The sequence below is a fragment of the Dactylosporangium sucinum genome (assembly GCF_014647515.1).
GTDB classification, from domain to species: domain Bacteria; phylum Actinomycetota; class Actinomycetes; order Mycobacteriales; family Micromonosporaceae; genus Dactylosporangium; species Dactylosporangium sucinum.
Map to the genome: position 1 here is coordinate 1 of NZ_BMPI01000054.1, position 47,651 is coordinate 47,651.

Consider the following 47,651-nt stretch of genomic DNA (forward strand, 5'->3'; position numbering starts at 1 on the left):
CCTTCGACACTGAGCCGATGGTGACCGGCCCCTCCGCTTCGCTCCGGACCGGTCACGCGCCCTCCGCTTCGCTCCGGACGCGCGCCTTCGACACTGAGCCGATGGTGACCGGCCCCTCCGCTTCGCTCCGGACCGGTCACGCCGCGACCCGGGACAGCGCGCGGTGCAGCAGGCGGGCGTCGCCGAGCATGCTCCGCAGCTTACGCTCCAGCCCGGCGATCGGAATCAGGTTCTGCGGCGCGCGGGGGTCCTTGTAGGCGGTCGACGCGAAGCGGGGGAGCGTCACCGTCGAGAGGTCGGCGAGGGCCACCGCGTCGGCCGGGGCGAGGTCGGCCGAGCACTCGGCGCGGACCAGCCCGGTCCACGGCGAGCCGGCCGGCCCGGGCAGCCGCAGGTACCACGAGAACCGGTGCCAGGACGTGCCCAGCACGAACACCGGCGACCGCTGTCCACCGCGGAGCGCGGTGACGACGGCGGTCAGCTCGCTCTTGAGGTACTCCTTCTGATGCGTCTTGATGTAGCCCAGCGTCCGCGGCAGGTGCGCCCGCTCCTGCAGCGGCCCGTCGACGATCAGCAGGTCGCCGTCGGTGCGCTCCTCGTTCGACACCCCGACCTCGAGCGCCCGCATGTGCCGCTGGACGCCCAGGGCCAGGTCCTTCGGCTCGCCGCGGGCGACCCGGCGGGCCGGGTACCGGATGCTGCCGGCCACGATCGGCGGCAGCGGGTCGAGCGGCGTGAACAGCCCCCGCTCGATCCGCGTGGTGGCCACCTGCGCCGCGCCCCGGTCGAGGTCGCAGCGCACGACGCCGGCCGCGTACGAGGCGGCGACGCCCGGGTGCGTGGTGCCCTCGTCGTCGGTGAGCCAGACGCGCGCGTCGACGCGCTGCACCCCGTCGACGATGAGCACCGTGCCGGGCGGCCGCACGCCGGCCGCGGCGTCGATCGGCCGCCACGCGGCCTCCGGCAGCTCGACGTCGGCCTGGATCTGGGCGCTGCTCTGCGCCTGCGGCCCGCCCGGGCCGTCGGTGGCCTCGAACGCGATGCCGTACGCCGGGTCCCAGGCGTCGACGTGCAGCTTCACAGGCCCACCCGCTCGATGCGCGCGGTCCGGGCGTCGCGCCGGACCTCGAACCGGACCGGGATCCGCTCGGCGAGCGCCCCGACGTGCGTGACGACGCCGACCATCCGGTCGCCGCGGGCGGCCAGGTTCTCCAGCGTCGCCGCCACGGTGTCGAGGGTGGACGAGTCGAGCGTGCCGAAGCCCTCGTCGAGGACGATCGATTCGAGGCTGGCGGCCGCCGTGGACATCCCGGCCAGCTGGTCGGAGAGCGCCAGCGCGAGCGCGAGCGACGCCTGGAACGTCTCGCCGCCGGACAGCGTGCGCACCGCCCGCCGCAGGCCCGCGTCGTGGTGGTCGACGACGAAGAACTCGCCCTTCTCGTGGACCAGGTCGTACTGGCCGTTGGAGAGCTCCCGCAGCGTGCGGGAGGCGCCGTCGACGAGCGTGTCGAGCGCCTCGGCGAGCAGCCACCGCTCGAAGCGGTCGGCCCGCAGGTGCTGGGCGAGCGCCCGGGCGACCTGGCTCTCCTTGGCGACGTCGTCGCGCTGCTCGCGGATGCGCTCGGCGTCCTTGCGCCGCTCCTCGATCCGCCGCCGGCTCGCGTCGGCGCGCTCCAGGGCGACCGCCGCGTCGCGGGCCGGGTCGGCGCCGGGCGCCGGCAGGCCGGCGTCGGTGAACAGGGTGCGTAACTCGTCGCGCACCTCGGTGACCCGCCGCTCGGCGGCGTGCAGCTCGTCGACCGCGGCCTGCCGGCCGGCCCGCCGGCGGCCCGCCTCGCCGGTCGCCCAGGCGGCGAGCGTGCCCCACGCGTCGGCGAGGTCGTCGCGGTTGGCCGGCGGCGGCGCGAACGCGGCGAGCGCGTCGCGGGCGGTGTCGAACGCGCGCCAGGCCGACCGCAGCTTCTCCTCGGCCCGGTCGGCGGTCGTGCCCGCCTTGCGGTGCGCGTCGCGGGCCCGCCGCACGTCGGCACCGGCCTTCTCCAGTCCACTCTGGATGGACGCGATCGCGTCGAGCTCGCGGCGCAACGCGTCGGGCTCCGGCGCGCCGTCGAGTGCCGTGTCCAGGGCCGTCAACCGGGCGTCCACCTGCTCCGCGTGGGCCTTGGCCGCGGCGAGCGCCCGGTCGGCGTCCCGCGCGGCGCGGTCCCGGTCCTCGACCGCCGAGGCGGCCGCGTCGCTGCGCTTCCGGGCGGCGTCCCCGGCGACCCGCAGCGCGGCGACCGCCGAGTCGTGCGGCGCCTCCGGCACCTCGTGGACGGTCTGCGTGCACACCGGGCACGCCTCGCCGGCCGTCAAGAAGGGCCGCAGGGCCATCGCCCGATCGACGGCCATCGCCGCCTGGTAGGCCTCGCGGGCGGCCTCCAGCGCGGCGAGGGCGTCGGCGGCCTGCATCCGCGCTTCCGCCAGAAGCCCCGCCGCGGAGGTGTGTTGCCGGGTGGCCTCGGCAACAGCGGAACGCACCGAAGCCGCCTCGGCCGCCAGCCGCGAACGTTCGGCGTGCGTGTCGAGCAGCCGGCGCAGCGCCGCCGCGTCGCCGGCCGCCTGGAGCTCGCCGCGCAGCTTCTCCTCGGCCTCCTCGGCCGCGCGGGCGGCGTCGAGCGCCCCGGTGACGGCCTCGCGGGCGGTGGCGGCGGCCGCGGCGAGCGTCGCCGCCTCGCCGGGCACCGCGACCCCGGCCAGCCGCTCGATCTGCGCGTCGAGGTCGGCGAGCGCGCCGGCGGCCTGGCCGGCGAGCCGGCCCGCGTCGGCGAGCTGCGGCGCGATGCGGTCGGCCGCGGTGCCGAGGCCGGCGAGCGCCGCGACCCGGGCGACGGCGGCGGCCAGTGCCTCGTCGCCGGTGTCCGAGAGCGCGCTCAGCTGGTCGTCGAGGATCTTCAGCTTGGCTTCGGCAGCGGTACCGAGGGCGGTCGCCCGCTCCCGGATCTGCCCGTACACGTCGAGGCCCAGCAGGTTGACCAGGATCTTCTGCCGCTCGGCCGGCTTGGCGTGCAGGAACGCCGCGAACTCGCCCTGCGGGAGTACGACGCACTTGGTGAACTGCTCGTACGGCAGGCCGACGACGGTCTGGACCGCCTCGTCGACCTCGCTCGCGGTACCGGCGAGGACCGTGCCGATGTCGTCCCCGGTGAGGCCCGTGTCGAACTTGCCCAGGTCGAAGCCGTGGGGGAGGGCCTCAAGCCCGGCGTGCTTCGTGGTGACCGCGCCCTTGGCGTCGCGGCGGACCACGCGGGCCAGCACGTACCGCACCCCGGCCGACTCGAACACCAGCCGCACCCGGGCCTCGGCCGCCGACGGGGCGAGCGCGTTGGCGATGGCCCGCCGGTCGCCCCACCGGGGGACGGTGCCGTAGAGGGCGAAGCAGATTGCATCGAGGACCGTCGACTTCCCGGCGCCGGTCGGGCCGACGAGGGCGAAGAAGTCGGTGTCGGTGAAATCGACGGTCGTCGGCTCCCGGAAGACCGTGAAGCCGTCGAGGTCGAGCCGGATGGGCCTCACTGGGACACCACCTCGTCGTGCAGCCGGTGGAACAGGGCCACGGTCGCGTCGTCGGCGTGCCCGCGCTGGGACAGGTAGTCGGCGAACAGCTCGCCGGCCGAGCGCCCGGCCCGGGCCGGCTCCGAACCGCCGGCGGAGCGCGGGTCCGGCAGCAGCTTGGGGTCGATGCGGACCTCAAGGGCCTTCGGCAACAGCTCCTGCACCTCCTCGCGCAGGCCCGCCCGCGGCTTCTCCTGCACGTACACCCGCAGCCACGCATCCCCGGTGTCCAGTGTGGACAGCTGCTCCAGCGTGCCCCGGACGGTCCGCAGCGGGGTCTTCACCGGCAGGGTGACCTCCCGCGCGTGCGCCGCGGTCGTCGCGGTGACGTCGACGACGACGGCGGTGGAGAGGTTCTCCTCCTCGCCGAAGTCGATCGGGAGCGGGCTGCCGCTGTACCGGATCGGGCAGGGGCCGTTGACGGACTGCGCGCGGTGCAGATGGCCGAGCGCCACGTAGTGGGCCGACGACGGGAACACGCTGGCGGGCACCGCGTAACCCATGATCGTGTGCGCCTCCCGCTCGCCGCCACCCATCGTGGCGCCGATGACGGTCAGGTGCGCGGTGATCAGGTTGACCGTGTCGCCGCCGAAGCCCTTGGTCAGCGCGCTGAGCAGGTCGCCGATGTGCTGGGGATAGGACTGGGCGTTCTCGGCGGCGGAGAGCTCGAACATCTCGGCGGCGCGGACGGCGTACCGCTGCGAGACGAACGGCAGCGCCGCGAGCCGCCACTGCTCGCCGTCCTTTGTCGTGCCGGCCAGCATGAGGTCGTCGGGCTTGCCGATCGCGCCGCGGATGGTGATGCCGGCCGCGTCCGCCCACGGGCGCAGCGCGTCGAGGGCCGCGCCGTTGTCGTGGTTGCCGCCGATGACGACCACCTCGGCGCTCTTTCGCAGCGCCGACAGGCCCCGCGTCACGATTTTCACCGACTCGGCGGTCGGCGTGGCCCCGTCGTACAGGTCGCCGGCGACGATGACCAGGTCGGGCTGCTCGGCCTTGGCGACCTCGACGAGCGCGTTGATCGCCGCGATGTGGTCGGCGGCCCGGGACTGTCCCTTGAGGACCTTGCCGACGTGCCAGTCCGAGGTGTGCAGGATCCGCACCCGGTGTGCCCCTTTCCTTAGAACGGGATGTCGTCGTCGGAGATGCCGCCCGCGCCGACCCGGGCCACTACCGCGAACGGGTCGCCGCCCTGCACGAGCGAGCGCAGCGTCGCGGCCGGGGGCGGCCCCGCCTCGCCGGGCCGGGTGGCCCACGACGGGAACGGGAACTCGATGCACAGCGGCACCGGGATCTCCGGCTGTGAGACGAACATGGTGCCGGGCTTGGCCAGCAGGGCCCGCTGCCGCTGCGCGGGCGGGAGGAAGCCGTACTCCGGGCGCGAGGCCTCGGCCGGGTCGAGCCGCCCGACCACCCGGACCGCCGAGTTGGCCACGATCCGCCGCTCGACCTCGCTGGCGGTCTGCTGCGCGCCGATGAGCACGACGCCGAGGGACCGGCCCCGCTCGGCGATGTCGAGCAGCACCTCCTTGATCGGGCTCGTGCCGTCCCGCGGCGCGTACTTGTTCAGCTCGTCGAGCACCACGAACAGCAGCGGCTTGGCGGTGCCGGCCTTCTCCTTGCGCTCGAACTCGGTGCGCAGGGTGACGCCGACCACGAACCGCTGCGCGCGGTCCGGCAGGTTGTGCAGGTCGACCACGGTCACCTGGGCGCTCTCGGCGGTGTTGATCTGGTGCGGCTTGCGGGTCGCGAGGTCGCCGCGGATCAGCCGGGACAGGTCCTTCTTGCTGCCGATGAGCCGCCGCGCGAACGCGTTGACGGTGCCGAGGCCGATGGAGCTGCCCGCCCACTGGCCGCGGGTCGAGTCGTCGTTGAGCTGCTCGACGACGAAGTCGACCAGGTCCGCGTACGAGTTGATGCGGGTGCCGTCGATCGCGACCCCGCCCTCGGCCGGCTGGGCGATGCGGGCGAGATGCGCGGTGACGGAGTGGACGACCATCGTGTACTGCTGGCGTTCGTCGTCGGCGTCGGCGAACACGTAGGGCAGGAGCCGATCGGCGCAGAACTCCTGGAGCGTCCAGTAGAAGGCGTCCACGCCCGACAGCCGGCTGCTGACGTCGGGGGTACCGCTGGCGTCGCCCGCCCGCGGCGGCGCGTAGACGCGCACGTCGGGGAAGGGGCCGGCGACCAGGCCGAGCCGCGCGTAGGCGTCCTCGGTCGCCCGGTCGAGCCGCGCGTTGGGGTGGTCGAGGAAGAGCAGGTCCTCGCCCTTGACGTTGAAGATGAGCGCCCTGGTGTTGGCGGTCTCCCCGGCGCCGCCGAGGACGCCGGAGCGGAACACGGAGTACAGCAGGAACGTCGCGAAGCTCGTCTTCGTGGCGACGCCGGAGATCCCCGAGATCGACACGTGGGCGCCCCGCGTGCCGTCGAGGAAGTCGGCGTTGAGGAACATCGGCGCGCCGTCGCGGCCGAAGCCCATCGGGATCGTGCGCTCCATGCGGTCGAAGTACAGGGCGCCGGCCCGCGCGTCGCCGCGCGCCCGGTGCACGAGCGCGCCGGGGGTCGGCGGCACGTAGACCTCCGGGTCGACCCGCGTGGTGGTGATCTCGGCCGCCTCCTGGATGGTCGCGGGCAGCGTGCCGTCGGCGACCAGGAAGACGTCGGAGTCGAACACCACGCCCTCGTGCCGGGCGCGCACGGCGGTCACGACGCCGGCGATCGTGACGGGGTCGTGCTCGGGGAGGTCACGCTTGGTGACGACGACGTCGTCGAGTTGCAGGTACGCCCCGTCCTCGACGGCCACCCAGAACGTCAGCGGGGTGGCGTCGGCGGTACCGAGGACGCGCCCGACGATCGGACCGTCACCCTCGGCTGCCGTCTCGTCCTCCATGGTCGACCCCCAGTACATGTGTTCGCCTGTGCATCGTGCCTCAAGACCACCAGCGGGTCGAAGCCACCACGCCATCGGGGTGTGGATTCACGTTCGGAAATACGGGCAAATGCGGATGCAACACGCCCTTGTCCACAGGGATGTGGCGGGTTGTCCACAGGCATGTGGATACCGCTGTGGATGGCGGGCTATCGGCAGTACCGCAGGATCAGCTGGCCCTCGGCAAGCAGGGCGTGACGGAGCGTGAGCTCTTGGGGGGCCGGGATCGGGGGCCCGGCGGTGATCCGGCCGGCGCCCGGACCGGCGAGCAGCGGGGACACGGTGAGGCACAGCTCGTCGACGAGGCCGGCTGCGGTGAGTGACCCGAAGAGGTGGGGGCCGCCCTCGCTGAGGATGCTGCGAAGGCCGCGCTCGCGCAGCTTGCCGACGGCTCCGGGGAGGTCGCCGGCCGGGGTGATGATGTCGGCCACTCCGGTCAGGTGGTCCGCCCGGCTGTCGGTGATCACGATCGGGCGGACCGGGGCGTCGGCGAGCGCCGGGTGGGCCGGGTCGAGGTCGGCGCGGCCGGAGACGACGACGAGCACCGGATACTCCGGCTTGCCGTGCGCCGCGCGCCATGCGCGGCGCTCGTCGTCGAGGCGCAGGGCGCGGTAGCCCTCGTCGCGCAGCGTGCCGGCGCCGACCAGGAGGGCGTCGCACAGCATGCGCAGGATGCCGAAGGCCCGCTTGTCGGCCGGGCCGGAGAGCTTTTCTGATCTGCCCTCGACGGTGCCGGCGCCGTCGAGGCTCGTCACGAAGTTCAGCCGCAGCCACGGGGTGCGCGGCTCGGTGTAGAGGGCGACGAGGTCCGGGTCCGGGTCGTGGGACGGCCAGAGTTGCTGCACCCGCCGACTTTACTCGCCGGGTGGCCCGGTCACCGGCGGTGTCGGCTGGGGCTCGCGGTGCTGGCAGTCGCAGTGGTTGCCGCCCGGGCACTCCTCGTGCCGTTTCTCGCGACACGCTGGGCAGATCACGTGTTCAGGGTGCGCCGCCGGTTCCCGGCGGTCAAGAATGACTGCACCATGGCGCGCTTGATCTACCAACTCCGGATCGTCCTCGACGGCGTCACCCCGCCGGTCTGGCGGCGAGTGCTCGTGCCCGGCGGCTTCACCCTCGACCGGGTCCACCGGGTGGTGCAGTTCGCGATGGGCTGGGGTGACCGGCACCTGCACGTGTTCGACGCGGACGGTGTCCAGTACGGCGTGCCCGACCCCGACGGCCTCCTCGAGGTGCGCGACGAGCTGGACGTGCGCCTGGACGCGGTCGCGCAGCTGGGTTCCCGGCTGCGCTACACGTACGACTTCGGCGACTGGTGGGAGCACGAGATCGTCGTGGAGGACGTGATGCCGGCCGAGCTCGACATCCGCTATCCGATGTGCGTCGGCGGCGAGCGTGCCTGCCCGCCGGACGACGTGGGCGGTCCGGAGGGCTACCGCGACTTCCTCGCGGCGTACGGCGACCCGACGCATCCGGAGCACGTGGCGATGCGCGAGTGGCTGGCGAAGGACTTCGACCCGGTGGCGTTCGACGCCGCCCGCGCGACGGCCCTGCTGCGCCGCATGACCTGACGGGAGCGCCCGACATTCCGGAAATGTCGGTCACGAAACCGGCAGGGGCCAGCGCGGCGCGGAGCCGGCTGGGGAAGGCCGGCGCGGTGCGGAGCCCGCGGGGAAGGTCGGCGCGGTGTCGTGGGCGAGGAGCCCCTCGCCGGCCGGGCGATGACCGCCCCGAGGCGGCCGGCGAGGGCTTCGGCCGGGCTCGCCCATGATCGTGGGAAGGATCTGGCTGTCCCGGCGACCAAATGTTTCCCACGATCATGGGCTGGCCGCGGTCTGCCCCCATGAAACCCGGCCGGGGCGGGACTCCCGCGCGTTTGGGGGCGGCGGGTGGATGGGGGGTCGGGTCGGTGTGGGGCGGTCGTGAATCTTTCACGGGTGAATGGGGTTGGTTGCCTGGTGGCGCCGCGGATTCCGTGGCGTCCGGCCGCGGGCGTGTTTCGGGCCGCCGCGCGGGATTAGCGTGACGCACGCCTCGGGTTCCGAGGTGGTCGAGGTTGCCGGGCGTCCACGCTCAATCCGGTGATGTCGATCGATGCGCCCTGACCCCGGCGCCAGGTGATCCCCGGCCCGTGGGTTGAACGAAACGACGAAGTCGGTCGATGTGCACAGCGGCCGGCGAACAAGACAATTATCGATGCTTCCCGGGCCGATGTAACGAGATTGGTCGATTTTCAGCGACTGGCCAATACCGGAGCGCGGCCGCAGAACCGCCTAGGGGCGTAGGGCCATGCCGCCCGCGGCGACATATCGCGGTAAAGCGGTACAAGCTCGGGCAACGAAATCTCGCGGTAACGAAATGGGAACGCTCCCATTGCCCCATTGACACGTCGGCGTTCGCGCGCCAGTCTCATGGGAGCGCTCCCGCGGCTGTGGCCGGAACCACACCCCGCAGCCGTGGGGGGCATCAATTCGCATGTCCGCCATACCCCGACCGTGCCCGCACCCGGCCCGGTCGCCCAAGCATCACACCCCCACACCCACACCCATCACGACCTGAGAGAGGGGTCAGGATGAGCGTCACCACGCGCCGCATGCGTTCCATCGCCGCGGCCGCGCTCACCGTCGGGCTTGCCCTCGGTGCCGGCGCCTGCAGCGCCAAGGATGATGAGCCCAGTGCGGACAGCACCGGGCCGGTCACCATCTCGCTGTCCTACTTCGGCACGCCGGGCTTCAACCAGGCGGTCAAGGACTTCGAGGCGGCGAACCCGAACATCAAGGTCGACGTGAAGAACGAAGGCCAGACCAAGGACTTCGTGCCGAAGCTGGCCCAGCAGATCTCCGCCGGCAGCGGTGCGAGCGACGTGGTCATGCTCGAAGAGGGCATGCTCCTGCAGTACCTGAAGGACAACAAGGGCTTCGCCAACCTGCTCGACCTGGGCGCCGGCTCGCTCGAGAGCGAGTACCTGTCGTTCAAGTGGAAGAACGCGTTCACCGCTGACGGCAAGAAGCTCGTCGGCCTCGGCACCGACGTCGGCCCGCTGGCCATGTGCTACCGGACCGACCTGTTCGCCAAGGCGAACCTGCCCACCGCCCGCGACGAGGTCAGCAAGCTCTGGCCGACGTGGGAGGACTACATCAAGCAGGGCGAGAAGTTCAAGGCCGCGAACACCGGTGCCGCGTGGATCGACTCCGCGACCAGCATCATGCAGCCGTACATCATGCAGAACAGCGACACCTGGTTCTACGACAAGAGCGACAAGTACATCGGCGACACCAACCCGGCCGTCAAGAAGGCCTACGACCTGGGCATGGACATGGCCGCCAAGGGCCTGACCTCCAAGCTCGCCCGTTGGCAGGCCGACTGGGACGCCGCCTTCAAGAACGCCGCGTTCGCGACCGTGCCGTGCCCGCCGTGGTACACCGGCGTGATCAAGGAGCGCGCCGGCGACGGCGGCAAGAACAAGTGGGACATCGCCACCATCCCCGGCAAGGGCGGTAACTGGGGCGGCTCCTACCTGGCGATCCCCGAGCAGAGCAAGAAGAAGGCTCAGGCGTTCGAGCTCATCAAGTACCTGACCGGCAAGCAGGGCGGCCTGGCCGCGTTCAAGGAGGCCGGCCCGCTGCCGTCCTCGGTGTCGGCCCTCGCCGACCCGTCGCTGACCGGTGCCACGAACGACTACTTCAACAACGCCCCCGTCGGCCAGATCTACGCCGGTGCGGCCAAGGACCTCAAGCCGATCTACCTGGGCCCGAAGCACCAGGCCCTCTGGGAGAACGGTTTCGAGCCGGCCATGCAGGCGGCCGAGCAGGGCAAGTTGAGCGCGCAGGCGGGCTGGGACAAGGCCATCAAGGACAGCAAGGCGCTGGCCGAGGGCTGATCCAGCCGCTTGAAGAGGGGGCGGAGGTGGCGTCCACGCAATCCCGGTGGACGCCACCTCCGCCGCTTGACCGGAGGAAGGACCGATCCCCATGACCACCAACGTCGGCGAGTTCAGCGGGCCTCGCCACGGGCGCGCCTCGCATCAGGCACCCGACAAGCCACCGCAGCGGCGCTCCGTTCGCTTCGGCCGGTTTGACCTCAAGGTTTCGCCGTACCTGTTCGTCGCACCGTTCTTCCTGCTGTTCGCCGTGTTCGGGGCCTACCCGCTGGTCTACACGGCCGTCCTGTCGCTGCGGAAGAACACGCTGACGGGCGGCGACGCCGGCTTCGTCGGCCTCGAGAACTACACCAAGGTCCTCACCGACCAGCACTTCTGGGTCGTGCTGGGCAACACGTTCGGCCTGTTCATCGTCTCCACGGTCCCGCAGCTCATCTTCGCGCTCATGATCGCCAGCTGGCTGAACAAGAAGATGCGGGCCCGCACCGCGATCCGCATGGGCGTGCTGATCCCCAACATCACGTCCGTCGCGGCCGTCGGCATCGTCTTCGGCCTGATCTTCGCCGACCGGTACGGCCTGGCGAACTGGCTCATCCAGAGCGTCGGCTTCGACCCGGTCGAGTGGCGCAACCACCGCTGGTCCTCGTGGACGGCGATCGCGTTCATGGTGGACTGGCGCTGGACCGGTTACAACGCGCTCATCTACCTCGCCGCGATGCAGGCGATCCCGAAGGAGCTCTACGAGTCGGCGTCGCTCGACGGCGCCTCGGCGATCCGCCGCTTCTGGCGGATCACGGTGCCGCTGATCCAGCCGACGATCCTCTTCACCGTGATCATCTCGACCATCGGCGGCATGCAGCTGTTCACGGAGCCGCTGCTGTTCAACTACGGGCGCATCCAGGGCGGCTCGCTCAACGAGTTCCAGACCGTCGCGATGTACATCTACGAGACCACGTTCACGAACAACTTCAACGTGGGCCGTGGCGCCGCGATCTCCTGGCTGCTGTTCCTGATCATCCTGATCTTCGCGCTGGTGAACTTCATGCTGGTGCGCAGGTCCGTGAAGGGGACGACCTCATGAGCACGCTGACCCGAGCCGCCACGCCGAAGCCGGCCCCGGCGGCCCCGAAGAAGACCTCGGGCCGGGTCCGCAGCGCCTCGGCGGCGCTGTGGACGGCCAGCCCGCTCACCTACGTCGCGCTGATCATCACGATCGTGCTGTCGATCTTCCCGATCGTGTGGTCGTTCATCGTGGCGTCCCGCGACAACAGCGCGGTGACGGCCATCCCGCCGCCGCTCACGCCCGGGCCGAACTTCTTCTCCAACGCCCAGCGGGTGCTGGAGAACAGCGACGCCAACTTCATCTACGGCCTGATCAACTCGGCCGTGGTGTCGTCGTCCGTGACGATCTCGGTGGTGTTCTTCTCGACGCTGGCCGGCTTCGCGTTCGCCAAGCTCAAGTTCAAGGGCAAGAACGCGCTGCTGCTGATCATCATCATGACGATGATGATCCCGACGCAGATCAACATCATCCCGCTGTACCTGCTGATGGTGAAGTTCGACTGGACCAACACCCTGCAGGCGGTCATCGTGCCGTTCCTCGTCCAGGGCTTCGGCGTGTTCATGATCCGGCAGTACGCCTCGTCCGCGATCAGCGACGAGCTGATCGAGGCGGCCCGCGTCGACGGCGCGTCCACCTGGCGTACGTACTGGAGCGTCGTGCTCCCGGCGTTGCGCCCGGCGGCGGCCGTGCTCGGCCTGCTCACCTTCATGCAGACGTGGAACGACTTCCTCTGGCCCTACGTTGTGCTCAACGGTGACACCCCGACGGTGCAGGTTTCGCTGAACATTCTGGCCACCGGTTACTACAAGACCGACTACGTGCAAGTCTTTACCGGGACAGCTCTGGCGATCGTGCCGCTGCTCATCGTGTTCATCGTGTTCGGCCGCCAGATCATCGGCGGCATCATGGAAGGTTCGATCAAGGCGTGACCAGCATCGACCCGCTGACGTTCCCACCCGGTTTCCTCTGGGGGGCGGCGACCGCGTCGTACCAGATCGAGGGGGCGGCCACCGAAGACGGCCGCACCCCGTCCATCTGGGACACGTTCAGCCACACTCCCGGCAAGACCCTCGGTGGGGACACCGGCGACGTGGCGTGCGACCACTACCACCGCTACCGCGAGGACGTCGCACTGATGAAGGACCTGGGCGTGGGCGCCTACCGGTTCTCCATCGCGTGGCCCCGCGTGCAGCCGGGCGGCAGCGGGCCGATGAACGCGCAAGGATTGGACTTCTACCGCCGGCTCGTCGACGAGCTGCTGGAGCACGACATCCTCCCGTGGGTCACGCTGTACCACTGGGACCTCCCGCAGGAGCTCGAGGACGCGGGCGGCTGGCCCAACCGCGACACCGCCGCCCGGTTCGCCGAGTACGCCGTGCAGGTGCACGCCGCGCTCGGCGACCGGGTGCGCAACTGGACGACCTTCAACGAGCCATGGTGCTCGGCGTTCCTCGGCTATGCGTCAGGCGTGCACGCGCCCGGCCGCCAGCACGCGCCGGACGGCCTGGCCGCCATGCACCACCTGCTGCTCGGCCACGGCGAGGCGGTCCGGGCGATCCGTGCCGCCGACCCGGAGGCGAAGCTCGGCATCACGCTGAACCTCTACGCGATCTCGCCGGCCGACCCGGCCAGCCCGGGCGACCTCGACGCCGCCCGGCGCATCGACGGCCTGGCCAACCGGATCTTCCTCGACCCGGTGCTGCTCGGGCGGTACCCCGAGGACGTGCGGCAGGACCTGGCGGGCATCAGCGACTTCGGCTTCGTCCGCGACGGCGACCTGGAGACCATCGCGGCGCCGCTCGACCTGCTCGGCATCAACTACTACAGCCGGCACGTCGTCGGCGCGCCCGACCCGGACGTGCCCGCCGAGCCCTACTGGCGGGCCCCGACGTCCTGGCCGGGCAGCGAGGACGTGCGGTTCCTCAAGCGCCCCGGCGTTCCGGTCACCGACATGGACTGGGAGGTCGACGCGCCCGGGCTCACCGAGACCCTCGTGCGCGTCGCCAAGGAGTACCCGCCGGTCCCGCTGTACATCACCGAGAACGGCGCGGCCTACGCCGACACCGTCGAGCCCGACGGCAGCGTCGACGACGCCGACCGGGTCGCCTACTTCGACGCGCACTTCCGTGCCTGCCACGACGCGATCGCCGCCGGCGCACCGCTGCACGGGTACTTCGCCTGGTCCCTGCTCGACAACTTCGAGTGGGCGTGGGGGTACACGAAGCGGTTCGGCATGGTGCGCGTGGACTACGCGACGCAGCAGCGCACGATCAAGGCCAGCGGTCACCGGTACCGCGAGGTCACCAAGCACAACGGCTTGGCCGGGTAACGTTGCGCCGCCCGACACTGGACGAGGTCGCAGCCCTGGCCGGCGTCGGGCGGGGCACCGTGTCGCGGGTCATCAACGGCTCGCCCCAGGTGAGCCCGGAGGCCCGCAAGGCGGTCGAGAAGGCCATCGACGAGCTGGGGTACGTGCCGAACCGGGCCGCCCGCGCGCTGGTGACCCGCCGCACCGACTCGGTGGCGCTCGTCGTCTCCGAGTCGGAGGAGCGGGTCTTCGGCGAGCCGTTCTTCGCCGGCATCATCCGGGGCGTCAGCTCGCACCTCGCCGACACCGAGATGCAGCTGTGGCTGGCGATGGCCCAGTCGAGCGCCGAGCGCTCGCTGGTCGAGCGCCACCTCAGCGACCAGCACGTCGACGGCGTGCTGCTGCTGTCCCTGCACGACGACGACCCGCTGCCGGACCTGCTGGTCCGCCGCGGGCTGCCGACCGTCCTCGGTGGACGGACGGCCCGGATGCTGGAGTCGGGTCCCAGCGGCCACGCGGGCATCTCCTTCGTCGACAACGACAACGAGGGGGGCGCCTGCACGGCCGTCCAGCACCTGCTCGACCTGGGACGCCGCTGCGTCGCGGCGATCGCCGGCCCGCAGGACATGGGGGTGGGCAAGGCCCGCCTCCGTGGCTACCGGGAGGCGCTGCGCCTGGCGTCCCAGCCCTACGACGACCGGCTCGTCGCATATGGCGACTTCAGTGAGGCGAGCGGCGCGAACGCGATGCACCGCCTGCTCCATCTCAACCCGGGTCTCGACGCCGTCTTCGCCGCCTCCGACCTGATGGCCGCCGGCGCCATCCGCGCCCTGCGTGAGCTGGGCAAGCGGGTGCCCGGCGACGTCGCCGTGGTCGGCTTCGAGGACTCCGCCGTGGCCCGGCAGACCCAGCCGCCGCTCACCACCGTGCACCAGTCGGTGGAGGGCATGGGGCGCGAGATGGCGCGGCTTCTGCTGGCCCGCATCGCCGGCGGGCCGGCCCACTCGACTGTGCTCGACACCCACCTGGTGGTGCGCGAGTCAGCCTGACCATCCCCCGCAGGAGGCACCCCGTGCGCTTCGGCCACTTCGACGACGAACGCCGCGAGTACGTGATCGACCGGCCCGACACGCCGCTGCCCTGGATCAACTACCTGGGCACCGAGGCGTACTTCGGGATCATCTCGAACACGGCCGGCGGCTACTCGTTCTACCGCGACGCCCGGCTGCGCCGGCTGACCCGGTACCGGTACAACAACGCGCCGTTCGACCTCGGCGGCCGCTACATCTACCTGCGCACGGGCGACGGCGAGTTCTGGTCGCCGACGTGGCAGCCGACGCAGCGCGAGCTGACCGACTACGAGTGCCGTCATGGACTGTCCTACACGCGCATCTCCTCGCGGTACCACGGGATCAAGGCGGAGACGCTCTACTTCGTCCCGCTGGAGGAGACCCTCGAGGTCTGGCGGCTGACGGTGACCAACGAGCGCGACGAGGCGGTCGAGCTCTCGGCGTTCTCGTCGGTCGAGTTCTGCCTGTGGGACGCGCAGGACGACGCCACCAACTTCCAGCGCAACTTCAGCACCGGTCAGGTGGAGGTCGAGGACGGGGTCATCTACCACAAGACCGAGTACCGCGAGCGCCGCGACCACTTCGCCTACTTCGCCTGCAGCGAGCCGCTCGCCGGCTTCGACACCGCGCGCGAGGCGTTCCTCGGCCCGTACCGCTCGTGGGACCGCCCGGCCGTGGTCGAGCGCGGGGCGTCGACGGACTCGGTCGCGCACGGCTGGCAGCCGCACGGCTCGCACCACGTGAAGCTGACGCTGGCGCCGGGGGAGACCCGCGAGATCGGCTTCGTGCTCGGCTACTGGGAGAACCCGCGCGACGCGAAGTTCGACCCGGCCGGCTCCCAGACGATCAACAAGCGGCTGGTCAAGCCGGTGATCGAGCGCTGGCTGCGGCAGTCGGCGGTCGACGAGGGGCTGGCCGCGCTGCGCGCCCGCTGGGACGAGCTGCTCGGCTCGCTGCAGGTGAGCACGCCCGACGGGGACACCGACCGCATGGTGAACATCTGGAACGCGTACCAGAACATGGTCACCTTCAACATGAGCCGGTCGACCTCGTTGTACGAGTCGGGGATCGGGCGCGGGATGGGCTTCCGCGACTCGAACCAGGACCTGCTCGGCTTCGTCCACATGATCCCGGAGCGGGCGCGGGAGCGGATCCTCGACATCGCCGCCACGCAGCTGCCCACGGGTGGGGCGTACCACCAGTACCAGCCGCTGACCAAGCGCGGGAACAACGACATCGGCTCCGGCTTCAACGACGACCCGCTCTGGCTGATCCTGGGCGTGTCGGCGTACGTCAAGGAGACCGGGGACCTGAGCATCCTCGACGCGGCGGTGCCGTTCGACAACGCGCCCGACAGCGAGCAGCCGCTCTACGAGCACCTGCTGCGCTCGCTGCGGTACACCCTGGATCGCCTCGGCCCCCACGGGCTGCCGCTGATCGGGCGGGCCGACTGGAACGACTGCCTCAACCTCAACTGCTTCTCCGACACACCGGGCGAGGCGTTCCAGACGACCGAGAACCAGAGCGGCGGGGTGGCGGAGTCGGTGTTCATCGCCGGCCAGTTCGTGCTGGCCGCGCGGGAGCTCGGCGACCTGGCGGCCTGCTACGGGCGCCCCGATCAGGAGTTCAGGGACGCCGCCGACAAGATGGCCGGCACCATCGCCGAGCACGGATGGGACGGCGCCTGGTTCCGCCGCGCGTACGACTTCTACGGCAACGTCATCGGCTCGGCGTCCAACGACGAGGGACAGATCTTCATCGAGCCGCAGGGCATGTGCATCATGGGCGGCGTCGGGGTCGAGGACGGGACCGCGGTCACCGCGCTGGCGAGCGTTCGCGAGCGGCTGGCCACCCCGCACGGGATCGTCCTGCAGCAGCCGGCCTACAGCTCATACCGCCTGGAGCTGGGCGAGATCTCCTCGTACCCGCCGGGGTACAAGGAGAACGGCGGGATCTTCTGCCACACCAACCCGTGGCTGATGATCGCCGAGGCGATGGTCGGCAACGGCGACGGCGCGTTCGACTACTACAAGCGGATCAATCCGTCGGCCCGCGAGGAGATCTCGGAGCAGCACCGCTGCGAGCCGTACGTCTACGCGCAGATGATCGCCGGCCGCGACGCGCCGACCCACGGCGAGGCCAAGAACTCGTGGCTGACCGGCACGGCGGCGTGGAACTACGCGGCCGTCACGCAGTGGATCCTCGGCATCCGGCCGGAGCTGACCGGCCTGCGCGTCGACCCGGTGGTGCCGGCGTCGTGGCCCGGCTTCACCGCCGTGCGCCGGTTCCGTGGCGCGACGTACCGAATCTCCGTCACGCGCGGTTCGTCCCGTTCGCTGGTCGTGGACGGTGCCGCGGTGGAGGGCCCGGTCCTCCCGCTCGCTGCTCCGGGCGCCGAGGTCGACGTAGTTCTGACCCTGTAACGGTCGCGTTCTTGCGTTGATCTTGCAGTTGTGGTGCCGGGACACTCCGGGAATGTTCCGGTTTGGGGGGCACCACAACTGCAAGATCGGCGCAGCGTTGGACGCCGCTTCGGGCCGTGTGCGCACAATGAGGCGTGTCCCAGCAACGAACCCCCAACGGCCGGCCGCGCTCCGCCGGTCGCCCCACGCTCGACGAGGTCGCCTTACGGGCCGGCGTCGGGCGTGGCACCGTGTCGCGCGTGGTGAACGGATCGCCGCAGGTGAGCCCCGAGGCTCGCGCCGCGGTCCAGAAGGCGATCGACGAGCTCGGCTACGTCCCGAACCGGGCCGCCCGCGCGCTCGTCACGCAGCGCACCGACTCGGTCGCGCTCGTCGTGTCGGAGTCGGGGGAGCGGGTCTTCGGCGAGCCGTTCTTCGCCGGCGTCGTGCGCGGCATCAGCTCGGCGCTCGCCGAGACCCAGCTGCAGCTGTGGCTCGCGATGGCCCAGTCGCCGGCCGAGCGGCAGCGGGTCGAGCACCACCTCACCAACCAGCACGTCGACGGCGTGATGCTGCTGTCGCTGCACGACGCCGACCCACTGCCGGAGCTGCTGGAGCGGCGCGGGCTGCCGGTCGTGCTCGGCGGCCGGCCGGCCCAGATGCTCGCCGACGACGAGCAGCTGAACTTCACCGCCCAGTTGTCGCAGCTGTCGTACGTCGACGCCGACAACGAGGGCGGCGCGCGGATCGCGGTCGGGCACCTGCTCGACCGGCAGCGCCGCCGGATCGCGGCCATCGCCGGGCCGCAGGACATGGCCGTGGGCGTCTCCCGGCTCACCGGCTACCGCGAGGCGATCGAGCGCGCGGGGCTCCCGGTCGACGAGCGGCTCATCGCGTACGGCGACTTCTCCGAGGTCAGCGGGGAGCTCGCGGTGCGCGAGCTGCTGGAGCGCAGCCCCGACGTCGACGCGGTGTTCGCCGCCTCGGACCTCATGGCGGTCGGCGCGCTGCGGGCGCTGCGCGAGCTCGGCAAGCGGGTGCCGGAGGACGTGGCGCTGGTCGGCTTCGACGACACGGCGATCGCCCGGCAGACCGACCCGCCGCTGACCACCGTCCACCAGCCGGTCGAGGCGATGGGGCGGGAGATGGCGCGGCTGCTCATCGCCCGCATCGCCGGCGCGGCGTCCTCGTCGGTGATGGTGGAGACCCACCTGGTCCGGAGAGCCTCGGCTTAGCGGCCGGTGGATCCGGTCCGTCGGCATGATCGCTTCCGGCCTGGTGGCTCTCTAGGCTCCTGGTCATGATCGTCTCACGCCGGAGCCTGCTCGCCGTCCCGCTGCTCGGTCTGCTCGCGGCCTGTGGCGACGACTCGTCGCCGTCCGCTCCGGCGGGGTCGTCGGGCGCCGCGGCGGCGCCGCCGAAGACGCCGTTCAAGGACCCGCATCCGCTCCTGATCACCTTCTCGGGCACGAAGGTCAAGGACTACGTCAGCGAATACGTGCCGGACATGTCGCTCACGGCGGATATGTCCAACGGGAGCCCGCGCCTGGAGGCGGACAAGCAGGAGTTGGACCGGTTCGTCGCGTTCCTCGGGACCAAGGGGGTCTCGTCGAACGCCTTCTTCGGGGCCGGCGGAGTCGAGCGCGTGCTGAATCTGCGGTACCCCATGGGCAGCGGACTGGAGCACGAGGTGAGCCTGGCGCTGGCCATCGCGGCGAAGGCCCTCGGCGTGAAGTCCGACGAGCTCAACCCGCCGAAGGCCGGCGTGCCGTTCGTCGACGTCGTCACCCAGGCGCAGCTCAACGCCGACAACAAGCTCGCCAGCACGATCCAGTACCTCGACGACGCCAACGACACGCTCGGCTTCACGGAGACCGCGACGGTCGACCGCCCGTACGTCTTCATCGGCAAGGGCGGCCAGGTCCTCTCGACGCCATCGGAGTTGAAGGCCTCGCAGACGCGCCGGTTGTACATCGACGCCGAGCGCATGGTCGAGCTTCAGCGGCGAGCGGGGATGCGCCGCTGGATCGGCCCCGACACCCTGCTCCAGGCGCTGGGAGAGCTGCACGACACGCTGCGCTGACGGGTTTGTGGATCTCGGCCGCCGGGCACCTCGGTTACCGGAGGAGGTGGCTGATGAGCTCACAGTGGAGAAAGGGACGACGGCGCGCGGAGAGCGTGGCCGAGGACGCGTGGGACTACCTGCGCGCCGCGGTCGGCTCCGCGTCCGACACCGCCCGCTCGGTCGGCGGCACGGTCCGGCACCGGGCGTCCGACTTGGCGGACGAGGCGACGAACCGGTACGACGCGGCGTCCGACCGCGTCGGCTCGGCGGCGGACGAGGCGTGGCGGCGCGCGAACCTGGCGCTCGACGCGCTGTCGGGCCGCCGGCCGCGCAAGCCGTGGGGCTGGATCGCGGTGGCGGTCCTGGGCGGCGTCGCGGTCGGCTGGGCCGTGGCGGCCTCGGCCCCGAAAGCGATCAGCGCGGCGGCCGACCGGTTCGCCGCGGACGAGCCGGACGAGATCCCCCCCGACACGACGACGGCGTACGACACGCCGGCCGTGTGACGTCCGCCCCCAAACGCGTCGATCTTGCAGTTGTGGTGCCTGACAAACCCGGACATCTTGGGAGTGTCGCGGCACCACAACTGCAAGATCGACGCGTTTGGGGGGCCCGGGGTTAGGAGTACTTGCGGAGTTCGCGCCTTGCTAGGGAGGCCTTGTGGACCTCGTCGGGGCCGTCCGCCAGGCGCAGCGTGCGGGCCTGGGACCATAGCGCGGCCAAGGGCGTGTCCTGGCTGACGCCCGCGGCGCCGTAGCCCTGGATCGCCTTGTCGATGACCCACTCGGCCATCGCCGGCACCGCGATCTTGATCGCCTGGATCTCGGTGTGGGCGCCCTTGTTGCCGACCTCGTCCATCAGCCAGGCCGTCTTGAGCACGAGCAGGCGGGCCTGCTCGATGCGCACCCGGGACTCGGCGATCCACTCCTGGATCACGCCCTGCTCGGCGAGCGGCCGGCCGAACGCCACGCGCTGGCTGACCCGGCCGCAGAGCAGTTCCAGCGCCCGCTCGGCCATGCCGATCAGGCGCATGCAGTGGTGGATGCGGCCGGGGCCGAGCCGCGCCTGCGCGATCGCGAAGCCCGAGCCCTCCTCGGCGATCAGCGAATCCAACGGGACGCGGACGTCCTCGAAGACGATCTCGGCGTGGCCGCCGTGGGCGCCGTCGGTGTAGCCGAAGACGTGCATGCCGCGCCGGACGGTGATGCCGGGGGTGTCGCGGGGGACGCAGATCATCGACTGCTGGCGGTGGCGCTCGGCCGCCGGGTCGCTCTTGCCCATGACGATGAACAGCGCACAGTTGGGGTTCATCGCGCCGGACGACCACCACTTACGGCCGTTGATGACGTACCCGTCGCCGTCGCGCACGATGCTCGTCGAGATGTTCGTCGCGTCGGAGGAGGCGACATCCGGCTCGGTCATGCAGAACGCGGAGCGGATCTGGCCCTCCAGCAGCGGCTTGAGCCAGCGGTCCTGCTGCTCCGGCGAGCCGAACTGGGCCAGCACCTCCATGTTGCCCGTGTCGGGCGCCGCGCAGTTGAGCGCCTCGGGGGCCAGGTGCGGGCTGTGGCCGGTGATCTCGGCCAGCGGCGCGTACTGCAGGTTGGTCAGCCCCGCGCCGTCCCGGCTGCCGCCCCGACCACCCGCCCCTGGATCGAGCTCCGCGCTGACCTTATCGGGCAGGAAGAGGTTCCAGAGGCCCCGGTCGCGCGCCGAGCGCTTGAGGCCCTCGATCACCGGCGGTCGGGCCCACGGGTCGTCGAGCTCCTGGAGCTGGCGCTCGAAGACGTGCTCCGCGGGGTACACCTCCTCCTCCATGAAATCGGTGAGCCGTTCGTGGAGCTCGGCCGTGCGGGTGTCGAAGCGGAAATCCATCAGCTCTCTCCGTTGATCGCTGCGATGCCGTGTTCCAGCAGGGGCAGGACCAGCTCGCCGATCTGGTCGAAGCCGGCGCCGACCGTCTGGCCCTGCAGGAAGCGGAAGTGGATGCCTTCGAGCACGCCGGCGAGCTTGTAGCAGGCCAGCGCGACGTACCAGTGCAGGTCCTCGCCGATCGGGGCGCTCTGGGCGTACCGCTGGAGCAGCTCCGCACCGGACGGGAACCCGGCGTCGGCGCCCAGCCCGTCGGCGATCGGGTTCTGGGCGACCTTCAGCTCGTTGAGCACGGTCCAGTACGCCAGCAGCAGCCCGAGGTCGGTCAGCGGGTCGCCGATCGTCGCCATCTCCCAGTCGAGGACGGCCGCGACGCGCAGCGTCCCGGGGTCGACGATGAGGTTGTCGAGCCGGTAGTCCCCGTGCACGATGCCGGTGCGCGGGCTGGCCGGGATCGCGGCGACCAGCCGCTCGCGGAGCCGGTCGGCGTCGGGCAGCTCGCGGCTGCGGGACTTCTCCAGCTGGCCGGTCCAGCGCCGGACCTGCCGCTCCAGGAAGCCCTCGGGCCGGCCGAACTCGCCCAGGCCGGCCGCCGCGTAGTCGACCTGGTGCAGCTCGGCCAGCGTGTCCATCATCGCGAAGGCGACCGCGCGGCGGTTCTCGTCGCCGAGCGGGTCGGTCTGCGAGCGGTGCCGCAGCACGACGCCCGGCACGCGGGCCATCAGGTAGAACGGCGCGCCGAGCACGTCCGGGTCCGCGCAGAGCAGCAGCGCCTCCGGCACCGGCACCGCGGTCGAGCCCAGGGCGGAGATCACCCGGAACTCGCGCGACATGTCGTGGGCGGTGGCGAGCACATGGCCGAGCGGGGGACGGCGCAGCACGAAGACCTGGTTCAGGATGTACGTCAGGTTCGACCGCCCACCGGCCACCAGCTCCGCGGTCAGCGGGGCGCTGACCAGGCCGGGAGCCTTGGCGTCCAGGTATGCCTGCAGGCGTTCGAGGTCGAGACCGGGCGGGGTGGTCATCGGATCAGTCCATGGGTGAGACACATTCTCTGTCAAGCGTGCCTCGCCCATTTGTGAGGAATGCCCGGCTCTCCAAACGTTCCGGCATCGACACCGCTGCGAAACGACGCGGAAACCGGCCGTCGGCAACCTGTTCGTGTACCGGAGAACAAAGGCGTACACCAACGGCGGCGTACAACCTCAGGACCAGGACGAACGGGAGGTCGACTCGATGCTGTTGCGGCTGAGGGTTGCACTGCCCGACCGTCCCGGCTCACTCGGGCAGGTTGCCCGGACGCTGGGTGTGGTCGGTGCCGACATCGTTTCGGTGGTAGTGCTGGAGCGGGTCGGCGGCCGTGCGGTGGACGACTTCACTGTGGTGTGGCCGGCTTCGGCTCCCGTCGATCGTGTGCTCACCGGACTCGCGGCGATCCCAGGCGTTCGCGTGGACGGTGTGTGGCGCGGCACGGAGCTGTCGGAGCCGAGCAGCGGCCGCGAGGTCGCGCTCATCGGACAGGTGGCGGCGAACCCGGAGCACGGCCTGGCAACGGTCGTGGACGCGGCTCCCGCCCTGTTCGGAGCGGACTGGGCGGTCGCGATCCAGATCGGATCCGACTGGGCGGGCGGCGGCGCGCGCGCCCAGGCATGGTCCGAGTCCTCGGTGATCTGCGCCAGCTGGCGCGCTCCGGTTGTCCCCCCACAGGTGGACATCGCACCACTCCGGCCCCGCGCGATCAGCGCAGCTGACGGCATTCATCTTGCTGTCGCGCCTTTTCAGCGTGCAGGCCTGGTCCTTGTTGTCGCCCGCGGCGGGGCGGACGGCGACGCTGGAGCACCACCCTTCCACGGTTCCGAGGTGGAACGGCTGGCGCAGATGGTCGGTGCAACGGCATCGGTGCTGGGGGAACGGCTGGCGGGGCCCGGCTTGGCGGAGCCGGGTAAGGCGGGTGGCTCCGTTGCCGGAGCCCCCGCGCCCGCCGGCACAAGTTCTTCATGGGCGGCCTAGATGACGCTGTGGCGGGTCCGGGCCACGGTCGACGACCGGCCCGGCTTCCTCTCCGTGCTCACCGCGAGCCTCGCGCTGCGGAAGATCAACATTCTCTCCGTCCAGGTCCACACGACCGAGTCCGGCGCCGTCGACGACTTCCTCATCGACGCGCCTGACGAGCTCACCGAGGCGGACCTCGCCGCGGCGGTGCAGCGCGGCCGCGGCCGCGACCCGTGGATCGCCCGGGCCGACGTGCGCGGCCTCATCGACGAGCCGACCCGGGTGCTGGCGCTCGCGACCAAGGTGCTCGACGAGTCGGCGACGCTGGAGGAGGCCATCGCGGCGCTGCTCGGCGACTGTGACATCTCCTGGCGGGCCGACACGTCGACCGGGACCGCGGGCTTCACCGAGACCGGCATGCAGCTGGCCGACCCGGCGGGCGGGACGCTGTACGTGCGGCGGCACGCGCCGGCCTTCACGCCGGCCGAGTACGCGCGGGCCCAGGCGCTGGTGGCGCTGGCCCGGGTGGCGGGCAAGCGCGCCGCCGCCTGACGAACCTTCGACAAAAGGCCGCTCCCCGTGCCGGGGGAGCGGCCTTTTCGTGCTTGCGCAGGGTCGCGCGGCTACATGTAGACTGCCGACATGTTGGTTGGGTACATGTCGGGGGCCGACACGTGAGCGCGTTGGAGTACGCCCGCCTGCAGTTCGCCCTGACGGCGTCGCTGCACTTCCTGTTCGTCATGCTCACCCTTGGGCTCGTCGTGATGGTAGCGATGATGCAGACGCGCTACGTGCGCACGGGGGATCCGGTGTATGGGCGGATGGCCCGCTTCTGGGGCCTGCTCTACGCGATCAACTACGCCGTGGGCATCGCCACCGGGCTGGTCATGGAGTTCCAGATCGGGCTGAACTGGAGCGGCCTGTCCCGGCTGACCGGCGACGTCTTCGGCGCGCCGCTCGCCCTGGAGACGCTCATCGCGTTCGTGCTGGAGTCGACGCTGCTCGGCATGTGGATCTTCGGCTGGGGCCGGCTTGGCAAGCGACTGCACCTGGCCCTGATCTGGGGCGTCGCCGCCACCGCCCTGCTGTCGGCCTTCTGGGTGATGGTCGCCAACGCCTTCCTCCAGCACCCGGTCGGCTACGCCCTCGACGCCGGCGGGACCGCGCGACTCACCGACTTCGGCGCGCTGCTCACCAACTCCTCCCTCTGGTTCTCCCTGGCGCACGCGGTGTTCGCCGCCATGGTCACCGGCGGCATGTTCCTGGCCGGCGTGAGCGCCTGGCACCTGCGCCGGAAGCAGGTCGACGACGTGTTCCGCCGCTCGCTGCGGCTCGGCCTGCGGTTCGCCGTCATCGGCACGTTCTTCACCATCGGCTTCGGCTACGCGCAGTTCGGCCCGATCGGCGCCAACCAGCCGACCAAGCTGGCCGGCGGCGAGGAGGCGCTCGCCCGGCAGGCCGAGTTCGCGGCCCGGTTCGGGCCGGGTGACTACCTGCCGGGCAACGCGGTCGGCGTTGCGCTCGGGCTGATGATCAACATTGCCAACCTGCTGTTCCTGCTGCTGGTCATCGCGTGGGCGCTCACCGCCCGCGACACGATCGTCAAGCGCCGGTGGGCCCGGCCGATGCTCTGGGTGCTCACCGCCAGCATCCCGGTGCCGTATGTCGCCGCCATCGCCGGCTGGATCGTGCGCGAGGAGGGGCGGCAGCCGTGGGCCGTGTACGGGCTGCTGAAGACGGCCGACGCGGTCTCGCCGATGAGCGCCGGCGCGCTGCGCCTCTCGGCGATCGGCTTCACCGTGCTGCTCGCCGGGCTGGTGATCGTGGACTGGTGGCTGCTTGCCCGGGCGGCCCGGCGCGGTCCCGGCGACGAGTTCCTCCCGGCCGCCCCGGACTCGCCGCGACTGGCTGAGGTGGCGGCATGAGCGGTTCCGGAGCGAAGCGGAGGAGGCCGCTCATCGTGGGCTCGGTGTGGGGCTCAGGCGGCCGGAGCGGAGCGGAGGACGCATGAGCGGTTCCGGAGCGAAGCGGAGGAGGCCGCTCATCGTGGGCTCGGTGTGGGGCTCAGGCGGCCGGAGCGGAGCGGAGGACGCATGAGCGGTTCCGGAGCGAAGCGGAGGAGGCCGCTCATCGTGGGCTCGGTGTGGGGCTCAGGCGGCCGGAGCGGAGCGGAGGACGCATGAGCGGTTCCGGAGCGAAGCGGAGGAGGCCGCTCATCGTGGGCTCGGTGTGGGGCTCAGGCGGCCGGAGCGGAGCGGAGGGCGCATGAGCACTTTTTGGTATGCGATTCTTGGGTTCCTGCTCGTGGCTTATTTCGCGCTCGGCGGGCTCGACCAGGGCGTGGCCATGCTGCTTGCGACCATCCGCGGCGGTGACGACCGGCGGCGCGCCCTCAACGCGATCGGCCCGATGTTCCTCGGCAACGAGGTCTGGATCGTCGGCGCCGTCGGCGTGCTCGTCGCCGCGTTCCCGCGGGTCGAGGGCGAGCTGTTCGGCGCCGCGTATCCGGTGGTCGCCGTCACCCTGCTCGCCCTCCTGCTGCTCAACGCGAGCGTGCAGTTGCGCAGCCGGGGCCGACGCAGCGGCGGGTTCGACGCGGTCATCGCGGCCAGCGGCCTGGTGCTCGCGCTCGGCTGGGGCCTGTTGCTCGGCGTCCTGCTGCACGGCGCCCCGGTCACCGCCGACGGCCACGTGCACGGCTTCGCGCCGCTGACCGACCCGCTCGTCTGGGCCACCGGGCTCGCGCACGTGCTGCTCGTGCTCGCGCACGGCGCGGCCTTCCTCGCCGGGCGGCTCGCCGACGGGCCGCTGCGTGAACGCATGCACCGGGCCGTCCGGCGGCTCGGCCCGGCGGCGGCCGGCGCGGTGCTGCTCGTCACCGGCGGCTGGTGGCTGGCGGCGCCGGACGGGATCCGCAACCCGCTCGTGGGCACGCTGCTCGCGGTCGCGACCGCCGGCGCCGTCGCGGTCGCCGCGCTGCGGCCGGGCCGGGCCTTCGCCGCGACCCTTGTGGCCTGCGCCCTGCCCGTGCTCACGGTCGCGTCGGCGCTCTACCCGACCGTGCTAGCGTCCACGGTGGAACCGGGCGCGTCGGTGACCGTCGACGACGCGGCGGCCGGCGGTGACACACTGCGACTGCTCGCCTTCGGCGCGGCGCCGCTGCTGCCGGTGCTCGTCGCCGTGCAGGTTGCCTGCTGGTGGCTGTTCCGGCAGCGGGAACGCGTGCCCACCCACCTCTACTGGTAGGGCGCGTGGACAAGAGACTGCTGCGACTCGGGCCGGTCCGGCGATACGCCGTCGTCCTGGCCGGCTCGGGGCTGCTGGCTGCGATCCTCGTGGTCGCGCAGGCCGTCAGCCTGGCGGCGGTGCTGGTCGCGGCGGTCGACGGCCGGCTGGACCGGGCCGCGCTGCTCGTCTGCCTCACCGCCGTCGTCCTGCGCGGCGCCCACACCGCCGTCGCCGGGGCGGTCGCGGGCCGCGCCGCCGCCGGCGTCAAGGCGCACCTGCGGGCCGAGCTGCTGGAGAAGGCCACCGGGCGCGGGCCGGGCTGGCTCGCCGGCAAGCGGGCGGGGGAGCTGGCGACGCTCGCCGGGCGCGGGATCGACGGCCTCGACGGGTATCTCACCGGTTACTTCCCGCAGGTCTTCCTGGCCGCGTTCGTCCCGGTCGCCTGCCTCGGCTGGCTCGCCGTCACCGACCTCACGTCGGCCGTGATCGTCGCCGTGACCCTGCCGCTCATCCCGGTCTTCGGCGCGCTCGTCGGCTGGCAGACCGGCGCCCGCACCAAGCGCCAGTGGCACCTGCTGCAGCGGCTCGGCGGGCACTTCCTCGACACTGTGCAGGGCCTGCCGACGCTGCGCTCGTTCGGTCGCGAACGGGCGCAGGTCCGGCGCGTGCACGCGATGGCCGACGCCTACCGGGTCGCCACCATGCGCACCCTGCGCCTGGCGTTCCTGTCGGCGCTCGTCCTGGAGCTCGTCGCGACGGTGTCGGTGGCGCTGGTCGCGGTGCCGGTCGGGCTGCGGCTGCTCGACGGGAAGCTGACGCTGGGCGCCGCGCTCGTGGTGCTGCTGCTCGCCCCGGAGGCGTATCTCCCGCTGCGGACGCTGGGCACCCGCTTCCACGCGAGCCAGGAGGGGCTGGCCGCGGCGGCGGAGGTTTTCGCGGTGCTGGACGGCCCGGCACCCGCCACCACGGAGTCCCGGCTCCCGCCGTTCGACTCGCTCGTGCTCGACCGCGTGACGGTCGCCTACGACGACGTGGTCGCGCTGCGCGACGCATCGCTCACCGTGGCCGCCGGCGACCGGGTCGCGCTGGTCGGCCCGAGCGGCGGCGGCAAGTCCACCATCCTCGCCCTCGCGCTGGGCTTCGTGACGCCGACGTCCGGCCGCGTCCTCGTCGGCGGGGCCGACCTGGCGACGCTCGACCTGGCCGCCTGGCGGGCCCGGCTGGCCTGGATGCCGCAGCGGCCGCACCTGTTCGCCGGCAGCGTGCTCGACAACGTCCGCCTCGGCGCACCCGCGGCCTCGCTCGACGCGGTCGTCGCGGCGGCCCGGGCGGCGGACGCCGACGAGTTCGTGCGCGCGCTGCCGGCCGGCTACGACACCGACCTCGCCGGCCACGGGCTGTCCAGCGGGCAGGTGCAGCGGCTCGCCATGGCCCGCGCCTGGCTGCGCCGGGACGCCGACCTGCTGCTGCTCGACGAGCCGACGGCCCGCCTGGATCCGGCGAGCGAGGCGGCGGTGGTCGCCGCGGCGGCCCGGCTGGCGGCCGACCGCACGGCGCTGCTGGTCGCCCACCGCCCGGCCCTGCTGTCGATCGCCACCCGTGTGGTCGAGGTCTCATCAGGTGTACTGCTGGAGCGCACCCCACCCGCGGCGGTGCCCGCATGACGACGGAAATGCGGACGGCGCCCGGCGGCGGCCCGGCGGCGGCCGGCGGCGGGGTGGCCGGGACGACCGTGGCCGTGCGGCTGGTCGGCGTCGGAGCGGCCGTGCGGCTGGTGTTCGCCGGGCTGCTCGCGGTCGCCACCGAGCTGGCCGGCGTCGGGCTGGTCGCGACGGCGACCTGGATGATCGTGCGGGCCGCCGACCAGCCGCCGCTGGCCGCGCTGGCCGTGGCGATCGCCGGCGTGCGGGCGTTCGCGGTGCTGAAGGGCGGCCTGCGGTACGCCGAGCGGCTCGCCGGCCACGACGCCGTCCTGCGGGTCCTGGCCGACGTCCGCACCCGGGTCTTCGCCGCCCTCGCCGCCGATCGGCGCACGGCCACCGGCGCGGTCCGGAAGGGCGGCGGTGACGAGCTGAGCCGCGTGGTGTCCGATGTGGACGCCGTGCAGGACGCGATCCTGCGCGGGGTGCTGCCGGCCGCCGTCGCCGGGATCGTCGGGGCCGGGGCCGTCGTCGTGACCGCGGTCGTCGCGCCCGCCGCCGGGCTGGTGCTGGCGGCCGGGCTGCTCGTCGCCGGGGTGCTGCTGCCGCTCGCCGGGCACACGGTCAGCCGCCGGGCGTCGGCCGACATCGCGGCGGCCCGCGGGGCGGTGACGGCGTCCGCGGTGGACGTGGTGCACGGGGTGGCCGAGCTGACCGCGTACGGGGCGCTGCCCGCCGCCCTCGACCGGGCCGCGGCCGACGGGCAACGGCTGGCCCGGCTGGAGCGCCGCGCCGCCACGGTCTCGGCCGTCGTCGGCGGAGCCGCCGCGCTGGTGCCGGCGCTGACGGCGGTGTTCGTGGCGCTCGTCGTCGGCGGAAAGGCGGCCGCCGTGCTGGCGCTCGCGGCCCTCGCCGTCGGCGAGGTGGTCGTCCCGCTCGCCGCCGCGGCCGTCCGGCAGTCCGAGCTGCGCGGCGCCCTCGCCCGGGTCCGCACGCTCATCGCCGAGGTCCCCGCCCAGGTGGTCGAACCGGACGGGAGCCACGGCCCGGTTCCGGGTGCGGTCGGGCTGCGGCTGGACCGCGTCACCGTGCGCTATCCCGGGGCAAGCCGCGCCGCGCTCGACGGGGTCGACCTGGACCTGCCCGCCGGGCGGCGGGTGGCCGTCGTCGGCAGCAGCGGGGCCGGGAAGTCCACGCTGCTCGCGGTGCTGGCCGGACGGGTCGCCGTCGCGGGCGGCGCCGTCGGCGGGCTGCCGGCCGGGGTCGAGCGGTGGCGGATCGCCAACGGGGTCTTCGCCGACGCCCACGTGTTCCACGACACCGTGCGCGAGAACGTCAGCCTCTCCCGCGACGGGATCGGCGACGACGACGTGCGGCGGGCGCTGGAGGACGCCGGGCTGGGGGAGTATCGGGAGCGGCTCGACGACGTCGTGGGCGAGGACGGCAGCCGGCTCTCCGGCGGGCAGCGGCAGCGGCTGCTGCTGGCCCGGGCGCTCGTGCGGGCGCCGGCGGTGCTGCTGCTGGACGAGCCGACCGAGGGCCTCGACGCCGCCGCGGCCGACGCCGTGCTCGCCACCGCGCTGGCCGCCGCCGGATCGCGGACGGTGGTCGTGGTCACCCACCGGCAGGCCGACCTGGCCCGGTTCGACGACGTGGTGCGCATCGAGGACGGACGGCTGAGCCGGACCTGAGGCGCGGTTGACGGGTCCTTCGGCCCTTGTGCGACGCTTGGCGGGTGGACCGGAGCACCGTGCTGGAGGACGGGCCCATCGAGCGGTACGCCGCCGGGCTCGCCGCGGCGCTGCGTGGCCCGCGCCGGGTTCGCGACGAGATGGTTGCCGAGGCGCGGCACGGCCTGCAGGACGCCGCGGACGCGCTGGAGGACGCCGGCTTCGGCCGGGTCGACGCCGAGCGGCAGGCCGTCGCCGACTTCGGCACCTATCGACAGGTCGTCCCGCCCTACCAGGCCGAGCTGGCCAGCCACCAGGGCAAGCGCACCGCGCTGTGGATCGCGCTCGCGCTGCCGGTGATGATGCTGCTCGAGCCGCTCATGTGGTGGGACAGCCCGTGGAGCATCGACCAGCGGGCCAGCGCGCTCTACTGGGTGCTCGTCGCGCACTTCCAGCACACGTCGTTCGCCGCCGCGGCCGTGGCCGCGCTCCTGGTGGTCGGCTTCTCGTGGGGGAGCCGCTACCTGCGCGACGGCGTGCGGTATACCCGGATCGTCGGCTTCGGCACGATGACCTTCCTCAGCCTGCACGGGCTGGCCGGGGCGGCCGTGTTCGTGCTCAGCATCCTGCAGTGGCCGGCCGCCGCGACCTGGCCGCCGGTGATCGTCGGGATGCTCGTCAACACCGCCGCGTTCGCCTACGCGGGGCTGCTCGCCGTGCGCTGCGTGACGGTCACGCGCTCGCCGGCCGTCACGGCATAACGCGCCGACCCGCTGCCCGTCCGGCGGGGTCCGTCGTGCCTACGCGGTTGCCGGCGGGGGCAGGAGGACCGCGCCGATCGTCGCGGTGAACTCCTGCCAGGCCGAGCGCTCCTCGGCGAGGACCTTGCGGCCGGCGTTGGTCAGCCGGTAGGTGCGCCGCTCCCGGCCGCCGACCGTCGACCAGGCGCTCTCCACATAACCGGCGCGCTCCAGCCGGCGTAACGCGGGATAGACGGTGCCGGTGGGCAGGGCCAGCGAGCCGCCGCTGCGCTCCTGCAGTGCCTCGATGATCGCGTAACCGTGGCGGGGCTCGCCGTCGAGCACCGCGAGCAGCAGTGCGTCGAGATGTCCGCGCAGCGCATCCGCCTTCATGTGTAGCGAGTCTACGGGTTCCGCCGCCGTCACGCCACGGAGGGGGTTTATCGGTCCAGTCGTTGGGCAGACCCGCTGCACCATCTGGCGAACGGGAGAAGCATGAGGCGACGGGTCGAGGCCGCGCGCGACATCGAGCTGCTGTGGCCCAACGGGCTGGGAACGACCCTGGCGATCGCCTCCGGGCGCGCCCTCGCCTTCCGGCGCGGAGTCTCCAGACCGGTCACGTCGACCCCGCAGTGGAGCGCGCCGCGCGGGCGGCACGCCAAGCGCGAGCTCAACGCCGCCGCCGTCGCCGAGTGGCTGGTGGGGCAGTTCCCGGCCGGGCGCTACGGTGGCCTGGTGCTGGGCTCGCCGCACGGCGCGGCCGTGCACCTCGCCCTGGCGCTCGGCGTGCCCTGGCTGCCGGTGGCGTTCGAGGTACCGACGCCTGAGGTGGCTTCGGGCGAGCACCCGACGACCGACGGCCTGCGGCATGCGCGGGACATCCTGGACGCCAACCCCGACGTGACCGTCCGGCAGGTCTACGATCCCGTGTGGCGGGGCTGGTCCGGGACGACGGCCGCCTACGCGGTGGTCCGCTGGCAGCGTCTCCCGCCGGCGTACCGCGAGTTCCTCGCCGACCGCCTCACGCCCGACGCCCCCGTGCTCGTGGTGCGCGACGTGAGCCGCTGGCTGACCGTGCCCGGCGACGGCGGCTACACGTTCCAGCTCGGCAGCCGCGCGAGCGGCCTGACGCCGGGCGACTACTACGACCGCAGCGACAAGGGCGAGTCCGGCGACGGCCGGCCGGAGGACAGCGACGGCGAGCGCTGCGTCGACCGCGGCCTGGTCGAGGAGCTGCGCCGGTACGCCACCGCCCACAGCCACCCGGTCCGCCAGGTCCTCTACCGCCACCCCGACGTCCTCAGCGGCGCCGTCGCCGACCTGTACCGCGAGTGGCTCCGCGAGGGCGACCGCACCGGCAACCGGCTCGCCGTCGAGTGCGGCCGCCTGCTCGACCCGTGGCACGTCCTGCGGGCCGGCCTGGTCCCGTACTGGGCGGAGTACCCACTGCGCTCGGCGGTCCGGTCGCTGTCGTGGTGGCTGGCCGGCAGCGAGCCGTTCACCTCCATCGACGTCTTCCCGGAGCCGCCGGGCATGCCGCTGCCAACGGTCGCCCACCTGTCGGAGTGGGAGGCGGTGGCGAGCTTCGCGACCCGGCACGGGCTGGTCGACCGCCGGTGCGCCCGCGCGTACCCGTCGGGGATGGTCCCCGCCCACCACGCCACCCAGGCGCTGCGGAGCCACCCGTACGACCTGCCGTACCTGCCGCACGTCGACCCGGACGCGGCGCTGTCGGCGCTGGCCCAGAGCGCCCAGGCGGACGGCCTGCTGGTCCTCTAACGCTTCCCGGTGCCCGCGCCCCGCGGCGCGCGTTCCTTTCTCGCGCGATCTCGGAGTTGTGGTCCCGGATTTGTCGCTTTTATGCGGATAAAGCGGGGACCACAACTCCAACATCGCGGGCGATGCGGGGCCGTGCGGCGGTGCGAGCGGTGCCGGCGGTGCGGGCGGGCGGGGCGAAGGGGTCAGGCCGTGGCGTCCTCGGACTTCTCCTTGTTCTTCTGGACCTTGCTGATCACGTCGTGCAGGGGCTTGGTGCCGCTGCCGACGACGATGCCGGTGACGATGGCGTCGACCCAGACCGGGATGCCGTTCCAGCCGTCGCCGGCCATGGCGTGCAGGAGGTACAGGCCGCCGGCCGAGGACGCGACCGTCGCGAGGGCCGTGGCGATGCCCCAGGACACCAGGCCGCGGCTGGCCCGGCCCTTCTCCATCATCGACTTGGCGTGGGCGACCTGGATGAGGTCGTCGAGGGTGGCGTCGTGGTACTTGTTGGCCATGTTGGCGACGGCCTTCTCCAGCTCGCCGCGGGCGTGCCGGCCCGGCATGAACCGGGCGAAGGGCTCCAGCACCCGCTCGACCGCGGTCGCGAACGCGAACAGCGCGGCGAAGATGGTCGTGGCGTCCGGCAGGCGGATCGCGGCCGCGTTGATCTCGTAGTGGTAGAACGCCCACGAGACCGCGCCGCCGGCCGCGACCAGCGCGAAGGCGGAGATGAGCGCGCCGAGGCTGGCCTGCTGCGGGGGCACCGCGGCCGCCTCGCCCCCGGCCGCCGGCACCTCGCCGCCGGCGACCGCGACGGCGGTGCCGACCTCGCCCTCCGCGACCGCCGCCGCGACGGCCGGGTCGACCGCGGCTCCGGGCTGGACGGCGCCGGGTTGGACGGCTCCGGGGTCCATCGGGCCGGGCTGGGCCGGGATCGAGCCCGGCTGGGGGACCTGCGCGCGGCCGACGGCCTGCGGCGCCGGGGCGACCGTGGCCGCGGCCACGACGCGGTTGGGGTTGGAGCCGAGGACGTTGGTACGTCGGACGAGAGCCATGCGGGGAGGCTAGCGCTCGTCGATGCGTCGGCTCACTCGGGGGCGGCGGACCGCAGCCGCGGCAAAACCGCAGGTGGGGCCGGGTGTTCGGCGGTGATCGGGGCGGTCGTCGCGGCGGCCGGCGGGGCAGTCGGATCAAGGACGCCGCCGGTCGGGGCGGGCGCGCCGGGGTCGGCCGTCGGCGGGGACGCATCGAGGGCGGGCGCCAGGATGCGCGGGGCGACCAGCAGGGCCATCAGGTCCCAGGCGGCGTGCACCGCGATCGGCGTCCACAGGCTCTCGGTCGTCGCGTAGAGCACGGTCATGACCAGGCCGAACAGGGTGGCGAAGAGGACGCCGCGCCAGGTCTGGTACCGGTGCTGGAGGCCGAACAGGAGCGCCGGGAGCACGATCGCCGCCCACGTCGGCAGGCCCAGGCCGATGGCCACCGCGATCAGCAGGCCGCGGTAGAAGACCTCCTCGCCGAAGCCGACGCTCACCGAGAACACGGCCGCCCAGGCGCGCTCGCGCGGGGTGTCCGGGTGCATGGGCCTGACCTGCCGGTACGCCGCCTCGCCGCGGAGCCGGCCGCCGGCCGCGCGGCGCCGGGCCGCTTGGTGGGCGCCGAGCCACTGGACGCCGGCGGAGCCGAGCGCGGCGACGGCGGTGGCGGCCCAGCCGGCGGCGTCGGGGACGGTCAGGCCGAGGTGGGCCAGGGTGAGGCCCGGCGCACCGAGCACGATGGACAGCGCGGCGAGGGTCATCAGCCAGCTGTTGCGCGTGCCGTTGCGCATGATGACGACGACGCGGTCGGGGCGGTCGGCCAGCCGGGCGAGCGCGGCGCGGTGCTGCCGGGGACCCGTGCGGATCGCGACCGCGACCGGGACGATCATCAGGATGGCGAGCATCATCAGGTCGCCGCCGGCGAGCCGCGGATCGATCCAGGGGAACACGGCGAACATCCTGCAACGGCAGCGGGGCCGCTGTCTGCCCCGGGCCGGAACCCGGGAGCAGTGCAGCGGCCCCGCTCAGCCTGGTGGTGCGGTGCTCAGGCGCTGGGGGAGGTGGCCACGCTCGGGGACGCGCTGGCCGACGCGCCGGGGTCGGCCACGGCCGTCTCCGCCGGCGGCGGCAGGGCGCTGCCCTTGACGTACTCCGCCCAGGACTTGTCCCAGTCGGTCCAGCCGTTGCCCCACGCCAGCTTGCGCGGCGTGCCCTTGACGATGTGGACGTCGCCGATCTTCGTCAGGTTGAACAGGAACTTCGCGTTGGCCTCGGAGACGTTGGTGCAGCCGTGCGAGACGTTGCGCTTGCCCTGGTCTCCCACCGACCACGGGGCCGAGTGGATGTACTCGCCGCCGCTGGTCATGCGCTGCGTCCAGTACACCGTCTCGCGATACGGGTCGGAGGGGTCGGTCGAGACGAACAGCTCGGACTGCTGCTTGTCCATGATCACCATGTTCCCGCTCGACGACGGGGTCTTGGCCTTGCCGAGGCTGACCGGGATGGTCTTGACGACCTCGCCGTTCTTCTCGACCGTCATCTGGTGGGTCTTGTCGTCGGTGATCATGATGATCTTGTCGCCGATGGTGAAGTGCAGCGTGACGTCCTTGCTGCCGAAGCCGGTCTTGGTGAGCTGGAGCCCGCCGGTGGCCAGCCGGACGGTGACCTTGGTGCCGCTCTGCCAGTACTCCTTCGGGCGGTAGTGCACCTCGCCGCCGTTGAACCAGTACCAGGTGCCGACCTGCGGCGGGTCGCTGTTGACCAGCAGCCGCTTCTCGACGCTCGCCCGCAGCTCCTGCGGCACGCTGGAGCCGAAGCGGACGACCACCGGGACGGCCACGCCGTAGGTCTTGTTGTCGGACAGCGCCGTGGAGACGTTGACCGTCTTGCCGGGTTTCGCCATGGTCGTGAACGTGATCTTCTTGCCGGCGGTGTCGCCGGCCGAGGTCACGGATGCCGTGTACTGCGTGCCGTATTTGAGCTGCGTCGCCGGGACCCAGGTCGCCCCGTCCGTCCGGAACCCACCCTGCACCGTCCCACCGGAGGCGTCCGTCAGCGTCACCGTGGCGTTGGCGCCAGGGCTCGTCTGCAGGGCCAGTTCGGCAGCGGTGGAGATGTTGGTGGCGCCGTCGGCGGGCGCGGCAAAGGTCGCCTGAGGCAGCTCGGCGGACGCGGAAGCCGAGGGGCCGCCGGCACCGCCATCGTTGCCGGTCCACTTGGGCTTTTCGTCAGAGCTGCAAGCAGAAAGAGCGATCACGCTGGTGAGAGCGGCGATCGTGGCCAGTGCGCGTGCGGAGACTCCCATGTCCACACCTCCTTCGTTGGGCTAGAGCATGCACCGATTGCAATGTCGGTGTATCCCGTGTTTGTGCCAGAGGTTCAGTTCCTAGCTCCACGGGCTTCGCCCGCGGCTTTGTGGGGGGTCCCACCCCACACCCCCATGCGCCGCTTCGCGACGCACTCAAGCCCGCGTCGCGCTCAAACGTCGGATGGTGGGATCTTGCCGTGCATCATCGTAGGAAGTAACAGAGGGCGTGAGCCATCCGCTCCTTGGACGGGTTGCAGACGTTCCGGCGTTGCGTTCCAGTTCGATAACGCGGCCCTCACGACCCGTCCCAGCAGCTCGTGGGATTTCTCACGAGCGCAGCTGTAGGTCGGTCAGGCGACAGACGGTACTTTGGGCGCCAACGTCAACAGCGGGCGCCCCGGTCCTGCCGCCGACCAAAGTCGGGCACGACCGTGCAAATTGCGTCCGCTCTTCGCGTACACTGGCAAGACCGCTCCTAAGGGCCGACGTTGTCCCGACTCGCAATCGATGACGTCAGGAGGCCCGATGGGTTACCCCGGACCGCAGCAGCAGGGCCTCTACGACCCTGCCTTTGAGCACGACGCGTGCGGGGTGGCCTTCGTGGCCGACATCCATGGTCGAAAGTCCCACGACGTCGTCTTCAAGGGCCTGTCGGCGCTGCGGCGCATGGACCACCGGGGCGCCCGGGGTGCCGAGCCCAACACCGGCGACGGGGCCGGCATCATGATCCAGGTCCCGGACGCGTTCCTGCGCGAGGTCGCCGGCGTGCAGCTGCCGCCGGCCGGCGCCTACGCGACCGGCCTGGCCTTCCTGCCCACCGACGACGCGGCCGCCGAGCGCGCGATGCGGGTCCTGGAGAAGTATGCCCTGGTCGAGGGCGCCCAGGTGCTCGGCTGGCGGGACGTGCCCACCGACGCCACCGACCTCGGCGCGACCGCGCTGGTCGCCATGCCGCGCATCCGCCAGGTGTTCGTGAGCGCGGAGCGGCTCGGGTCCCCGGGCGAGGTGCTGTCCGGCCTTGAGCTCGACCGGGTCGTCTACTGCGTGCGGAAGCAGGCGGAGCGCGAGACGCGCGAGCGGGGGATTCAGCTGTTCCTCCCGTCGCTCTCGTCCCGCACGATCACCTACAAGGGCATGCTCACCCCGGACCAGGTCGTGAGCTTCTTCCCCGACCTGTCGGACGAGCGCGTGACGTCGGCGATCGCCCTGGTGCACTCCCGCTTCTCGACGAACACGTTCCCGTCGTGGGAGCTTTCCCACCCGTACCGGATCATCGCCCACAACGGCGAGATCAACACCATCCGCGGCAACCGCAACTGGATGGCCGCGCGCGAGGCGCTGCTGTCGACCGAGCAGCTGCCCGGCAACATCCGCCGGCTGTTCCCGATCTGCACGCCCGAGGCGTCGGACTCGGCGAACTTCGACGAGGTCCTGGAGCTGCTGTACCTGGCCGGCCGGAGCCTGCCGCACGCGGTACTGATGATGATCCCGGAGGCCTGGGAGAACGACCCGCGGATGGACCCGCTGCGCCGCGCGTTCTACCGCTTCCACGCGTGCCTCATGGAGCCGTGGGACGGCCCGGCCAGCGTGGCGTTCACCGACGGCACGGTGGTCGGCGCGGTGCTCGACCGCAACGGCCTGCGCCCGGGCCGCTGGTGGCAGACGGCCGACGGCCTGGTCGTGCTGGCCAGCGAGGCGGGCGTGCTCGACCTCGACCCGGCGACCATCGTCGCCAAGGGCCGCTCGGCGCCCGGCAAGATGCTGCTCGTCGACACCGCCGCCGGCCGGATCCGCACCGACGACGAGATCAAGGCCGAGCTGGCCTCGGCCGAGCCGTACGGGGACTGGCTGCACGCCGGGCTCATCGAGCTCGACCAGCTGCCGGAGCGCGAGCACGTCGTCTACACCCACGACTCGGTGCAGCGGCGCCAGCAGACGTTCGGGTACACCGAGGAGGAGCTCAAGATCCTCATCGGCCCGATGGCCCGCGCCGGCGCCGAGCCGCTGGGCTCGATGGGCACCGACACCCCGGTCGCGGTGCTCTCCACCCGGCCGCGCCTGATGTACGACTACTTCACCCAGCTCTTCGCGCAGGTCACCAACCCGCCGCTCGACGCGATCCGGGAGGAGCTCGTCACCAGCGTCGCGGCGACGATCGGCCCCGAGGGCAACCTGCTCAAGCCGGGCCCGGCGTCCTGCCGGCAGATCGCGCTGCCGTACCCGGTGATCGACAACGACGACCTCGCCAAGATCCTGCACATCGACGACGACGGCGACCTGCCCGGCTTCAAGGCCGTCCGGGTCTCCGGCCTCTACCCGGTGCGCGACGGCGCGGTCGGCCTCAAGCGCCGGCTGGTCGAGATCATGCGCGGCGTGTCCGAGGCGATCGAGGACGGCGTGCGCATCCTGGTGCTGTCCGACCGCGACTCGACGGCCGACCTGGCCCCGATCCCGTCGCTGCTGCTCACCGCGGCCGTCCACCAGCACCTCGTCCGCGAGCAGACCCGCACCCAGGTGTCGCTGGTCGTCGAGTCCGGCGACTGCCGCGAGGTGCACCACGTCGCCGTCCTGGTCGGCTTCGGCGCGTCGGCGGTCAACCCGTACCTCGCCTTCGAGAGCGCCGAGGACCTCATCGCCACCGGAGCGCTGCCCGGCCTCGACCCGGAGAAGGCGGTCCACAACTACGTCAAGGCGCTCGGCAAGGGCGTCCTGAAGATCATGTCCAAGATGGGCATCTCGACCGTCTCCTCCTACTGCGGCGCCCAGGTCTTCGAGGCCGTCGGGCTCGACCCGCGGCTGGTCGAGCGGTACTTCACCGGCACCCCGAGCAAGATCGGCGGCATCGGCCTGGCCGAGATCCACGCCGAGATCGCGGTCCGGCACGCCCGCGCCTACCCGGCCAACGACGCCGAGCGCGCGCACCGGCGGCTCGAGGTCGGCGGTGAGTACCAGTGGCGCCGCGAGGGCGAGCTGCACCTGTTCAACCCCGAGACGGTCTTCCTGCTCCAGCACGCCACCCGGTCCCGGCAGTTCGACGTCTTCAAGAAGTACACCGCGAAGGTCGACGAGCTCGCGGGCCGGGCGGGGTCGCTGCGCGGCCTCTTCGAGCTGCGCACCGGCGTGCGGCCGGCCGTGCCGATCGACGAGGTGGAGCCGGCGACCGAGATCGTGAAGCGGTTCGCCACCGGCGCGATGTCCTACGGCTCGATCTCGGCCGAGGCCCACCAGACGCTCGCCATCGCCATGAACAACATCGGTGGCAAGTCGAACACCGGCGAGGGCGGCGAGGACGTCGACCGCCTCCACGACCCGCGCCGCCGCTCCGCGATCAAGCAGGTCGCCAGCGGCCGGTTCGGCGTCACCACCGAGTACCTGGTCAACGCCGACGACCTGCAGATCAAGATGGCCCAGGGCGCGAAGCCCGGCGAGGGTGGCCAGCTGCCCGGCAACAAGGTGTGGCCGTGGATCGCCAAGACCCGGCACGCGACGCCGGGCGTCGGGCTCATCTCGCCGCCCCCGCACCACGACATCTACTCGATCGAGGACCTCGCCCAGCTCGTCTTCGACCTCAAGAACGTCAACCCGGCCGCCCGCGTGCACGTCAAGCTGGTGTCCGAGGTCGGCGTCGGGACGGTCGCGGCGGGCGTGGCCAAGACGAAGGCCGACGTCATCCTGATCTCGGGGCACGACGGCGGCACCGGCGCGTCGCCGCTCAACTCGCTCAAGCACGCGGGCACGCCGTGGGAGCTCGGCCTCGCCGAGACGCAGCAGACCCTGCTGCTGTCGGGGCTGCGCGACCGGGTCAGCGTCCAGGTCGACGGGCAGCTCAAGACCGGCCGGGACGTCGTCATCGCGGCGCTGCTCGGCGCCGAGGAGTTCGGCTTCGCGACCTCGCCGCTCATCGTCTCCGGCTGCATCATGATGCGGGTCTGCCACCTCGACACCTGTCCGGTCGGCATCGCCACGCAGAACCCGGCGCTGCGCAAGAAGTTCACCGGCAAGCCGGAGTTCGTCGAGAACTTCTTCTGGTTCATGGCCGAGGAGGTCCGCACCTACCTGGCGGAGCTGGGCTTCCGCACGCTCGACGAGGCGATCGGCCACACCGAGCTGCTCGACGTCCGTCCGGCCGTCGACCACTGGAAGGCCGGCGGGCTCGACCTCACCCCGCTGCTGCACGTTCCCCCTCTTGCCGACGACGCCGTGCGCCGGCAGACCACCAAGCAGGACCACCGGCTGGAGCGCGCGCTGGACAACCAGCTCATCGCGGCGGTCTCCCCGGCCCTCGACGCCGGTGAGTCGATCAAGCTGGAGATCGTGGTGCGCAACGAGCACCGGTCCGTCGGCGCGATGCTCGGCGGTGAGATCGTCCGCCGGGTCGGCGGCGCCGGCCTGCCCGACGACACCGTGGACGTTACGTTGCGCGGCACGGCCGGGCAGTCGTTCGGGGCGTGGGTCCCCCGCGGAGTCACCCTCCGGCTGATCGGCGACGCCAACGACTACGTCGGCAAGGGCCTGTCCGGCGGGCGGCTCGTGGTGCGGCCCGACGAGTCCGCGCCGTTCGTCGCCGAGGACCAGATCATCGGCGGCAACACGGTGCTCTACGGCGCGACCGGCGGCCAGCTGTTCATGCGGGGCCGGGCCGGCGAGCGGTTCGCGGTGCGCAACTCCGGCGCCACCGCCGTCGTCGAGGGCGTCGGCGACCACGGCTGCGAGTACATGACCGGTGGCGCCGTCGTGGTGCTCGGGCCGACGGGCCGCAACTTCGCGGCCGGCATGTCGGGCGGCGTGGCCTACGTGTGGCGCCTCGACAAGTCCCTGGTCAACGCCGAGCTGGTCGATCTGCGGCCGGTGACCGAGGCTGCGGGGCTCCGCTCGCTGATCGAGCAGCACCTGGCCGAGACCGGCTCCGCGGTGGCCGCGCGGGTCCTGGCCGACTGGGACCGGTCCGTCGGAGAGTTCACCGAGGTCATGCCACGTGACTACGAGCGCGTGATGGAGGCGATGCGGGCCGCCGAGGCTGCCGGCCGCGATGTGGATGCGGCTGTCATGGAGGTGGCACGTGCCTGACCCGAACGGTTTCCTGCGGTACGACCGGCGGCTTCCGGCCCGCCGGCCGGTGCCGGTGCGGCTGCGGGACTGGCGCGAGGTCTACCCGCCGGCCTCCGACGAGCTCATCACCGAGCAGGCGTCGCGGTGCATGGACTGCGGCATCCCGTTCTGCCACGACGGCTGCCCGCTGGGCAACCGGATCCCGGACTGGAACGACCTGGTCCGCACCGGCGACTGGGACTCCGCGATCGAGGCCCTGCACGCGACGAACAACTTCCCGGAGTTCACCGGGCGGCTGTGCCCGGCGCCCTGCGAGGCGGCCTGCGTGCTGTCCATCGCGGGCGGCCAGGCGGTCACCATCAAGCAGGTCGAGGTCGAGATCATCAACCGCGCCGTCGCGGCCGGGCGGGTCACGCCGCGGCCGGCGCCGGAGCGCTCCGGCAAGCGCGTGGGCATCGTCGGCTCGGGTCCGGCCGGGCTGGCCGCCGCCCAGCAGCTCGCCCGGGCGGGGCACGACGTCACGGTGTACGAGCGGGACGACGCGGTCGGCGGGCTCCTGCGGTACGGCATCCCCGACTTCAAGCTGGAGAAGCAGCACGTCGATCTTCGTCTGGAGCAGCTCCGGGCCGAGGGCGTGCGCTTCCGGACCGGCGTGAATGTCGGTGTCACCATCTCCGTCGAGGACCTGCGGGCGTCGCACGACGCGCTGCTGCTGGCCTGCGGCGCGCTCGCCGCCCGCGACACGCCGGAGACGCCGGGGCGCGGGCTGCGCGGCATCCACCTCGCGATGGAGCACCTCGTCGAGTCGAACCGGGTCGTCGCCGGCAAGCTGCCCGCGCCGTCGGTGACGGCCGAGGGCAAGAACGTCATCATCATCGGCGGCGGTGACACGGCGGCCGACTGCCTCGGCGTCGCGCACCGGCAGGGCGCCGCGTCGGTGCTGCAGCTGGACCAGTACCCGGTCCCGCCGGCCGATCGGGACGAGGCCCGCGACCCGTGGCCGACCTGGCCGTGGATCCTGCGCAACTACCCGGCCCACGAGGAGGGCGGCGAGCGCGCGTTCGCCGTCGCCGTCACGTCCTTCGAGGGCGACGGCGCCGGCAACCTCCGCGCGGTCCGCATCGCCGAGGTGCAGGTGTCCAGGGTGGACGGTGTGCGTACCGTCAGCGTCGTCGAGGGCACCGAGCGGGAGTACCCGGCCGAGCTCGTGCTGCTGGCGATCGGCTTCGAGGGGACCGAGGAGGGCCCGCTGCTGTCGTCGCTGGGCCTGACCCGCAACCGGCGCGGCGGCATCGACAGCGGCTCGGACTGGCAGACGTCGTCCCGGGGCGTCTTCGTCGCCGGCGACATGCACCGCGGCGCGTCGCTCATCGTGTGGGCGATCGCCGAGGGCCGCGCGGCCGCGGCGTCGATCCACGCGTACCTGGGCGGCGACGGCGCGCTGCCGTCGCCCGTCGACCCGTCGGCCGTGGCCCTGTCCGCCTGAGCTGCGGCGCCTGCCCGTGCCGCCGGGCGGCCGATGATCGTGGGAAGAGTTTGGCTGTCCCGGCAGCCAGATCGTTCCCACGATCATGGACAACGGCCCGCGACCGCCGAACGTGGCGATGTGCCTCACCTCATGGCCGCGTGTGGCATCACCCGGTCGGGGTAACGCGGTGCGAATGCAGGAGACGCTCATCGACACGCTCGCGCCGCTCGGCATCGCGCTCGCGTCGGCGTTGCTGGGGTTGCTGGCGGTGGAGCTGTTGCACCGCGCGCTGCTACGGTTCGGCCGCGGCTCGGCGTTCCTCACCGAGCTGGCCAGCCGCGCCCACCGGCCGGTGCAGTTCGTCGTCGTGCTGTGCGCGGTGTACTTCTCGGTCCGCGACGTCGCCGAAGAAGCCAAGTGGCGCAACGCCTTCCTCCACGTCGACCAGCTCATCATCATCGGCGCGGTGGCCTGGCTGACCGCGGCCCTGCTGACGTTGGCCGAGGAGACGGCCCTCGCGCGGTTTCGCACCGACGTGCCCGACAACCGGACCGCCCGCAGGTTGCACACCCAGATCGTCATGGTCCGGCGGGTGACGGTCGCCGTCGTCGCCGTGCTGGCGGGCGGGGTGATGCTCATGACGTTCCCGCAGGCGCGCATCATCGGCACCAGCCTGCTCGCGAGCGCCGGCTTCGCGGGCATCGTCGCCGGTCTCGCCGCGCAGAGCGTGCTGCGGAACGTCTTCGCCGGGCTGCAGTTGGCGTTCAGCGACGCGGTACGGCTCGGCGACGTGGTCATCGTCGAGAAGGAGTGGGGGAGGATCCAGGAAATCACCCTGTCGTACGTCGTCGTGCACGTGTGGGACGACCGGCGGCTTATTCTGCCGACGTCCTACTTCACCGAGAAGCCGTTCGAGAACTGGACCCGGACGGAGGCCGCGCTGCTCGGCTCGGTCATGTTCGACGTCGACTGGTGGCTGCCGGTCCCCGAGATGCGCGAGGAGCTCCGCCGCGCGCTCGAGTCGACCGACCTGTGGGACGGCCGCGTGTCGGTCCTGCAGGTCGTCGAGGCCACCGGCAGCGCCTTGCAGCTGCGCGCCCTGGTCAGCGCCGAGGACGCGCCGAAGCTGTGGGACCTGCGCTGCTTCGTCCGCGAGCACATGGTCGCCTGGCTGCGCGACGCGCACCCGGCCGCGCTGCCGCGCCTGCGGACCGAGATGACCGCCGGGGTACCGCTGCAGGCCACGCTCACCGGTCAGACCCACACCACCGACAGCGACGCCCGGGTGTTCAGCCACAGCATCGACGGCCGGGCGCGCGCCGAGGCGTTCACCGGGCCGGAGTAGTCGCGATCCACGCGGCCACGAGCGCGACCATGACGGCCGCGACGAGCACCAGCGCCGGCCCGACGAGCGTCGAGGCCAGCACGAGGACGGCCGCTGCGGGCAGCAGCCAGGAGCGGCGCAGGTGCAGCACCCACAGCGCGACGAGGAGGATCGCCGTCGGTACCGCCACCGCCAGGCTGGCCGTCAGCCGCGACGTCGTCCCGTCCACCACGACGGCGATGCCGGCGCCGATCGCCGCGGCGGAGGCGAAGACGACGTAGTGCCCGTACCCCCAGGTGAACGCGTGCCGGTTGTCGACCAGCCGGTGGTGGGCGGGCTCGTCGAAGTACAGCCACCAGAATGCGAACACGATGACCAGTCCGCTGAGGGCCACCCACCAGTGCCGCTCCTGGACGAACCCGGCCTGGACCGCCAGGGTGGTCGACAGGATGATTTCGCCGAGCACGATGATGAACAGCAGGCCGTATCGCTCGGCGATGTGGTGCGGGTGCCACGGCGTGCGGACGCCGCGCTCGCCCCACAGCGGCACGGCCAGCTCGAGGCCGACCATCACCAGGAACAGCACCAGGTGCAGGGTGTCGTGGGTGAGCAGGATCAGCCCCCAGCCCACCATGCAGGCGCTGACCCCGAGCGCCATGCGCCGCGCGGTGCGCCGCCGCCGCGGGTCGGCGTGCGCGGCCCGCAGCCACTGGGTGACCAGCCCGGCCCGCATGATCACGTAACCCAGGGTCACGATCCCGTAGTCGCCCTCGAACGCGTTCTCCACCCCGGCGGCGAGCACGAGCACGCCGGCGATCTGCACGAGGACGGTCAGCCGGTAGGGGACGTCGTCGGTGTCGTACGCGGACGCGAACCAGGTGAAGTTCATCCAGGCCCACCAGATGGCGAAGAACACCAGCAGGTAGGCCACGATGCCGTGGGCGACGTGGTGCTCGCTGATCGAGTGGTGCAGCAGCCGCCCGGCGACCGCGATCGCCACCACGAAACACAGGTCGAACAGCAGTTCGAGCGGCGTGGCGACGCGGTGTTGCTCGTGCTTGTCGCGGGGGCGCATGGGTCGACGCCACTCGGGGGTGGTGGACATCGGACCAGTATCAGGGAAAGCGGCGGTGGACAGCGTCTCAACTGATGGCGTGACCCTGGGTCACCTGACGGCTGCCCCAGCGACAGCGCTAGCCTCATGGTGTGACTCGACGCGCCAAAATCGTCTGTACCCTCGGTCCGGCCACTTCCTCGGCCGAGCGGATCCGTGGCCTCGTCGACGCCGGGATGGACGTCGCGCGGCTCAACTTCAGCCACGGAAGCCACGAGGACCACGCCTCGGTGTACAACCTCGTCAGGGAGGCCGCCGCTGCCGCCGGCCGCTCCGTGGGTGTCCTCGCAGACCTCCAGGGTCCCAAGATCCGTCTCGGCCGCTTCGCCGACGGCCCGCACGAGTGGCGCACCGGCGACACCGTCGTCATCACGAGTGACGATGTCGTCGGCACCGCCGACCGTGTCTCCTGCACGTACAAGAAGCTTCCCCAAGAGGTGAAGCCGGGCGACCGCCTGCTCATCGACGACGGCAAGGTGGCCGTCGAGGTGACCGGCGTGGCCGGGAACGACATCACCGTTCTCGTCACCGAGGGTGGCCCCGTCTCCAACAACAAGGGTGTCTCGCTGCCCAACGTCGCCGTCAGCGTGCCCGCCCTCTCTGACAAGGACGCCGAGGACCTGCGCTTCGCGCTGCGCCTCGGCGCCGACTGGATCGCCCTGTCGTTCGTGCGCTCGCCCGACGACATCAAGCTCGTGCACGAGATCATGGACGAGGAGGGCATCCGGCGCCCGGTCCTGGCCAAGGTGGAGAAGCCGGAGGCGGTCGCCGCACTGGAGCCGATCGTCAACTCGTTCGACGGCATCATGGTGGCCCGCGGCGATCTCGGCGTCGAGATGCCGCTGGAGCAGGTGCCGCTGGTCCAGAAGCGCGCGGTGCAGCTCTGCCGCGAGCAGGCCAAGCCGGTCATCGTCGCCACCCAGATGCTCGACTCGATGATCGAGAACGCGCGGCCGACCCGGGCCGAGGCGTCCGACGTCGCCAACGCGGTGCTCGACGGCGCCGACGCCGTCATGCTGTCCGGCGAGACCAGCGTCGGGCGGTATCCCATCCTCACCGTCTCCACCATGGCGCGCATCATTGCCACCACCGAAGGTGGCTCGCTCTCGGTGCCGCGCCTGCAGCACGACCCCCGCACCAAGGGCGGTGCGCTCACCAGCGCCGCGTCGAACATCGCCCGCAACATCGGGGCGAAGGCGCTCGTCGCCTTCTCGCAGACCGGCGACACCGTGCGCCGGCTGGCCCGTTTGCACTGCGAGCTGCCGCTGCTGGCGTTCACGCCGGAGCCGACGGTCCGCAACCAGCTCGCGCTGAGCTGGGGCGTGCAGACGTTCGACGTGCCGTTCGTGGAGCACACCGACGAGATGTTCAAGCAGGTGGACCTGGCCCTCGTCGACCTGCCGTGGCTCGCGCCCGGCGACGACGTGGTCATCGTGGCGGGCTCGCCGCCCGGCACGCCCGGCTCGACCAACACCCTGCGCGTCCACCAGCTGGGAGCACTCTCACAGGGCTGAGTCCGCGGAAGTTCCGTAGATTGGCCTGGTGACTGAGCTGGTGAGCGGGCAGGCGGCGGTCGACGCCCTGGTCCGCCTTCTCGACCTGCAAGCGCTGGGGGACGACCGGTTCCTGGGCAACAGCCCGCCGGACGGCCCCCAGCGCGTCTTCGGGGGGCAGGTGGCCGGCCAGGCCCTGGTGGCCGCCGGCCGCACCGTCGACCCGGCCCGGCACGTCCACTCCCTGCACGGCTACTTCGTGCGCGGCGGCGACCCCACCGAGCCGATCACGTATGCGGTGGAGAACATCCGCGACGGCCGCTCGTTCTCGGTCCGCCGCTCGGTGGCGTACCAGCACGGGAAGGTCATCTTCTTCATGTCCGCCTCCTTCCACCACGAGGAGGAGGGCCTCGACCACCACGAGCCGGCCCCGATCGACGTGCCGCCCCCGGACGAGCTCCCGACGATGGGCGAGCGCCTCGCGCGGTACCCGGACCGCATGGACATCTGGGCCACGATCCCGCGCCCGATCGACGTCCGCTACGTGGGCGAGCCCGGCTGGGTCGCCCCCGGCGCCCGCCCGGCCGAGGACTGCCAGCGCGTCTGGATGCGCATCGACGGCAAGCTCCCCGACGACCCGCTCCTGCACGCGTGCGCCCTGACCTTCGCGTCCGACCTGACGCTGCTGGACGCGGTCCTGTCGACGCACGGCGCGGTGTGGGGCCCGGGCGGCTTCGTGGGCGCCAGCCTGGACCACGCGATGTGGTTCCACCGCGGCTTCCGCGCCGACGAGTGGTTCCTCTACGACAGCACGAGCCCGTCGGCCTCCGGCGCCCGCGGCCTGGCGACCGGCCGGATGTTCACCCGGGCCGGCCTGCACATCGCGACAGCCGTCCAGGAGGGCCTGTTGCGACGCGTGGGAGGATAGCCGTATGCGCCTTTCTGCCCGGGTAGATTACGCGTTGCGAGCGGTGGCCGAGCTGGCCGCCGCCTCGTCCGCGTCGCCCGAGACACGGCTCGTGACCGCCGACCGCCTGGCTTCGGCGCAGCAGATCCCTCCGAAGTTCCTGGAGAGCATCCTGCTGCAACTGCGCCGCGGCGGCGTGGTGGTCGCCCAGCGCGGCCCCGAGGGCGGCTACCGCCTGGCCCGCCCGGCCGCCGACATCTCCCTGGCCGAGATCATCCGCGTCATCGACGGCCCGCTGGCCAACGTCCGCGGCCAGCGCCCGGAGGAGCTGGGCTACATCGGCGCCGCCGCCGCCCTGCAGGACGTCTGGATCGCCCTGCGCGCCAACGAACGCCTGATCCTCGAGACGGTCACCATCGAGGACGTCGTCACGGGCGAGCTCCCGGAGCGGGTGCGCGACCTGGTGGCCGACCCGCGAGCCTGGGTCTGAGCCGTTCGGGACTCGGGTCCGCGCAAGTTACGACCGTCGCTCCCGCCAGACACCGCTCGTGGTGCCGCGACAATCCGTCCCGGCCCCACGGACGCTGCCGTCGCCGTCGTCCCAAGGGCCCGCGGGCGGCCGCCCGCGCGTGACGTCCGCGGCGGCCGGCCTCCGCGCTGTTCTTGCGGTCCGCGCCTGGCCGGTCCGCGCCTGGCCGGTCCGCGCCTGGCCGGTCCGCGCCTGGCCGGTCCGCGCCTGGCCG

At 72.2% G+C, this 47,651-nt stretch carries 36 protein-coding genes; 24 read left to right on the forward strand and 12 right to left on the reverse strand.

The window, feature by feature from the left end; translation table 11 throughout:
* Positions 1–136: 136 nt before the first annotated feature.
* The 5 genes from IEZ31_RS39810 to IEZ31_RS39830 form a co-directional block, all read right to left on the reverse strand.
* Entirely contained in the window at positions 137–1,081 is a 945-nt protein-coding gene (locus IEZ31_RS39810) for a hypothetical protein (protein WP_373294760.1), read from the reverse strand.
* Positions 1,078–3,555: an AAA family ATPase gene (locus IEZ31_RS39815; RefSeq protein ID WP_190255292.1), complete on the reverse strand. Its 2,478-nt coding sequence runs from the start codon at positions 3,553–3,555 to the stop codon at positions 1,078–1,080. Before IEZ31_RS39815 ends, IEZ31_RS39810 begins: the two co-directional genes overlap by 4 nt.
* Complete coding sequence (locus IEZ31_RS39820) at positions 3,552–4,697, reverse strand: exonuclease SbcCD subunit D (protein WP_190255293.1); 1,146 nt, start codon at positions 4,695–4,697, stop codon at positions 3,552–3,554. Before IEZ31_RS39820 ends, IEZ31_RS39815 begins: the two co-directional genes overlap by 4 nt.
* A 17-nt stretch (positions 4,698–4,714) precedes the next feature.
* Positions 4,715–6,484: an ATP-binding protein gene (locus tag IEZ31_RS39825; protein WP_190255294.1), complete on the reverse strand. Its 1,770-nt coding sequence runs from the start codon at positions 6,482–6,484 to the stop codon at positions 4,715–4,717.
* A gap of 188 nt (positions 6,485–6,672) precedes the next feature.
* Positions 6,673–7,368, reverse strand: coding sequence for a pyrimidine reductase family protein (locus tag IEZ31_RS39830; protein WP_190255295.1), 696 nt, complete (start codon positions 7,366–7,368; stop codon positions 6,673–6,675).
* 177 nt (positions 7,369–7,545) lie between these two features.
* Here IEZ31_RS39830 and IEZ31_RS39835 point away from each other — a divergent pair, with 177 nt between their 5' ends.
* From IEZ31_RS39835 to IEZ31_RS39875, 10 genes are all read left to right on the forward strand, one after another.
* Positions 7,546–8,091, forward strand: coding sequence for a plasmid pRiA4b ORF-3 family protein (locus IEZ31_RS39835; RefSeq protein ID WP_190255296.1), 546 nt, complete (start codon positions 7,546–7,548; stop codon positions 8,089–8,091).
* 1,001 nt (positions 8,092–9,092) lie between these two features.
* On the forward strand, positions 9,093–10,400 hold the full coding sequence (locus IEZ31_RS39840; protein ID WP_190255297.1) for an ABC transporter substrate-binding protein: 1,308 nt from the start codon (positions 9,093–9,095) through the stop codon (positions 10,398–10,400).
* A 91-nt stretch (positions 10,401–10,491) separates the two neighbouring features.
* Positions 10,492–11,481, forward strand: coding sequence for a carbohydrate ABC transporter permease (locus IEZ31_RS39845; RefSeq protein WP_190255298.1), 990 nt, complete (start codon positions 10,492–10,494; stop codon positions 11,479–11,481).
* Complete coding sequence (locus IEZ31_RS39850) at positions 11,478–12,392, forward strand: carbohydrate ABC transporter permease (RefSeq protein WP_190255299.1); 915 nt, start codon at positions 11,478–11,480, stop codon at positions 12,390–12,392. Before IEZ31_RS39845 ends, IEZ31_RS39850 begins: the two co-directional genes overlap by 4 nt.
* Positions 12,389–13,792 (forward strand): GH1 family beta-glucosidase, encoded by a 1,404-nt coding sequence (locus IEZ31_RS57220; RefSeq protein ID WP_229836348.1) that lies wholly within the window; start codon positions 12,389–12,391, stop codon positions 13,790–13,792. The genes IEZ31_RS39850 and IEZ31_RS57220 overlap by 4 nt, the downstream gene beginning before the upstream one ends.
* Positions 13,793–13,794: 2 nt before the next feature.
* Positions 13,795–14,820: a LacI family DNA-binding transcriptional regulator gene (locus tag IEZ31_RS57225; RefSeq protein ID WP_229836350.1), complete on the forward strand. Its 1,026-nt coding sequence runs from the start codon at positions 13,795–13,797 to the stop codon at positions 14,818–14,820.
* A 23-nt stretch (positions 14,821–14,843) separates the two neighbouring features.
* Positions 14,844–17,264, forward strand: a complete 2,421-nt coding sequence (locus IEZ31_RS39860) for a glycoside hydrolase family 94 protein (protein ID WP_190255300.1) — start codon at positions 14,844–14,846, stop codon at positions 17,262–17,264.
* Positions 17,265–17,398: 134 nt separating this feature from the next.
* Entirely contained in the window at positions 17,399–18,478 is a 1,080-nt protein-coding gene (locus tag IEZ31_RS39865; protein ID WP_190255301.1) for a LacI family DNA-binding transcriptional regulator, read from the forward strand.
* 65 nt (positions 18,479–18,543) lie between these two features.
* The gene (locus IEZ31_RS39870; protein WP_190255302.1) at positions 18,544–19,326 is read left to right on the forward strand and encodes a hypothetical protein; all 783 of its coding nucleotides are present in this window, start codon (positions 18,544–18,546) and stop codon (positions 19,324–19,326) included.
* Positions 19,327–19,379: 53 nt separating this feature from the next.
* Complete coding sequence (locus IEZ31_RS39875; RefSeq protein WP_190255303.1) at positions 19,380–19,811, forward strand: hypothetical protein; 432 nt, start codon at positions 19,380–19,382, stop codon at positions 19,809–19,811.
* A 112-nt stretch (positions 19,812–19,923) separates the two neighbouring features.
* Here IEZ31_RS39875 and IEZ31_RS39880 read toward each other — a convergent pair whose 3' ends face one another.
* Positions 19,924–21,180: an acyl-CoA dehydrogenase family protein gene (locus tag IEZ31_RS39880; RefSeq protein ID WP_190255304.1), complete on the reverse strand. Its 1,257-nt coding sequence runs from the start codon at positions 21,178–21,180 to the stop codon at positions 19,924–19,926.
* A complete protein-coding gene (locus IEZ31_RS39885; protein ID WP_373294761.1) occupies positions 21,180–22,226 on the reverse strand; it encodes a phosphotransferase family protein in 1,047 nt (348 codons plus the stop codon). The genes IEZ31_RS39880 and IEZ31_RS39885 overlap by 1 nt, the downstream gene beginning before the upstream one ends.
* A 187-nt stretch (positions 22,227–22,413) precedes the next feature.
* Between IEZ31_RS39885 and IEZ31_RS39890 the strand changes: the two genes are divergently transcribed.
* From IEZ31_RS39890 to IEZ31_RS39920, 7 genes are all read left to right on the forward strand, one after another.
* A complete protein-coding gene (locus IEZ31_RS39890) occupies positions 22,414–23,187 on the forward strand; it encodes an ACT domain-containing protein (protein ID WP_229836352.1) in 774 nt (257 codons plus the stop codon).
* On the forward strand, positions 23,188–23,721 hold the full coding sequence (locus IEZ31_RS39895) for an ACT domain-containing protein (protein WP_190255306.1): 534 nt from the start codon (positions 23,188–23,190) through the stop codon (positions 23,719–23,721).
* Positions 23,722–23,843: 122 nt separating this feature from the next.
* Complete coding sequence (locus IEZ31_RS39900) at positions 23,844–25,094, forward strand: cytochrome ubiquinol oxidase subunit I (RefSeq protein WP_190255307.1); 1,251 nt, start codon at positions 23,844–23,846, stop codon at positions 25,092–25,094.
* Positions 25,095–25,434: 340 nt separating this feature from the next.
* On the forward strand, positions 25,435–26,415 hold the full coding sequence (locus IEZ31_RS39905; protein WP_190255308.1) for a cytochrome d ubiquinol oxidase subunit II: 981 nt from the start codon (positions 25,435–25,437) through the stop codon (positions 26,413–26,415).
* Positions 26,416–26,420: 5 nt separating this feature from the next.
* Positions 26,421–28,061 carry a thiol reductant ABC exporter subunit CydD gene (cydD, locus tag IEZ31_RS39910; RefSeq protein WP_229836354.1) on the forward strand — a complete coding sequence of 547 codons (1,641 nt, stop codon included), beginning with the start codon at positions 26,421–26,423 and terminating at the stop codon, positions 28,059–28,061.
* Positions 28,058–29,728 carry a thiol reductant ABC exporter subunit CydC gene (gene cydC, locus IEZ31_RS39915; protein ID WP_190255309.1) on the forward strand — a complete coding sequence of 557 codons (1,671 nt, stop codon included), beginning with the start codon at positions 28,058–28,060 and terminating at the stop codon, positions 29,726–29,728. The genes cydD and cydC overlap by 4 nt, the downstream gene beginning before the upstream one ends.
* A 44-nt stretch (positions 29,729–29,772) precedes the next feature.
* The gene (locus IEZ31_RS39920; RefSeq protein ID WP_190255310.1) at positions 29,773–30,468 is read left to right on the forward strand and encodes a permease prefix domain 1-containing protein; all 696 of its coding nucleotides are present in this window, start codon (positions 29,773–29,775) and stop codon (positions 30,466–30,468) included.
* Positions 30,469–30,507: 39 nt separating this feature from the next.
* Here IEZ31_RS39920 and IEZ31_RS39925 read toward each other — a convergent pair whose 3' ends face one another.
* A complete protein-coding gene (locus IEZ31_RS39925; RefSeq protein ID WP_190255311.1) occupies positions 30,508–30,840 on the reverse strand; it encodes a PadR family transcriptional regulator in 333 nt (110 codons plus the stop codon).
* Positions 30,841–30,942: 102 nt separating this feature from the next.
* Between IEZ31_RS39925 and IEZ31_RS39930 the strand changes: the two genes are divergently transcribed.
* Positions 30,943–32,226 carry a hypothetical protein gene (locus IEZ31_RS39930; protein ID WP_190255312.1) on the forward strand — a complete coding sequence of 428 codons (1,284 nt, stop codon included), beginning with the start codon at positions 30,943–30,945 and terminating at the stop codon, positions 32,224–32,226.
* Positions 32,227–32,408: 182 nt separating this feature from the next.
* Here IEZ31_RS39930 and IEZ31_RS39935 read toward each other — a convergent pair whose 3' ends face one another.
* From IEZ31_RS39935 to IEZ31_RS39945, 3 genes are all read right to left on the reverse strand, one after another.
* The gene (locus IEZ31_RS39935; RefSeq protein WP_190255313.1) at positions 32,409–33,263 is read right to left on the reverse strand and encodes a hypothetical protein; all 855 of its coding nucleotides are present in this window, start codon (positions 33,261–33,263) and stop codon (positions 32,409–32,411) included.
* Positions 33,264–33,295: 32 nt separating this feature from the next.
* Entirely contained in the window at positions 33,296–34,204 is a 909-nt protein-coding gene (locus IEZ31_RS39940) for a CPBP family intramembrane glutamic endopeptidase (protein ID WP_190255314.1), read from the reverse strand.
* A gap of 86 nt (positions 34,205–34,290) precedes the next feature.
* On the reverse strand, positions 34,291–35,550 hold the full coding sequence (locus IEZ31_RS39945; RefSeq protein WP_190255315.1) for a L,D-transpeptidase: 1,260 nt from the start codon (positions 35,548–35,550) through the stop codon (positions 34,291–34,293).
* 528 nt (positions 35,551–36,078) lie between these two features.
* Between IEZ31_RS39945 and gltB the strand changes: the two genes are divergently transcribed.
* The 3 genes from gltB to IEZ31_RS39960 all read left to right on the forward strand — a co-directional run bounded on the left by gltB (position 36,079) and on the right by IEZ31_RS39960 (position 43,415).
* Positions 36,079–40,620 carry a glutamate synthase large subunit gene (gene gltB / locus IEZ31_RS39950; protein ID WP_373294762.1) on the forward strand — a complete coding sequence of 1,514 codons (4,542 nt, stop codon included), beginning with the start codon at positions 36,079–36,081 and terminating at the stop codon, positions 40,618–40,620.
* Positions 40,613–42,088 (forward strand): glutamate synthase subunit beta, encoded by a 1,476-nt coding sequence (locus tag IEZ31_RS39955; protein ID WP_190255317.1) that lies wholly within the window; start codon positions 40,613–40,615, stop codon positions 42,086–42,088. Before gltB ends, IEZ31_RS39955 begins: the two co-directional genes overlap by 8 nt.
* A 175-nt stretch (positions 42,089–42,263) precedes the next feature.
* Positions 42,264–43,415, forward strand: coding sequence for a mechanosensitive ion channel family protein (locus tag IEZ31_RS39960; RefSeq protein WP_190255351.1), 1,152 nt, complete (start codon positions 42,264–42,266; stop codon positions 43,413–43,415).
* Here the strand turns inward: IEZ31_RS39960 and IEZ31_RS39965 are convergent.
* Positions 43,399–44,499, reverse strand: coding sequence for a low temperature requirement protein A (locus IEZ31_RS39965; RefSeq protein WP_229836357.1), 1,101 nt, complete (start codon positions 44,497–44,499; stop codon positions 43,399–43,401). The two genes, IEZ31_RS39960 and IEZ31_RS39965, sit on opposite strands and share 17 nt — an antisense overlap.
* Positions 44,500–44,600: 101 nt before the next feature.
* On the opposite strand from IEZ31_RS39965, the gene pyk reads away from it, so the two are divergent.
* From pyk to IEZ31_RS39980, 3 genes are read left to right on the forward strand one after another with little or no spacing between them, the layout of a single operon-like run.
* Positions 44,601–46,022 carry a pyruvate kinase gene (gene pyk / locus IEZ31_RS39970; RefSeq protein WP_190255318.1) on the forward strand — a complete coding sequence of 474 codons (1,422 nt, stop codon included), beginning with the start codon at positions 44,601–44,603 and terminating at the stop codon, positions 46,020–46,022.
* Positions 46,023–46,059: 37 nt separating this feature from the next.
* Positions 46,060–46,929 carry an acyl-CoA thioesterase gene (locus IEZ31_RS39975; RefSeq protein WP_373294763.1) on the forward strand — a complete coding sequence of 290 codons (870 nt, stop codon included), beginning with the start codon at positions 46,060–46,062 and terminating at the stop codon, positions 46,927–46,929.
* A 4-nt stretch (positions 46,930–46,933) separates the two neighbouring features.
* The gene (locus tag IEZ31_RS39980; RefSeq protein WP_190255320.1) at positions 46,934–47,398 is read left to right on the forward strand and encodes an RrF2 family transcriptional regulator; all 465 of its coding nucleotides are present in this window, start codon (positions 46,934–46,936) and stop codon (positions 47,396–47,398) included.
* The last annotated feature ends 253 nt before the right edge of the window (positions 47,399–47,651 follow it).

Coding starts and splice junctions, on each gene's coding strand:
- IEZ31_RS39965 (WP_229836357.1), bottom strand. CDS start 44,499: ATGTCCACCACCCCCGAGTGGCGTCGACCCATGCGCCCCCGCGACAAG.
- IEZ31_RS39930 (WP_190255312.1), top strand. CDS start 30,943: ATGAGGCGACGGGTCGAGGCCGCGCGCGACATCGAGCTGCTGTGGCCC.
- IEZ31_RS39925 (WP_190255311.1), bottom strand. CDS start 30,840: ATGAAGGCGGATGCGCTGCGCGGACATCTCGACGCACTGCTGCTCGCG.
- gltB (WP_373294762.1), top strand. CDS start 36,079: ATGGGTTACCCCGGACCGCAGCAGCAGGGCCTCTACGACCCTGCCTTT.
- IEZ31_RS39845 (WP_190255298.1), top strand. CDS start 10,492: ATGACCACCAACGTCGGCGAGTTCAGCGGGCCTCGCCACGGGCGCGCC.
- IEZ31_RS39835 (WP_190255296.1), top strand. CDS start 7,546: ATGGCGCGCTTGATCTACCAACTCCGGATCGTCCTCGACGGCGTCACC.
- IEZ31_RS39880 (WP_190255304.1), bottom strand. CDS start 21,180: ATGGATTTCCGCTTCGACACCCGCACGGCCGAGCTCCACGAACGGCTC.
- IEZ31_RS39935 (WP_190255313.1), bottom strand. CDS start 33,263: ATGGCTCTCGTCCGACGTACCAACGTCCTCGGCTCCAACCCCAACCGC.
- IEZ31_RS39960 (WP_190255351.1), top strand. CDS start 42,264: ATGCAGGAGACGCTCATCGACACGCTCGCGCCGCTCGGCATCGCGCTC.
- IEZ31_RS39890 (WP_229836352.1), top strand. CDS start 22,414: ATGCTGTTGCGGCTGAGGGTTGCACTGCCCGACCGTCCCGGCTCACTC.
- IEZ31_RS39905 (WP_190255308.1), top strand. CDS start 25,435: ATGAGCACTTTTTGGTATGCGATTCTTGGGTTCCTGCTCGTGGCTTAT.
- IEZ31_RS39895 (WP_190255306.1), top strand. CDS start 23,188: ATGACGCTGTGGCGGGTCCGGGCCACGGTCGACGACCGGCCCGGCTTC.
- IEZ31_RS39980 (WP_190255320.1), top strand. CDS start 46,934: ATGCGCCTTTCTGCCCGGGTAGATTACGCGTTGCGAGCGGTGGCCGAG.
- IEZ31_RS39875 (WP_190255303.1), top strand. CDS start 19,380: ATGAGCTCACAGTGGAGAAAGGGACGACGGCGCGCGGAGAGCGTGGCC.
- IEZ31_RS39945 (WP_190255315.1), bottom strand. CDS start 35,550: ATGGGAGTCTCCGCACGCGCACTGGCCACGATCGCCGCTCTCACCAGC.
- IEZ31_RS39840 (WP_190255297.1), top strand. CDS start 9,093: ATGAGCGTCACCACGCGCCGCATGCGTTCCATCGCCGCGGCCGCGCTC.
- IEZ31_RS39825 (WP_190255294.1), bottom strand. CDS start 6,484: ATGGAGGACGAGACGGCAGCCGAGGGTGACGGTCCGATCGTCGGGCGC.
- IEZ31_RS39870 (WP_190255302.1), top strand. CDS start 18,544: ATGATCGTCTCACGCCGGAGCCTGCTCGCCGTCCCGCTGCTCGGTCTG.
- IEZ31_RS39850 (WP_190255299.1), top strand. CDS start 11,478: ATGAGCACGCTGACCCGAGCCGCCACGCCGAAGCCGGCCCCGGCGGCC.
- IEZ31_RS39940 (WP_190255314.1), bottom strand. CDS start 34,204: ATGTTCGCCGTGTTCCCCTGGATCGATCCGCGGCTCGCCGGCGGCGAC.
- cydC (WP_190255309.1), top strand. CDS start 28,058: ATGACGACGGAAATGCGGACGGCGCCCGGCGGCGGCCCGGCGGCGGCC.